At 64.2% G+C, this 49806-nt stretch carries 51 protein-coding genes and 1 tRNA gene (1 of these 52 cut by a window edge); 24 read left to right on the top strand and 28 right to left on the bottom strand.

What is annotated here, in order from left to right; all coding sequences use genetic code 11:
• A partial coding sequence (locus AWB74_RS24295; RefSeq protein ID WP_200822023.1) for a 4Fe-4S dicluster domain-containing protein occupies nt 1-618 on the top strand: 618 nt, incomplete at its 5' end.
• Nucleotides 619-658: 40 nt separating this feature from the next.
• Here the strand turns inward: AWB74_RS24295 and aroC are convergent.
• The 3 genes from aroC to AWB74_RS24280 all read right to left on the bottom strand — a co-directional run bounded on the left by aroC (nt 659) and on the right by AWB74_RS24280 (nt 4418).
• Nucleotides 659-1765 (bottom strand): chorismate synthase, encoded by a 1107-nt coding sequence (aroC, locus tag AWB74_RS24290; RefSeq protein ID WP_061149251.1) that lies wholly within the window; start codon nt 1763-1765, stop codon nt 659-661.
• Between the two features lie 54 nt (nt 1766-1819).
• Nucleotides 1820-3760, bottom strand: a complete 1941-nt coding sequence (locus AWB74_RS24285; protein ID WP_061149250.1) for an MFS transporter — start codon at nt 3758-3760, stop codon at nt 1820-1822.
• Nucleotides 3761-3965: 205 nt separating this feature from the next.
• On the bottom strand, nt 3966-4418 hold the full coding sequence (locus AWB74_RS24280) for a CBS domain-containing protein (RefSeq protein ID WP_061149249.1): 453 nt from the start codon (nt 4416-4418) through the stop codon (nt 3966-3968).
• A 251-nt stretch (nt 4419-4669) separates the two neighbouring features.
• Here AWB74_RS24280 and AWB74_RS24275 point away from each other — a divergent pair, with 251 nt between their 5' ends.
• From AWB74_RS24275 to AWB74_RS24265, 3 genes are all read left to right on the top strand, one after another.
• The gene (locus AWB74_RS24275) at nt 4670-6007 is read left to right on the top strand and encodes an O-acetylhomoserine aminocarboxypropyltransferase (protein WP_061149262.1); all 1338 of its coding nucleotides are present in this window, start codon (nt 4670-4672) and stop codon (nt 6005-6007) included.
• On the top strand, nt 6004-6846 hold the full coding sequence (locus tag AWB74_RS24270) for an alpha/beta fold hydrolase (protein WP_061149248.1): 843 nt from the start codon (nt 6004-6006) through the stop codon (nt 6844-6846). Before AWB74_RS24275 ends, AWB74_RS24270 begins: the two co-directional genes overlap by 4 nt.
• Nucleotides 6847-6991: 145 nt before the next feature.
• Nucleotides 6992-7312 (top strand): Mpo1-like protein, encoded by a 321-nt coding sequence (locus tag AWB74_RS24265; RefSeq protein WP_061149247.1) that lies wholly within the window; start codon nt 6992-6994, stop codon nt 7310-7312.
• A gap of 18 nt (nt 7313-7330) precedes the next feature.
• Here AWB74_RS24265 and AWB74_RS24260 read toward each other — a convergent pair whose 3' ends face one another.
• A complete protein-coding gene (locus AWB74_RS24260) occupies nt 7331-8638 on the bottom strand; it encodes a YihY family inner membrane protein (RefSeq protein ID WP_061149261.1) in 1308 nt (435 codons plus the stop codon).
• Nucleotides 8639-8743: 105 nt separating this feature from the next.
• On the opposite strand from AWB74_RS24260, the gene wrbA reads away from it, so the two are divergent.
• The 5 genes from wrbA to AWB74_RS24235 all read left to right on the top strand — a co-directional run bounded on the left by wrbA (nt 8744) and on the right by AWB74_RS24235 (nt 12931).
• Entirely contained in the window at nt 8744-9364 is a 621-nt protein-coding gene (gene wrbA, locus AWB74_RS24255; RefSeq protein ID WP_061149246.1) for an NAD(P)H:quinone oxidoreductase, read from the top strand.
• Entirely contained in the window at nt 9361-9756 is a 396-nt protein-coding gene (locus tag AWB74_RS24250; protein WP_061149245.1) for a DUF2069 domain-containing protein, read from the top strand. Before wrbA ends, AWB74_RS24250 begins: the two co-directional genes overlap by 4 nt.
• A gap of 160 nt (nt 9757-9916) precedes the next feature.
• Nucleotides 9917-11371 (top strand): FAD-binding oxidoreductase, encoded by a 1455-nt coding sequence (locus AWB74_RS24245; RefSeq protein ID WP_061149244.1) that lies wholly within the window; start codon nt 9917-9919, stop codon nt 11369-11371.
• Entirely contained in the window at nt 11368-12171 is an 804-nt protein-coding gene (locus AWB74_RS24240; protein ID WP_061149243.1) for a metallophosphoesterase, read from the top strand. Before AWB74_RS24245 ends, AWB74_RS24240 begins: the two co-directional genes overlap by 4 nt.
• A 49-nt stretch (nt 12172-12220) precedes the next feature.
• Nucleotides 12221-12931 carry an SOS response-associated peptidase gene (locus tag AWB74_RS24235; RefSeq protein WP_061149242.1) on the top strand — a complete coding sequence of 237 codons (711 nt, stop codon included), beginning with the start codon at nt 12221-12223 and terminating at the stop codon, nt 12929-12931.
• Here the strand turns inward: AWB74_RS24235 and AWB74_RS24230 are convergent, their stop codons facing one another.
• Nucleotides 12932-13120, bottom strand: a complete 189-nt coding sequence (locus AWB74_RS24230; protein ID WP_061149241.1) for a hypothetical protein — start codon at nt 13118-13120, stop codon at nt 12932-12934. It abuts the gene before it with no gap.
• A gap of 121 nt (nt 13121-13241) precedes the next feature.
• Nucleotides 13242-14180: a LysR family transcriptional regulator gene (locus AWB74_RS24225; RefSeq protein ID WP_061149240.1), complete on the bottom strand. Its 939-nt coding sequence runs from the start codon at nt 14178-14180 to the stop codon at nt 13242-13244.
• Nucleotides 14181-14360: 180 nt separating this feature from the next.
• On the opposite strand from AWB74_RS24225, the gene AWB74_RS24220 reads away from it, so the two are divergent.
• Genes AWB74_RS24220 through AWB74_RS24205 form a run of 4 tightly spaced genes read left to right on the top strand, consistent with a single transcriptional unit; the run spans nt 14361 to nt 19166 of the window.
• Entirely contained in the window at nt 14361-15863 is a 1503-nt protein-coding gene (locus AWB74_RS24220; RefSeq protein WP_061149239.1) for an efflux transporter outer membrane subunit, read from the top strand.
• A 2-nt stretch (nt 15864-15865) separates the two neighbouring features.
• Nucleotides 15866-18070: an FUSC family protein gene (locus AWB74_RS24215; protein ID WP_061149238.1), complete on the top strand. Its 2205-nt coding sequence runs from the start codon at nt 15866-15868 to the stop codon at nt 18068-18070.
• A complete protein-coding gene (locus AWB74_RS24210) occupies nt 18057-18260 on the top strand; it encodes a DUF1656 domain-containing protein (RefSeq protein ID WP_014191041.1) in 204 nt (67 codons plus the stop codon). Before AWB74_RS24215 ends, AWB74_RS24210 begins: the two co-directional genes overlap by 14 nt.
• A gap of 42 nt (nt 18261-18302) precedes the next feature.
• The gene (locus AWB74_RS24205) at nt 18303-19166 is read left to right on the top strand and encodes an efflux RND transporter periplasmic adaptor subunit (RefSeq protein WP_061149237.1); all 864 of its coding nucleotides are present in this window, start codon (nt 18303-18305) and stop codon (nt 19164-19166) included.
• Nucleotides 19167-19240: 74 nt separating this feature from the next.
• Here the strand turns inward: AWB74_RS24205 and AWB74_RS24200 are convergent, their stop codons facing one another.
• The 13 genes from AWB74_RS24200 to AWB74_RS24140 all read right to left on the bottom strand — a co-directional run bounded on the left by AWB74_RS24200 (nt 19241) and on the right by AWB74_RS24140 (nt 33143).
• Nucleotides 19241-20062, bottom strand: coding sequence for an ABC transporter substrate-binding protein (locus tag AWB74_RS24200; protein ID WP_061149260.1), 822 nt, complete (start codon nt 20060-20062; stop codon nt 19241-19243).
• Nucleotides 20063-20218: 156 nt separating this feature from the next.
• Nucleotides 20219-21235, bottom strand: coding sequence for a succinylglutamate desuccinylase (astE, locus tag AWB74_RS24195; RefSeq protein ID WP_061149236.1), 1017 nt, complete (start codon nt 21233-21235; stop codon nt 20219-20221).
• Complete coding sequence (gene astB, locus AWB74_RS24190) at nt 21219-22559, bottom strand: N-succinylarginine dihydrolase (RefSeq protein WP_061149235.1); 1341 nt, start codon at nt 22557-22559, stop codon at nt 21219-21221. The genes astE and astB overlap by 17 nt, the downstream gene beginning before the upstream one ends.
• Nucleotides 22560-22574: 15 nt before the next feature.
• Entirely contained in the window at nt 22575-24047 is a 1473-nt protein-coding gene (astD, locus tag AWB74_RS24185) for a succinylglutamate-semialdehyde dehydrogenase (protein ID WP_061149234.1), read from the bottom strand.
• A 12-nt stretch (nt 24048-24059) separates the two neighbouring features.
• A complete protein-coding gene (gene astA / locus AWB74_RS24180; protein WP_061149233.1) occupies nt 24060-25088 on the bottom strand; it encodes an arginine N-succinyltransferase in 1029 nt (342 codons plus the stop codon).
• A complete protein-coding gene (aruF, locus tag AWB74_RS24175) occupies nt 25085-26131 on the bottom strand; it encodes an arginine/ornithine succinyltransferase subunit alpha (RefSeq protein WP_061149259.1) in 1047 nt (348 codons plus the stop codon). The genes astA and aruF overlap by 4 nt, the downstream gene beginning before the upstream one ends.
• 28 nt (nt 26132-26159) lie before the next feature.
• Nucleotides 26160-27386 (bottom strand): aspartate aminotransferase family protein, encoded by a 1227-nt coding sequence (locus AWB74_RS24170; RefSeq protein ID WP_061149258.1) that lies wholly within the window; start codon nt 27384-27386, stop codon nt 26160-26162.
• A 131-nt stretch (nt 27387-27517) separates the two neighbouring features.
• Nucleotides 27518-28489 carry a GlxA family transcriptional regulator gene (locus tag AWB74_RS24165; protein WP_235024669.1) on the bottom strand — a complete coding sequence of 324 codons (972 nt, stop codon included), beginning with the start codon at nt 28487-28489 and terminating at the stop codon, nt 27518-27520.
• 52 nt (nt 28490-28541) lie between these two features.
• Entirely contained in the window at nt 28542-29369 is an 828-nt protein-coding gene (locus AWB74_RS24160) for an ABC transporter ATP-binding protein (RefSeq protein ID WP_061149231.1), read from the bottom strand.
• A gap of 18 nt (nt 29370-29387) precedes the next feature.
• Entirely contained in the window at nt 29388-30122 is a 735-nt protein-coding gene (locus AWB74_RS24155; RefSeq protein ID WP_061149230.1) for an ABC transporter permease, read from the bottom strand.
• Between the two features lie 23 nt (nt 30123-30145).
• The gene (locus tag AWB74_RS24150; protein ID WP_061149229.1) at nt 30146-30835 is read right to left on the bottom strand and encodes an ABC transporter permease; all 690 of its coding nucleotides are present in this window, start codon (nt 30833-30835) and stop codon (nt 30146-30148) included.
• A 248-nt stretch (nt 30836-31083) separates the two neighbouring features.
• Nucleotides 31084-31485, bottom strand: a complete 402-nt coding sequence (locus AWB74_RS24145; protein ID WP_061149228.1) for a hypothetical protein — start codon at nt 31483-31485, stop codon at nt 31084-31086.
• Between the two features lie 59 nt (nt 31486-31544).
• Nucleotides 31545-33143 (bottom strand): EAL domain-containing protein, encoded by a 1599-nt coding sequence (locus AWB74_RS24140; protein WP_061149227.1) that lies wholly within the window; start codon nt 33141-33143, stop codon nt 31545-31547.
• 264 nt (nt 33144-33407) lie between these two features.
• On the opposite strand from AWB74_RS24140, the gene AWB74_RS24135 reads away from it, so the two are divergent.
• The 4 genes from AWB74_RS24135 to rpsU all read left to right on the top strand — a co-directional run bounded on the left by AWB74_RS24135 (nt 33408) and on the right by rpsU (nt 35298).
• Entirely contained in the window at nt 33408-33941 is a 534-nt protein-coding gene (locus AWB74_RS24135) for a GNAT family N-acetyltransferase (RefSeq protein ID WP_061149226.1), read from the top strand.
• Between the two features lie 46 nt (nt 33942-33987).
• Nucleotides 33988-34581: an IMPACT family protein gene (locus AWB74_RS24130; RefSeq protein ID WP_087039167.1), complete on the top strand. Its 594-nt coding sequence runs from the start codon at nt 33988-33990 to the stop codon at nt 34579-34581.
• Between the two features lie 23 nt (nt 34582-34604).
• Entirely contained in the window at nt 34605-34913 is a 309-nt protein-coding gene (locus AWB74_RS24125) for a 2Fe-2S iron-sulfur cluster-binding protein (RefSeq protein WP_061149224.1), read from the top strand.
• 172 nt (nt 34914-35085) lie between these two features.
• Nucleotides 35086-35298 carry a 30S ribosomal protein S21 gene (gene rpsU, locus AWB74_RS24120; protein ID WP_006999077.1) on the top strand — a complete coding sequence of 71 codons (213 nt, stop codon included), beginning with the start codon at nt 35086-35088 and terminating at the stop codon, nt 35296-35298.
• 305 nt (nt 35299-35603) lie between these two features.
• Here the strand turns inward: rpsU and AWB74_RS24115 are convergent.
• The 4 genes from AWB74_RS24115 to AWB74_RS24100 form a co-directional block, all read right to left on the bottom strand.
• Nucleotides 35604-35680, bottom strand: a tRNA-Met gene (locus tag AWB74_RS24115).
• A gap of 39 nt (nt 35681-35719) precedes the next feature.
• Complete coding sequence (locus AWB74_RS24110) at nt 35720-37252, bottom strand: peptide MFS transporter (RefSeq protein ID WP_061149223.1); 1533 nt, start codon at nt 37250-37252, stop codon at nt 35720-35722.
• A 376-nt stretch (nt 37253-37628) separates the two neighbouring features.
• Nucleotides 37629-38261 carry a LysE family translocator gene (locus tag AWB74_RS24105; RefSeq protein WP_061149222.1) on the bottom strand — a complete coding sequence of 211 codons (633 nt, stop codon included), beginning with the start codon at nt 38259-38261 and terminating at the stop codon, nt 37629-37631.
• Between the two features lie 66 nt (nt 38262-38327).
• Complete coding sequence (locus AWB74_RS24100) at nt 38328-39404, bottom strand: porin (RefSeq protein WP_061149257.1); 1077 nt, start codon at nt 39402-39404, stop codon at nt 38328-38330.
• 294 nt (nt 39405-39698) lie between these two features.
• On the opposite strand from AWB74_RS24100, the gene AWB74_RS24095 reads away from it, so the two are divergent.
• Nucleotides 39699-40445 carry an SDR family oxidoreductase gene (locus AWB74_RS24095; RefSeq protein ID WP_061149221.1) on the top strand — a complete coding sequence of 249 codons (747 nt, stop codon included), beginning with the start codon at nt 39699-39701 and terminating at the stop codon, nt 40443-40445.
• A gap of 19 nt (nt 40446-40464) precedes the next feature.
• Here AWB74_RS24095 and AWB74_RS24090 read toward each other — a convergent pair whose 3' ends face one another.
• Nucleotides 40465-41145 (bottom strand): reverse transcriptase-like protein, encoded by a 681-nt coding sequence (locus AWB74_RS24090; RefSeq protein WP_061149220.1) that lies wholly within the window; start codon nt 41143-41145, stop codon nt 40465-40467.
• Between the two features lie 132 nt (nt 41146-41277).
• Between AWB74_RS24090 and AWB74_RS24085 the strand changes: the two genes are divergently transcribed.
• Complete coding sequence (locus tag AWB74_RS24085) at nt 41278-41784, top strand: PRC-barrel domain-containing protein (protein ID WP_061149219.1); 507 nt, start codon at nt 41278-41280, stop codon at nt 41782-41784.
• Nucleotides 41785-41839: 55 nt separating this feature from the next.
• Here the strand turns inward: AWB74_RS24085 and AWB74_RS24080 are convergent, their stop codons facing one another.
• Entirely contained in the window at nt 41840-42082 is a 243-nt protein-coding gene (locus tag AWB74_RS24080; RefSeq protein WP_061149218.1) for a hypothetical protein, read from the bottom strand.
• 95 nt (nt 42083-42177) lie between these two features.
• On the opposite strand from AWB74_RS24080, the gene AWB74_RS24075 reads away from it, so the two are divergent.
• Nucleotides 42178-42402: a hypothetical protein gene (locus AWB74_RS24075; RefSeq protein ID WP_061127705.1), complete on the top strand. Its 225-nt coding sequence runs from the start codon at nt 42178-42180 to the stop codon at nt 42400-42402.
• Nucleotides 42403-42466: 64 nt separating this feature from the next.
• On the opposite strand, the gene AWB74_RS24070 is transcribed toward AWB74_RS24075, so the two are convergent.
• Together AWB74_RS24070 and AWB74_RS24065 are read right to left on the bottom strand one after the other, a co-directional pair.
• A complete protein-coding gene (locus tag AWB74_RS24070; RefSeq protein ID WP_268811201.1) occupies nt 42467-43243 on the bottom strand; it encodes a DUF2968 domain-containing protein in 777 nt (258 codons plus the stop codon).
• Nucleotides 43244-43489: 246 nt separating this feature from the next.
• Nucleotides 43490-44041, bottom strand: coding sequence for a hypothetical protein (locus AWB74_RS24065; protein ID WP_061149217.1), 552 nt, complete (start codon nt 44039-44041; stop codon nt 43490-43492).
• Between the two features lie 236 nt (nt 44042-44277).
• Between AWB74_RS24065 and AWB74_RS24060 the strand changes: the two genes are divergently transcribed.
• The 4 genes from AWB74_RS24060 (at nt 44278) to AWB74_RS24045 (ending at nt 48346) form a co-directional block, all read left to right on the top strand.
• A complete protein-coding gene (locus tag AWB74_RS24060) occupies nt 44278-44553 on the top strand; it encodes a hypothetical protein (protein ID WP_061149255.1) in 276 nt (91 codons plus the stop codon).
• A 166-nt stretch (nt 44554-44719) separates the two neighbouring features.
• Nucleotides 44720-46135, top strand: a complete 1416-nt coding sequence (locus AWB74_RS24055) for a glycerophosphodiester phosphodiesterase family protein (protein ID WP_061149216.1) — start codon at nt 44720-44722, stop codon at nt 46133-46135.
• 48 nt (nt 46136-46183) lie between these two features.
• A complete protein-coding gene (locus AWB74_RS24050; protein WP_061149215.1) occupies nt 46184-47671 on the top strand; it encodes an esterase-like activity of phytase family protein in 1488 nt (495 codons plus the stop codon).
• Between the two features lie 171 nt (nt 47672-47842).
• On the top strand, nt 47843-48346 hold the full coding sequence (locus AWB74_RS24045) for a hypothetical protein (protein WP_061149214.1): 504 nt from the start codon (nt 47843-47845) through the stop codon (nt 48344-48346).
• Nucleotides 48347-48357: 11 nt separating this feature from the next.
• Here AWB74_RS24045 and AWB74_RS24040 read toward each other — a convergent pair whose 3' ends face one another.
• Nucleotides 48358-49806: the 3' portion of an inorganic phosphate transporter gene (locus AWB74_RS24040; RefSeq protein ID WP_061149213.1), read on the bottom strand. Its footprint extends 138 nt past the window's final position; only the last 1449 of its 1587 coding nucleotides appear in the window; its start codon lies beyond the right edge, outside the window; its stop codon occupies nt 48358-48360.

Here is a 49806-nt window from a genome sequence, read left to right as displayed (position 1 = left end):
AAGTCCGGCAAGATGGCGGCCGAAGCTGCGTTCGATGCCGTGCAGGCGGGCCGTCAGAACGACGAGCTCGCGGCCTACCCCGAAGCGTTCGATACCTCCTGGCTCAAGACCGAGCTGCATCGCGCGCGCAACTTCAAGCAGTGGATGAGCAAGGGCCTGTATCTCGGCACCTTCATGGTCGGCCTGGAACAGAAAGTGATGGGCGGCAACGTGCCGTGGACGCTGCATCATCAGCATTGGGATCACGAGATGCTGAGGCCGGCCTCGCAGTGCAAGCCGATCGTCTATCCGAAGCCCGATGGCAAGCTCACGTTCGATCGTCTCTCGTCGGTGTTCATCTCGAACACGAATCATGAGGAGAATCAGCCGGCGCACCTGACGCTGAAAGATCCGAGCGTGCCGGTCAACGTGAATCTGCGCACGTATGCGGGACCGGAAAGCCGCTATTGCCCCGCCGCGGTGTATGAGTTCGTCAAGTCCGACGACGGCAGCGAGCGCCTGCAAATCAACGCGCAGAACTGCGTGCACTGCAAGACCTGCGACATCAAGGACCCGACGCAGAACATCGTATGGGTCACGCCGGAAGGCGGTGGCGGGCCGAATTATCCGAATATGTAAGGTCTGAAAAGACAGAGGGCGTCGAGATTGGCGCCCTTTTTTATTTCGCCGGCATTTGCGCCGCGATCTTCGGCGTACCGACGATCACATCGCCGCATTGCGCCCGATGACGCAGCGCGTGGTCCATCAGCACCAGTGCGAGCAGCGCTTCCGCGATCGGCGTCGCACGAATGCCGACGCACGGATCGTGACGGCCGAAGGTTTCGACGGTAGCGGCAGCACCTTCCTGATCGATCGACTGGCGCGGCGTGCGGATGCTCGACGTCGGCTTGATCGCGATCGACACGCGAATGTCCTGCCCGCTCGAAATGCCGCCGAGAATGCCGCCCGCGTTGTTGGTCGCGAAACCCTCGGGTGTCATTTCGTCGCCGTGCTGCGAGCCGCGCTGCGCGACGCTCGCGAACCCCGCGCCGATCTCGACAGCTTTGACCGCGTTGAGTCCCATCATCGCGTGGGCGATGTCGGCATCCAGACGGTCGTAAAGCGGCTCGCCCAAACCGACCGGCACGCCCGTCGCCACGACTTCGATGCGCGCGCCGACCGAATCGCCGTCGCGGCGCAGGTTGTCCATGTATTCCTCGAGCTGCGGGACGACATCCGCGTTCGGCGAGAAGAAAGGATTCTCCTGCACGTGCTGCCAGTCGACGAACGGAATGTCGATATCGCCCAGCGCGCTCATGCAGCCGCGCGTCTCGAGCCCGAACTTCTCGCGCAGCCACTTCTTCGCGACCGCACCCGCGGCCACCGTCGGCGCAGTCAGCCGCGCCGACGAACGGCCGCCGCCGCGATAATCGCGCACGCCGTACTTCTGCCAGTAGGTGTAGTCCGCGTGACCGGGACGGAACGTCTGCGCGATGTTGCCGTAGTCCTTGCTGCGCTGATCGGTGTTGCGGATCAGGAGCGCGATGGGCGTGCCCGTCGTCACGCCTTCGAAGACGCCGGAAAGAATCTCGACCTGATCGGCTTCCCGACGCTGCGTGACGTGCCGCGACGTACCGGGGCGGCGGCGATCGAGTTCGATCTGGATATCGGCTTGCGAGAGCGCCATGCCCGGCGGGCAGCCGTCGATCACGCAGCCGATCGCCGGTCCATGCGATTCGCCGAAATTCGTGACGGTGAAGAGCGTGCCAAGGGTATTGCCGGACATGAGCGTCGACCTGAAAAAAAGTGTCGGGGGAAACCGCTATTATGCCAGCGCCATCTACCGCCGCGCGCCGCGCAAGGCCGACACGACCTCCTGCAGATGCGCGGGCGTCGCGTCTTCCGGCGCGATCGGCTCGCCGACCGCGAGCGTGAGACGCGTCATCGCCCCGCGATGAATCGGGCGCGGCCACTGCGCGTCTTCGTGGCGCGAAAACACGCTGCCCCAGAGTCCACGCAACGCCATCGGCACGACGGGCGCCGGATGACGCTTCAGAATCTCCGAGATGCCGCGCCTGAACGGGTTCATCTCGCCGTCGCGCGTCAGCTTGCCTTCGGGAAAAATGCAGACGAGATCGCCGTCATCCAGCGCCTTCGCGCATTCCTCATAAGCGCGTTCGAGCATGTGCGCGTCTTCGTGCGCGGGCGCGATCGGAATCGCCTTCACGCGACGGAACAGCCGGCCGATCAGCGGCGTGCGAAAGATCCGGTGATCCATCACGAAGCGGATCGGCCGCGGACTTTCGGCCATGATGACGACTGCATCGACGAAGCTCACGTGATTGCACACGAGCACCGCCGGACCGTGCGCCGGAATGCGCCCGGCATCGACGAGACGGATGCGATAAAACGTATGCACCAGCATCCACGCGATGAAGCGCAGCAAGAACTCCGGCACGAGCGAATAGATATACACGGCGACCACGACATTGAGCAGCGCCGTCGTCAGGAAGAGCCCGGGAATGCCGACGCCGATCGACGTGAGCGCGAGCGCCATCAGCGCCGAGACGATCATGAAGAACGAGTTGAGGATGTTGTTCGCCGCGATGATGCGCGCGCGATGCGTAGGCTGACTGCGCGCCTGGATCAGCGCATAGAGCGGCACGCTGTAGAAGCCACCGAACATCGCGAGCAGGAACAGGTCCGCGAGAATGCGCCAGTGCGTCCACACTTGCAGGAATTCCGGCACGCCGAGCAGGTGTCCCGCCGGCGCGATGCCGTGACTCGCGAAAAACAGATCGATCGCAAACACGCTGATGCCGATGGAACCGAGCGGCACGAGCCCGATCTCGACGCGCCGCTTCGAGAGTCGCTCGCACAACAACGAACCAGTGCCGATGCCGATGGAAAACGTCGCGAGCAGGATCGTCACGACATCGGGATTCGCGGACAGCACGTCCTTCGCGAAATTGAAGAACGACGTCAGAAAGGTCGCGCCGACGAACCACAGCCACGAAATGCCGAGCAGGCTCAGAAACACCGTGCGGTCCTGCTTCGCCAGCTTCAGATTGCGCCACGTCTCCGAAACCGGATTCCAGTTGATGCGCAGGTCCGGCTGCGGCGCCTCTGACTTCGGCACGAATGCCGATGCAACGCGCCCGATCACTGCGAACGCGAGGCACGCGGCCGCGAGCAGCATCGCGCCGTGGTCGGACGCGCCCGCCGCCGCCCCGCCGATGATCGTCCCGATCAGAATTGCGACGAACGTGCCCATCTCGACGAGCCCGTTACCGCCGACGAGCTCATGCGAATCGAGATGCTGCGGCAGATACGCATATTTCACCGGCCCGAACACGGTCGAATGCACGCCCATCAGGAACGTGCACGCGTAGAGCAGCGGCGCGCTGTGCAGCACGAAGCCCGCGCCGCCGATCAGCATCACGACGATCTCGAAGCTCTTCACGAGGCGCGCGAGCACGGCCTTGTCGTATTTGTCGGCGATCTGGCCGGACGTCGCCGAAAAGAGCACAAACGGCACGATGAAGATCGCGGAGATGAGAAACGCGGCGGTCTTCGGATCGACGCCGGAAAAGCGCGCGGCCTGGAACGTCACCAGCGACGTGAATCCGACCTTGAAGACGTTGTCGTTCATCGCGCCGAGAAACTGCGTCCAGAAGAACGGCGCGAAACGACGTTGGCGCATCAGGCGGAACTGGCTTTCGCCTTCGGTCGAAGAACGTCGGGAAGTGCGCGACGCGGCGCGCAGCGATTTGTCACTCATGTCTTGCGGGATAGTGAAGTCCGGCGTTGATCGCGTAAGCGCGGCGACCGAATCCGGATAGTACGAAAACCGGGCCGCGGGATGACATCGCACCCTTAGGCCAGACGAAAAAAAACGCGCCGTCGGCGCGCTTCGGATGATGAACTCTGCGCATAGTATCGGCAATGCCGCGAAGCGCGGAACTTCGCAGCACCGTCAACGATGCTCAACGCGCTTCTTCCTGCTGCTCGGGCCAGTCGCGGATATACGCCTTCAGCATGCGATTCTCGAAGCCCTGCTCTTCCACGACCGCCTTGGCGACGTCGTAGAACGAGATGACGCCCATCAACTGGCGCTTTTCCATGACCGGCAGATAGCGCACGTGATGCTCCAGCATCATGCGGCGCACTTCGTTGACATCGGTTTCCGGTGTGCACGTGAGCGGATGGTCGTCCATGATCTTGCGAATCGTGGTCGTGCCGACGGCGCCGCCGTTATTGTGCAGGATGAGGATGATTTCGCGGAAGGTCAGCATGCCGACCAGATCGCCATATTCCATCACGACGAGCGAGCCGATGTCATGCGCCGCCATCGTGTCGACTGCGTCGGAGAGCGGGGTGTCGGGTGTCACGGTGAACAGCGTGTTGCCCTTTACTTTCAGAATGTCGCTGACTCGCATGACTGTCTCCTCGCGAAATGCCGGTGCGGATGCCCAAACGTTGATGAAACGATCAGTCGATGCTATCGGAAAGGCCCGCAAAAGGAAAGCCGGGCGCGCCGCCGGAACGCCCGCACTGGCCGAACGGACAAGGCTTTGCCCGATTCGCGGCCGCGCGTTCGCCCTAGGTTTGAGCGCGCGCTTCCGATGTTACGATGATTGACCCTCATTTCGCCGCATGCCGGCGCCATTACGCGCGCCGGCCGCTCATGATGCCAGCCAATCGTTTCGACACGCTCGCGCTGCACGCGGGCGCCGCGCCCGATCCCGTTACCGGCGCCCGCGCGACGCCGATTTATCAGACCACCTCGTTCACCTTCCGCGACTCCGATCACGCCGCCGCGCTCTTCAACATGGAGCGCTCGGGGCATGTCTATTCGCGCATCTCGAACCCGACCGTCGCGGTGTTCGAAGAACGCGTGGCCGCGCTCGAAGGCGGCGTCGGCGCGATCGGCACGGCGAGCGGACAGGCCGCGCTGCATCTGGCGATCGCCACGCTGATGGGCGCGGGCTCGCATGTGGTCGCGTCGAGCGCGCTCTACGGCGGCTCGCACAATCTGCTGCATTACACGCTGCGGCGCTTCGGCATTGAGACGACTTTCGTGCCGCCGCACGATCTCGACGCGTGGCGCGCGGCCGCGCGGCCCGACACGCGGCTTTTCTTCGGCGAAACGCTCGGCAATCCCGGGCTCGATGTGCTCGATATCGCGGGCGTCGCGGAGATCGCACATGAGCACGGCGTGCCGCTGCTGGTCGATTCCACGTTCACGACGCCGTATCTGCTGCGATCGTTCGAACATGGCGCGGATCTCGTCTATCACTCCGCGACGAAGTTTCTCGGCGGACACGGAACGACGATCGGCGGCGTGCTCGTCGATGGCGGCACGTTCGACTTCGCGGCAAGTGGACGCTTTCCCGAGTTCACCGAGCCTTACGCGGGTTTTCACGGCATGGTGTTCGCGGAAGAAAGCACCGTCGCGCCGTTCCTGTTGCGCGCCCGGCGCGAAGGCCTGCGCGATTTCGGCGCATGTCTGCATCCGCAGGCGGCGTGGCAACTGCTTCAAGGCATCGAGACTTTGCCGCTGCGCATGGATCGGCATGTCGCGAATACGCGCAAGGTGATCGACTTCCTGCTGAAATCGCCGGCGGTCGAGGGCGTGGCCTACCCCGAATTGCCGACCCATCGCGATCACGCGCTCGCCGCGCGCCTCCTGCCGCGCGGCGCGGGCGCGGTGTTCAGCTTCGATATCAAGGGTGGCGTGCCCGCGGCGCGAAAGTTCATCGAAACGCTCACGCTCTTCTCGCATCTCGCGAACGTCGGCGACGCCCGTTCGCTCGTGATCCATCCCGCCTCGACAACGCACTTTCGCATGGACGCCGCCGCGCTCGCGGCTGCGGGCATCGGGCCGGGTTGCGTGCGCCTGTCGATCGGCCTCGAAGATCCGGACGATCTCATCGACGATCTCAAGCGCGGACTGAAGGCTGCGCAAAAAGCCGCCGAAAGCGCTCAGGATGCGAGCGCGCCCGCGCCGCTCGGGAGCCGCGCATGATCCTCGATACCAACGGCCGCGGCGCCTACGCCTATACCGGCGGCAAATCTTTCGACGCCGCACGCCCCGCCGTCGTCTTCATACACGGCGCGGAGCACGATCACAGCGTGTGGGCGTTGCAGACGCGCTATTTCGCGCATCACGGCTTCGGCGTTCTCGCGCTCGATCTGCCGGGCCACGGGCGCAGCGCCGGGCCCGCGCTCGCCACCATCGGCGCGCTCGCGGACTGGGTCATCGGCGTGCTGGACGCCGCGGGCGTGCAACGGGCGCTTTTCGCCGGTCACAGCATGGGCTCGCTGATCGCGCTCGACACCGCCGCGCGCCATCCCGCTCGCGCGATGGGCCTCGCGCTCCTCGCGACCGCCGCGCCGATGCTCGTCTCCGACACGCTGCTCGATGCCGCCCGCGAGCACGAGCCCGAAGCGATCGACATGGTCAATCAGTGGTCGCATTCGACGATCGCCGCGAAGCCGTCGAGCCCCGCGCCGGGTTTCTGGCTGCACGGCGTGAATCAGCGGCTGATGGAGCGCGTGAGCCTGCGCGGCGAGGCGCTGCTGTTTCATACCGATTTCAGCGCCTGCAACGCCTACGCCGATGCGCTCGAACGCGCGGCCGCGGTGTGCTGTCCCGTGTGCGTCGTGAGCGGCAAGCGCGACATGATGACGCCGCCGCGCGCCGCGCGTCCGCTCGTGGACGCGTTCAGGCAGGCGGGCGCTTCCGTGCAAACGGTGGAACTGGACGCCGGCCACGCACTCATGTCCGAACAGCCCGACGCGACGCTCGACGCGCTGTTCGCGTTCGCGCTCAGTTGCGCCAGAGCGCAGGCGAAAACCGGTTGACGCCGCCTGTGCGGCGGGCCGCGCAACGTCGCGGCGCGCGCTTGCACGGCGCGCATGACGGTCGCAGAATGAATCTTGCTGGCGCAATCGTCGGACAGGCGCGGGAGCGCCGCATGACACCAGCAGGCATCATCAGGAGGCCGTCATGGCGCACACCGCACACGGTGAACATTTCGCGAATTTCGCCGAGTTCTATCCCTATTACCTCGAGGAACACCGCAATCTGACGTCACGCAGGCTGCATTTCGTCGGCTCGCTCGGCGTGATCGGCTGCCTCGCGATGGCGATCGCCACCGGCGACTGGCTCTGGCTGCCCGCGGCCGTTGTCTGCGGCTACGGCTTCGCGTGGATCGGCCATTTCTTCTTCGAAAAGAATCGCCCGGCGACGTTTCGTCATCCCATCTACAGCCTGATGGGCGACTGGGTGATGTTCAAGGACATCTGCATCGGCAAGATTTCGCTCTGATCCTGCGCCCGCGTCGAGTTACGCGGGCTGCTCCGGCATCGACGGGCGCGGCACTTCGCGCATGCGCGCGCTCGTAAGCGCCGATGCCCGCGCGGCAATCAGCGAGCCTAGCGTGATTTCCAGCTTCTCGTTCTCCAGCGCGTTCATGAGCGCGCTGCAATCCACCTGCGCCGCATCGAGCTTCAACTGATACTCCAGCTCTGCGCCGTCGATCACGAACTGCTCGAAGAGCATCGTCACCGTGATCTGATTCGGATTGGCGATCAGCACGTAGCGCGGCTGGCGCGAATCCTCCAGCCGTCCGATCCAGCCGAGCGCATCGAGCCGCGCGATCAGGCGCGTGGACGTATCCAGATCGCATCGCGACAGCGTGGCAAGCTGCAGCGCCGTGTAGCCGGGCTTGCCCTCTTCCCGCGACTCGACCAGGCGAGCGAGAATTTCGAGCGCGTCGAGCAGATCGCTGCCGGGAAAATCGCGCCGATGATACTGCCCCGTGCGGATCGCGGGCAGCGCGGACGTGACCATCGCGCCGACGAGCGCGATCATCCAGCACAGATAGACCCACAACAAAAACACCGGCAGCGCGGCGAACGCGCCGTACACCGCGGTATAGGTGGGAATGCGTCGCACATATGAACCGAAGCCGCGCTTGCCGAGCTCGAACGCAATCCCCGCGATGATCCCGCCGACGATCGCGTCACGCCACTCGACCTTGCAGTTCGGCATGTAGACGTAAATCATCGTGAACGCGAGCGCGGTGAGCGGCAGCGATACGCCGGTCAGCGCCCATTCGACGATCGGCGGCATCAGATTGTGCGAACCGGCGAACGCGACCGAATGGGCGAACACATACGAGGAGATCGACAGGCTGCAGCCGAAGAGAATCGGCCCGAGCGTGATGATCGACCAGTAGACGAGCACACGCTGCGCGATCGGCCGCGCCTTCTTCACGCGCCAGATGACGTTGAACGCGGACTCGACCGTCATCATCGTCATGACGGACGTCACGAAGAGAATGATCATGCCGACGGTCGTGAGCCCCTTCGCCTTCGATGCGAACTGGTTCAGATACTTGAAGATCTGGTCGTTGATCTGCGGCGGCATCAGGTGCACGGCGAGGAAATCCTGCAGCGACGCCTGGAACGAGCCGAAGATCGGAAACGCGGTAAAGAGCGCGAACGCGACGGTCGCGAGCGGCACGAGCGACAACACGCTCGTGAACGTGAGGCTGCCCGCCACTTGCGCGACGCGGTCCTCGCCGATGCGCCGCGCGACGAAACGCGCGAGACGCCTGACCGCTGCGAGATCGATGGAAAGATGCTGCAAACCCTTCTCCCGTCGTGGCGGCGCTTGCACTGAGTTCGCACTGAAGCCGCGCCGCGCCACGAAAATCACCTGATACCTATAATAGCCGTTCACTAAAAAAGCCTTATGAACGACATCCTCGTGCTTTACTACAGCCGCCACGGCGCGACCCGCGAGCTTGCGCTCGCGATCGCCCAGGGCGTCGACAGCGTTCCCGGCATGCAGGCGCGCGTGCGCACGGTGCCGCCCGTCTCGGCCGTCTGCGAAGCCACGCAGCCCGACATTCCCGCCGACGGCCCGCCCTATGCGGAACTGCGCGATCTCGAAGAATGCGCGGGTCTCGCGCTCGGCTCGCCGACGCGTTTCGGCAACATGGCCGCACCGCTCAAGTATTTCCTCGACGGCACCACGCCGCAGTGGCTGTCCGGCGCGCTCGCCGGCAAGCCCGCGAGCGTCTTCACTTCGACCGGCAGCCTGCACGGGGGCCAGGAAAGCACGCTGCTTTCGATGATGCTGCCGCTTCTGCATCACGGCATGATGATCGTCGGCATCCCGTACACCGAATCGCGGCTCACGACGACACAAAGCGGCGGCACGCCCTACGGCGCGTCGCATCACGCACGCGCGGGCGGCGACGAGAACCAGCGCCACGGCATCTCCGCCGACGAGAAAGCGCTCGCCGTCGCACTCGGCGCGCGGCTCGCACGCACCGCGCTCGATCTCGTGCGCGGCGCCCGCTCCGCATGAGTTCGCCCGCCTCCGAATCGCGGCCGAACTCCGCCTTCGCAGTGGGCGCGCTCGCGAGCCTCGGCGCGCTGATCGCGCTTACGATCCTCTGGGAACTGTGGCTCGCTCCGCTGCGCCCCGGCGCGTGGGCGCTCGCGCTGAAGGCGCTGCCGCTCGCGTGCGCGCTGCCGGGCGTTGCGCGCAGAAACCTGTACACGCTCCAGTGGGCATCGATGCTCGTCCTGCTCTATCTCGCCGAAGGCGTCGTGCGCGGCATGACCGATGCGGGCCTGTCCGCGTCGCTCGCCTGGCTCGAAGCGCTGCTTTCGCTCGCGTTCTTCGTCTGCGCGCTCGCCCATGTCGCGCCGTTCAAACGGGCTGCCCGCATGCACGCGCGTGCGAAAAAAAGTTAGTCCGTTCGCTTTTTTCGCGACGATACCGCCGAGACGTGAAGCTTTTTAGCATGAATCGGCGGCCAACGCGCGTGCCTATGCCATTCGGACGAGAGTCGCGCGCCGCCGCCCTGCGCGATACTGTGAACTACGCCCTACCCGAATTCTTGCTCATCTCCTCATGACCGCTTCTCAAGCTTTCATCGCCGCCTGCACCGAGGTCCTCGGCGCGCCGCACGTTCTCATCAGCGCGATCGACACCGAGCCGTATCTCGTCGACTGGCGCAAGCGCTATCGCGGCAATGCGTGCGCCGTGCTGCTGCCATCCGATGCCGAACAGGTGGCCGCGCTCGTGCGTCTTGCGCGCGAATATCGCATCGCGGTCGTGCCGCAGGGTGGCAACACCGGACTCGCGGGCGGCGCGACGCCCGATGAGAGCGGCGCGCAGGCCGTCATCAGCCTGAAGCGGCTCAATCGCATTCGCGGCATCGATCCGCACAACAACACGATCACCGTCGAAGCGGGCGTCGTGCTCGCCGAGATTCAGGCGCGCGCCGAAAGCGCGCAACGTCTCTTTCCGCTCAGCCTTGCGGCGGAAGGAAGCTGCACGATCGGCGGCAACCTGTCGACGAACGCGGGCGGCACCGGCGTGCTCCGCTACGGCAACACGCGCGAGCTTTGTCTCGGGCTCGAAGTCGTCACGCCGCAAGGCGAGATCTGGGACGGCCTGCGCGGTCTGCGCAAGGACAACACCGGCTACGATCTGCGCGACCTTTTCATCGGCGCGGAAGGCACGCTCGGCATCATCACCGCGGCCGTGATGAAGCTGCATCCCGCGCCCGTCGCGAAAGTCACGGCGCTCGCCGGGCTCGCGTCGCCGCACGCCGCGCTCGATTTCCTTTCGCTGGCGCAGCATCACGCCGGCGCGCTTTTGACCGGCTTCGAGCTGATGTCCGATTTTTCGATGCGCCTCGTCGGCCGGCACTTTCCGCAACTGCGCTATCCGTTCGGCGAGCCGCACGCGCAGACGGTGCTGCTCGAACTCTCGGACAGTGAAAGCGAAGCGCACGCGCGCGCCCTGTTCGAACGGCTGATGGAAGAAGCGCTCGAACAAGGCATCGTCGAGAACGCGGTCGTCGCGGAAAGTCTCGCGCAGTCGCAGGCGTTCTGGGACTTGCGCGAACACATTCCGCTCGCGCAGGCCGAGGAAGGGCTGAACATCAAGCATGACATCGCCGTGCCCATTTCGAGCATCGGCCGCTTCATCGACGAAACCGATGCGATCATCGCGAAGGCCGTGCCCGGCGTGCGCATGGTGACTTTCGGCCATCTCGGCGACGGTAATCTGCACTACAACGTGCAGGCGCCCGAAGGCGTCGACCAGAAGCAGTTCCTCGACGCGTATCAGACGCCGGTCAATGCGCTCGTGTACGACCAGGTGCACAGGCATCGCGGCAGCATCAGCGCGGAGCACGGTCTTGGCCAGTTAAAGGTCGATGAAGCGATGCACTACAAGTCGCCGGTCGAAGTGCGGCTCATGCAGGCGATCAAGGCCGCGCTCGATCCGGACAATCTGATGAACCCCGGCAAGGTCGTGCGCCTGAGCGCCGCACCCGGCAAGGAGAAGATCGCATGAAGATTCGCGTGCTGTCGGACCTGCATCTCGAATGCGACGAGCCGCTGGCGATTCCCTATGCCGAGGCCGATCTCGTCGTGCTGGCGGGCGACATTCACAACCACGCCGAAGGCTTGCGCTGGGCGGCGGAAAATTTCGATTACGATGTGCCCGTCATCTACGTGCCCGGCAATCACGAGTATTACGACGCCGAGTTCGGCGCGATGGAAGCGGCGATGCAGGACGCCGCGCGCAGTGTCGACAACGTGCACTATCTGAACAACGCGTCGCTGGTCGACCGGCGCGGCGCGTGGCGCGTGCTCGGCACGACGCTCTGGACCGACTTCGCCCTCTTCGGCTCGGACACGAACGATATCGAAGCAGCGAAGGAAGCGTGCACGAAAGTCATGCTCGACTACAAAGGCTTGATTCAACTCGCATGGCCCGAGCCCGACGGCGAGCACCGCGAGTTCGCTCCCGACGATTCCCTCGCGCTGCACGAACAGGCGCGCGCATGGCTCGAAGACGAACTCGCGAAGCCCTTCGCAGGGCAAACCATCGTCGTCACGCATCATGCGCCGATGCGCGAAAGCCTGGCGCCGCGCTATGCGGAAGATCTCGTGTCGGCAGGCTTCGTCAATCATCTGCCGACGCTCGCGCGCGCGCCCGCGTCGCTGTGGATTCACGGGCATACCCATACGTCGTTCGATTACGTCGTCGGGGGCACGCGCGTCGTGTGCAATCCGCGCGGATACTTCAGCCGTCGCGCGCAGCAATGGGAGAATCCCGACTTCGCTTGGGACAAGGTCGTCGAGATATAAGCGTCGAAGAAGGAAGCACGAACCGTGTTGGACTTTGCGGAGGAACGCCATGTGCGGCCGAATCAGCCAATACCGACTGCCGATGCATTACGCGCAACGCCTGCATCTGAAGAATCCGTTCGTGCTCGTGGATGCCGCCGACAGGCGTCCCGGCTATAACCTTTCACCCGGCACGCATCCGCTCGCCGTCTATCCCGACGAAACGATCCGCGCGGTGCATTGGGGTTATTGCCCGCCGTGGGCCATTCAGAAGAAACTGCCGCAGACGATCAACGCGCGCGTCGAAACCGCGTCGACGAGCGCGTATTTCAAGCATCTGTGGAAGAAGGCGCGCATTCTCGTGCCGGCCGATGGCTGGTTCGAATGGCGCATCGAGCCGCGCGCGGGCGATCCCGCGGCGAAGCCGTTCAAGCAGCCCTACTTCATTCAGCGCGCGGACGGCGAGCCGATGTATCTCGCCGCGCTTACCAGCATTCTCCGCGATGAAGACGCGGCAGCGCCCGGCGCGGGCTTCGTCATCGTGACGGCCGCCGCCGACGAGGGGCTGGTCGATGTGCACGACCGCCGCCCCCTGGTGTTTGCGCCGGCCGTCGCCAGGCGCTGGCTCGATCCAGACGCATCGTCCGAAGACCTCGCCGCGCTCGTCAAATCCGATGGCGTGCCGGCGTCGCACTTCGTCTGGCATCGCGTTTCATCCGACGTGAATCGCGCGACCAACGACGAGCCGCGTCTCATCGAACCGCTCGAAACCCTGCTCTGATCAGCGATCGTACGGATCGCGATTGCGGCGCATCCGCGCGTCGCGGTCATCGTCGATGCGAATGGGCACGAGGCGGCGCTTCGCGTTGCGTTCCGACTGGGTACGCATGGCGTTGAAGAGATCGCGCGACGCCGGAACGGCGATCAGCACCAGAAGCGCGGCGAGTGCGAGGAGAAGTGGCGTACCCATTTGACTTGTCCCGGTGAAAGTTGCAATTGAACAGTGCCGAAAGTATCAAGCTGCGGACAAACCGTGAGTAAGCAAGTGTTGCGCCGTGCTTTTTTTCGTAACGAACGAATTCGCGGGCTTTTCAAGTGACGACGAATTCCTTCAGCGATTCGGCGTCCGCGGCAAGCGTGTCGGGCAGCGCGTCGCGCAGGAACTCGACCCACGTGCGGATCTTCGCATCGAGATACTGGCGCGACGGGTACAGCGCGTAGACGTTCAGCTCCTGCATCGTGTATTGCGGCAGCACGCGCACGAGCGTCCCCGCGCGCAAGCCGGGCAGCGCGGACGAAGTGGGCAGCACGCCGATGCCCATGCTCTCGCGAATCGCCGCGACCATTGCCTCCGCGACGTTCACCGTGAACGTCGACGGGCCGAGGCTCACCGTCTCCTGACCGTTGGGACCGTCGAAGACCCAGCGGTCCGGCGGAAACACCGGTGTCATCAAGTGCAGACAGGTGTGGCGCACGAGATCGGACAGCACGTGCGGCGCGCCGTGTTTCTCGATATAGGCCGGCGACGCGCACGCGATGCTGAACGCCGTCCCGAGCCGCGCCGACACCAGCCCGGAATCGGGCAGATCGGATGCGAGCACGACGGACACGTCGTAGCCCTCGTCGAGCAGGTCCGGCACGCGCTGCGCGAGCGTCAGCTCGACCTGCACCGCCTGATGACGCTGCTGATAGCGCGAGATCATCGGCACGATGTAGTGCTGGCCGAAGCTCGTCATCGAATGGACCTTGAGCTTGCCGGACGGACGCGCGTGGGCGTCGCCCGCCTCGGCTTCCGCCTGATCGACATACGCGAGGATCTGTTCGCAGCGTTGCAGATAACGCTCGCCCGCTTCGGTGAGCGCGATGCGCCGCGTCGTGCGATTGAGCAGGCGCGCGCGCAGATGCGCTTCGAGATCCGACACGGCCCGCGAGGCATAAGCCGTCGTCGTATTGAGATGCTGTGCGGCCGCCGTGAAGCTGCCCGCCTCCACGACCCGCACGAATACGCGCATGTTTTGGAGCGTGTCCATGCTGCTTTCCCGACTTCAAGAACTGTTCGTGCTTTCAATTGTTGCACGATCGGCAACAACGATTATCACAGCATCCGTAAAAATGCTTTGCATTCTTACCGGTTATTCGACAATCCCCGCAAAAATATAATCGTCTCCTTAAGTCTAGTTCAAATTCGGGAGTGAATCGTGCGAGGGCGAATGCTCAGTAAGACTGCATCAGCCGCAGTTCTTACAACAATCTTGATCATGGCCGGGTGCGCGAGCACGGGGAAGATCGCGCCGCAGGATTCGCTCAACGATGCCTCCACGCTCGATGCCGGCAGCGCGATCCGCGCCGCCAACGCCGACGCCCAATGGCCCGACGAGCAATGGTGGCGCGGCTATCGCGACCCGCAGCTCGATCAGTGGATCGCCCGTGCGACCAACGGCAACCCGACGCTCGCGATGGCCGCAGCGCGCGTGCGCGAAGCGCAGCAGCAAGCGGGCGTTGCGCGTTCGGACCTGTTGCCGCACGTCGACGGCGCGATGAGCGTGTCGCGCAAAAACTGGCCCAATAACGATTTCTACGGCCCCGGCCCCTTCGCCGATACGACGACGTGGGACAACACCGCCGGCCTCACGCTTTCCTACAACCTCGATCTCTGGCATCGCGATGACAACAACGCCGAGCGCGCGCTCGATGTCGCCCACGTGCGCGCCGCCGATGCACGCGCCGCGCAACTGGAGCTCGAGACGAACGTCGTGCGCGCGTATATCGGCTTTTCGCAGTCGTTCGCGCTGCTCGATATCGCCGAGGATACGCTCGCGCAGCAGGAGCGTATCGCGGATCTCGCGCGGCGGCGCCTGAAAGGCGGCATCGGCACGCAACTGGAACTGAGCCAGGCCGAAACGCCTTTGCCGGAATACGAACGTCAGGTCGACATCTATAAGGAAGAGATTCAGCTCGCGCGTCATCAGCTAGCCGCGCTCGCGGGCGAAGGCCCCGGTGCGGGCGAGGCGCTCACGCGTCCGGCGCTGTCGCTCGCGACACCGCTGCCGCTGCCCTCCGCGCTGCCGGCCGAGCTGGTTGGCCATCGGCCGGATATCGTCGCCGCGCGCTGGATGGTCGCGGCGCAGGCGCGTGGCATCGATGTCGCGAAGGCGGGCTTCTATCCGAACATCAATCTCGCGGCATCGCTGACGCAGGCTTTCGCGGGCGGCGCGTTGCTCAGCTTCCTGACGCGCGACGCATCGGGCTACAGCTTCGGCCCCGCGATCTCGCTGCCGATCTTCGAAGGCGGCCGCCTGCGCGCGCAACTCGGCGCGGCATCGGCGCAATACGATCAGGCCGTCGATCACTACAACGCGACGCTCGTCGCCGCGCTCAAAGACATCGCCGATCAGGTCGTGCGCGTGCATTCGCTTGACACGCAGCTCGAAGCGTCCGGCCGCTCGGTCGCCGCCGCGAGCAAGAACTACGATCTCGCGAACGAAGGCTACGAGCGTGGCCTTACCGATTATCTGAACGTGCTGATCGCCCAGACGCAATTGCTGAAGGCGCAGGACGGCCAGGCGCGCGTGCGGGCGCAGCGGCTCGCCTCGTACGCGACGCTCACGTCGGCGCTCGGCGGCGGTCTCGACGATCCGTCGAACGGGCCGGAACAGACCGCGCTCGCGCCGTCGAAGCACATCGGGCCGTTCGCGAAAGCGAAGCGAGACTGAGCATGTCCACGTCCGCTTCTTTCATCGAACGTCAGTCGCTCAGGCACGCCCTCATCGACTGGGCGCGCACCGACGGCCTCGCGTGGGTCTACATCTTCAAGGCGGTGCTCGCGGCGCTGCTGTCGCTGTGGATCGCGATGCGCCTCGACATGGCACAGCCACGCACCGCGATGACCACCGTCTTCGTCGTGATGCAGCCGCAAAGCGGCATGGTGCTCGCGAAGAGCTTCTATCGCTTCTGCGGAACGATGGTCGGCCTCGTCGTGATGATGGTCTTCATCAGCCTGTTCTCGCAGCAGCCGGTGCTGTTTCTCTCGGCGACGGCGCTCTGGGTCGGCATCTGCACCGCGGGCGCGGCGCGCAACCGCAATTTCCGCTCGTACGGCTTCGTGCTCGCGGGCTACACCGCGGCGCTGATTGGCATTCCGGCGGCGCAGCATCCGGATGGCGCGTATCTGTCGGCGCTCACGCGAGTCAGCGAAGTGACGCTCGGCATCGTCTGCGCGGGTGCGGTGAGCGCGCTCGTCTTCCCGCAGCATGCGGGCGAGCAGGTGCGCACCACCGTGCGCCGCCGCTTCACGCAGTTCGTCGATTACGTGTGCCGCGCGCTGTCGGGCAACATGGCGCGCGCGCAGATCGAACGGACCAATCTCGCGTTCGTGTCGGATATCGTCGGCTTCGAGGCCGCGCGCAGCGTCGCGGTATTCGAGAATCCCGAGTCGCGCATGCGCGGCGGGCGGCTCGCGCGTCTGAACAGCGAGTTCATGAGCGCGTCGACGCGCTTTCACGCGCTGCATCAGTTGATGAACCGGCTGCGCGAAAGCGCATCGGCGACGACCATCGCCGCGCTCGAGCCGTTCTTTCGCGAAGTGCCGCTGCTTTTTGCCGTATCGGGCGAGCCGGTGAGAAATGCCGCCGACGCCGCGCACGCCGCCGCGCAGTTGCGCGACTACAAGGCCGCCTTGCCGAAGCGCATGCGTGCGGCGCGCGCCACGCTCGAAGCGAATCCGGACTTCGTGCAACTCGAATTCGACACCGCGGGGGAACTGCTCTACCGCTTCGTCGACGACATGCTCGCCTACGCCGAAACCTACGCGTCGCTCACCTCGCCATCGCACGAGCGCGAGCGCTGGATCGCGCGCTACGTGCCGAAGACGAACTTGTTCGCAGCCGCCATCTCGGGCCTGCGCGGCGCGGTGGTGATGTTCATTCTCTCCGCGTTCTGGATCGAAAGCGCGTGGCCGAGCGGCGGCACGATGGTGCTCAACGCGGCCGCCGTGTGCGCGCTGGCGTCGTCGTCGCCGCGGCCGGCGCTGATGTCGGCGCAAATGGCGATCGGCACGATGCTCGCGACCGTGGCGGGCATGATCGTCGTGTTCGGCGTGTTTCCGCACATCGACGGCTTCGCGATGATGTGCGCCGCGCTCGCGCCCGCGCTCCTGTTCGGCGCGTATCTGAGCACGCGGCGCACGCTCGCGGGCGTGGGCGTTGGCTTCTGCATCTTCTTCTGCTTTCTCGCGGGGCCGGACAATCTCGTTCACTACGATCCGACCGGCTTCATGAACGATGCGCTCGCACTCGTCTTGTCGATGATCGTCGCGGCAATCGCTTTCGCCGTGCTCTTGCCGACCGACGCGCCGTGGCTGCGTCACTTGTTGCTCGGCGATCTGCGGCGTGAAGTCGTCAGCGCGCGCCGCGGACGTCTTGCGCGCCTCACGACGCACTTCGAAAGCCGCACGCGCGACCTGCTTGCGCAGATCAACGCGCTGCCCGCGAGCAGCCCGGAACAGCAACGCGACGCGCTGCAATGGCTATTCGCGGTGCTCGAGTTCGGCAACGCGGTGATCGATTTGCGGCGCGAGATTTCGGCCTTGCCGGGCGAGCCGCACTACGTCGCGTCGATGCCGTGGCGACGCTCCGTCGATACGACGCTTGATGCCGTCGCGCGACTGTTCGACCGGCCGAACGCCGCACGTTTCGATGCCGCGCTCGCAGCGGCCGAACGCGCGATCGCCGATACGCAAGCCTTGCTCGCCGATTTAGCCGATGCGCCGCGCGAGGAACGGCATCGGCTGCAGCGCATCGTGAGTCATCTGCATTTCATTCGCACCGCGCTGCTCGATCACGAATCGCCGTTCGCGCCATTTGGCCGCCATACGCGCGAGCGCAACGACATGCCCGAAGGAGCGCCCCATGCTGCCGCGTAACGTCTCGATCCTCGAAGCCTATGTGCCGACGATTCTCCTGCTCTTCATCGCGGGCGCGATGATCACGTGGATCGTCGACCGCGCGCTTTCGCTGACGGGCCTCTATCGCGTGGTCTGGCATCCGGCGCTGTTTCGCGCGAGTCTGCTCGTGTGCATCTGCGGCGCGCTCGGGCTCTATGCGTATCGCTGATTGGCGGCACCCCATTCATACAAGCTGAATAAGAGTTGCATCATGATTCTGAGAAAAATCATCGGCCTGGTTTTGACCATCGCCATTTTTGCGGCCGCGCTCGTCATCGGACGCGCGCTGTGGGTGCATTACATGGATGAGCCGTGGACACGCGATGGCCGCGTGCGCGCGGACGTCGTCAACGTGGCGCCGGACGTGTCGGGCGCGGTCGTGCAGCTACCCGTGCGCGATAACCAGCTCGTGAAGAAAGGCGATCTGCTGATGGAGATCGATCCGTCGCATTACCAGATTGCCGTCGAGCAGGCACAGGCGAACGTCGCCGCGCGTGCCGCCGAATTGCGCATGCGCCGCGCGGACGCCGCGCGCCGCGCCGACATGGACAGCCTCGTCGTGTCGAAGGAAGCGCGCGAAAACGCGATGCAGACCGCATCGACCGCACAGGCGCAGTTGCAGCAGGCGCAGGCCGCGCTCGATGCCGCGAAGCTGAATCTCGAACGCACGAAAGTGTTTTCACCGGTGGACGGCTACGTGACGAACCTGAACGTGTTTCGCGGCGACTACGCGACGGCGGGCGCGGCCAAGCTCGCGATCGTCGACAGTCATTCGTTCTGGGTCTATGGCTATTTCGAGGAAACGAAGCTGCCGCATGTAAGGATCGGCGACAAGGCTTCGGTGCGATTGATGAGCGGCGGCGAGCTGAAGGGGCACGTCGAGAGCATCTCGCGCGGCATTTACGACCGCGACAATCCGCAAAGCCGCGAACTGCTCGCCGATGTGAACCCGACTTTCAATTGGGTGCGGCTCGCGCAGCGCGTGCCGGTGCGCGTGCATATCGACGAGGTGCCGGATGGCGTGTTGTTGAGTGCGGGGACGACGGCGACCGTGATCGTCACGCCGTCGATGTGACAGCCGTTCCCTGACAAAAAAGCCCCGCCCGGAATCACTCCCGGGCGGGGCTTCTCACATGCAGCGACGCGACCTTACTTCAACACCACCTTCACATCGAAATACTTCGCGGCGAAGCGATCGATGGTCCCGTCGTCCTTCAGTTCCTTCAGTGCGCGGTTGAGCGCGTCCTTCAACGCCTTGTCGTTCTTGCGCACGCCGAAGCCAACGCCGGCGCCGAGCAACTTGTCATCCGACACCGCCGGACCCGCGAACGCGAAACCCGCGCCCTGCGGCTGCTTCAGGAAGCCCTTCGACGCCGCCTCGGCATCCTGGAACGCCGCATCGAGACGTCCCGACGCCAGGTCCGCGTAGATCTGGTCCTGCGCCTGATACGACGCGACATCGATGCCCGCGGGCGCCCACTTCGCCTTCGCGTAGGTTTCCTGAATCGAGCCCTGCAGCACGCCCACGCGTTTGCCCTTCAGCCCCTCGACGGTCGGCTGGATCGTGCTGCCCTTCTTTGCGATCAGCTGATTCGGGATCGTGTAGATCGGATCGGTGAAGTCGATCGCGACCTTGCGCTTGTCGGTGATGGTCATGTCCGAGTTGATGCCATCGAACTTGCGCGCCTGCAACGCGGGAATCAGGCCGTCGAACGAGTTCTCGACCCACACGCACTTCATCTTCAGCTTCGCGCACACCGCGTTGCCGATGTCGATATCGAAGCCCATCAGCTCGCCGCTCGGCGACTTCGACTCGAACGGCGCATACGATGCTTCGACGCCGAAGCGCAATTCCTTCATGTTCTCGGCCGCGTGCGCGTTCAATGCGGCAGCGCCCACAGCGACGGTCGCGCCCAGCACCGCGAACACGGCGAGCTTGCGGCTGATCCAATGCGATTCTTTCAACTTCATCTCCTTCCAGTGCGGTTCAATCAGATGTCCGATGCGGTTTATCGCCGTCGATGAAAACATCGCGGCACAAAAATCCACGTTCAAACGCGAGAGCGCGAGCCGATGCGACGCACCGGACATTGGGGCGCGATTGTAGCGCGCGAACGCGCAGGCGTTTCAGTCGAGGGAGGCGAGCGTGACGTCGGTCGTATCGATGACCATGAGACCGGCGCGCAAGCCCGGCTTCACTTTCGGATTCGGAAACACGATGCGCTCTTCATCGTGCGACACGCGATAGCGATATTCGCCGTCGCGCGCGAGTTCGGTGCCCGCGGGAAACGCCGTGAAATTCGGCACATCGCTCGCGACGTTCAGCACGAAGTGCTCGCTTTGCTTGTCGATCTGCGCGACGACCGTGAACACGCGCAGCGGCGCGTTCTCCGCTGCCGCTTCTCCGGCGATCAGCCTGCGCAACGCCGCATCCGACGCCGCAAAGCGCGCCAACTCGTTCTGGCCGAACGGCCGCACTTTGCCGAGTTCCAGCGTGCACGCGAGCGCGCCCGTTTGCTGCGCGGTGAAATGCGTGAACGTGTTGCCCTTCTCGCGATGCAGCAGCACGGCTTGCAGGCGCGCATCGCGCAGCCAGTCGAACATCGCGCGGGCGAGCGGCGCGCCCGTGTGCGGCAGCAACGCGAATTGCTCGAACACGGAGGCACGGATCGCCGTATGCATGTCGATGTGCCATTTCGGATGCGCGGCATTATCGAAAAATTTCAGCGCGGCGCTTTCCAGTTCCGCGGCGCGCGGTGCTTCGCGGCTATCCCGCAAGCCTGCATGACGACCGCTGAAGAGGCGATTGAGATCGTCGTCGATATAACGTTCGCCCGCACGCATCGCGCCGATGTTGCCGAGGATTACGAGCATGCGCGCGGCAAGCGGCGCGCGTCCGTTCGCGATATCCGCGACGAGCAGCGACAGCATTTCGATCGGCGCGGTTTCATCGCCATGAATGCCCGCCGAGGCAAGCACGCTGTGCGTCGGCTCTCTGGCGGGTTCGAGCAGCAACACGCCCTCGCCTTGCCATGTCCAACGCACGCCCGAAGGCGCGACGCCGCTTTCGACGGAAGGCCGTCCGCCCGCGAGCGTGAACGCGAGAAAGTGTTCGAGCAGAGACGATTCAGCGCTGGAAGTCATAGACGGAGCCAAGGCCGAGCATGGTGGTCAGTTCGTCGAGCGCGGCGCGCGATTCGGCGAGCAGCTTCGGATCGGCGAGATCGGCGGGCGCGAGACGATCGCGATAATGCCGGTCGATCCATGCATCGAGCTGCGTGAAAAGCGCGTCGTCGATCCACACGCGCGGATTGACCGCGGCGCGTTCGGCATCGTTCAGCACGACGCGCAGGCGCAAACACGCGGGACCGCCGCCGTTCTTCATGCTCTCGCGCAGATCGAAGACGAGGACTTCATCGATCGGCGTCTTGCGTGAAGCCAGCGAATCCAGATACGCCGCGACGCGCGCATTCTCGCGGCATTCCTGCGGCACGACGAGCACTTGCCGGCCATCCGCGCCCGACAACAACTGGCTGTTGAAGAGATACGACGAAACCGCATCCTCCACGCTCACTTCGCTTTCCGGCACTTCGAGCGCGGTGAACGGCGTGCCTTGCGCATCGAGCTTCGCGCGCAGTTCGTCGTAGACCTTGTGCTGGTCGACGAACGCGCGCTGATGGCAAAAGAGCGTCGTGCGATTGCCGACCGCGATCACATCGTTGTGGAACACGCCGGCATCGATCACATCGGGCGATTGCTGCGCGAACACGGTGGCATCGTCGGCGAGGCCATGCAGACGCGCAACCGCGCGGCTCGCTTCGAGCGTCTGACGCGCGGGATAACGCTGCGGCTGCGGTCCGCCGCCATATTCGCTGCGCCCGTACACGAAGAACTCGACGCCCTTCGCGCCGTACTCGCGCGCGAAACGCGTGTGGTTCGCCGCGCCTTCGTCGCCGAGCGCGGGCGTGCCGGGCAGCGCATGGTGAATGCGAAAGCGCGCTTCATCGGCGAAGATCGCGGCCAGCGTCCGGCGCGTCTCGCCATGTTCGATCGCGCGATGCAGCTTCGCGGCGAGATTCGCGGGCGTGAAATGCACGCGTCCGTCAGCCGTATCCGCCGATGGACTCACGGTCGCCGCATTCGCCGTCCACATCGCCGATGCGGAACTGGCGGCCGCCAGCAACTCGGGCGCTTCGCGAGCGGCGCGCGCGACCACCGCGGCGTCGTCGCCTGTGAAGCCGACATCGCGCAGCAGTCTGATCGACGGACGTTCGAGCGGCGGCAGCACGCCCTGATGAAAACCGAGATCCGCGAGCTGCTTCATCTTGCGCAAGCCCTGCTTCGCGGCGGCCTTCGGAATTGCCACCGATTTCTCGTTACTGCGCGACGCGACGTTGCCGAACGACAGTCCCGCGTAGTTGTGCGTCGGGCCGACGAGCCCGTCGAAGTTCGCTTCAGTTGCCTGCATGGTCGGATCCAGTACTTAAAACGTGAGCCCCGGCGACACGCTCGCCGGCATCTGCAATTGCGCGCTTTCCACCGATGCCATCGGATACGAGCAATAGTCGGCCGCGTAATACGCGCTCGGCCGCTGATTGCCCGACCGTCCGATACCGCCGAACGGCGCCGCCGACGACGCGCCGTTCGTCGGCCGGTTCCAGTTGACGATGCCCGCGCGAATCGTGCGCTGGAAGTGCTTCCATGCGGCTTCGTCGTCGGCGAGCAGGCCCGCGGACAGGCCGTACGCGGTGTCGTTCGCGCGTTCGATGGCGTCATCAAACGTCTTGTAGCGCGTGACCTGAACCATCGGGCCGAAGTGCTCTTCATCGGGCGCATCGCGGGCGTTTGTGACGTCGAGAATCGCCGGCGACACGAAACCGAGATTGGCCGCGCGCTGCTTCATTTCGAGCAACGGCTTCGCGCCCGCTTCGATCAGCCGCGCCTGCGCATCGACGAGACGCGCCGCCGCGCGTGCGGAAATCACCGCGCCCATGTACGGCTGCGGCTCATCGTCATGTTTGCCGACGCGAATGTTCGCGCTAACGTCGACGAAGCGCTGCATGAAGCGCTCGCCGAAGGCATCGTCGGGAACGAAGAGACGGCGCGCGCACGTGCAGCGCTGCCCCGCCGACAAAAACGCCGACTGAATCGTGTGATGCACCGCGGCGTCGATATCTTCGACGTTCGCGACGACGAGCGGATTGTTGCCGCCCATCTCGAGCGCGAGCACGATTTCCGGCCGTCCGCCGAACTGCTTGTGCAACAGCGTGCCCGTGTCCGAACTGCCGGTGAAGAACAATCCATCGATCTGCCGATGATTCGCGAGCGCGACGCCCGTATCCTTTTCGCCCTGCACGAGATTGAGCACGCCCGCGGGAAGCCCCGCCTGAATCCACAAAGCGACGGTCGCGGCGGCGACGCCGGGCGCTAACTCCGACGGCTTGAACACGACCGCATTGCCCGCGATCAGCGCCGGCACGATATGCCCGTTCGGCAAATGCCCCGGAAAGTTGTACGGCCCGAACACCGCGACGACGCCATGCGGACGATGCCTGAGCACCGCGACGCCATCGGCCATCGGTGCGCGCTTTTCGCCGGTGCGCTCGTGATAGGCCTGCACGGAGATATCGACTTTCGCGGCCATCGATGCAACTTCCGTGCGCGCTTCCCACAACGGCTTGCCGGTCTCGCGGCCGATGACGTTCGCGAGCGCTTCCTTGTTCTCGTTGAGCAACGAGGCGAAACGTTTTGCGACGGCAACGCGTTCATCGAAGGAAAGCGAGGACCACGATGCAAACGCACGCCGCGCCGACGACACCGCGCGGTCCACGTCTTGCGCCGATGCGCTCTTGCCTTGCCAGACGGTTTCATCGGTGCCCGGATTGCGCGATGCGAACGCCGCGCCCCGGCCTTCCTGCCACTGACCGCCGATATACAACTGATTCGAGATATCCATGTCGTGTCTCTGTTATTTAGCGCGCGGATGAGACGTCAGCACGCGCACCTGATCGCCTTCTTTCACGCGCAATGCCGCGGCTTCTTCGGAGGTCAGCAGGAACGTGCCGTCCTCGACCGCGCCCGTCGTCGCGCCGCAGCGGAAGTCTTCGAGCAGCGTGTTCGATACGAGACTCTTCGCGTCGCTATCCGCACGACGCTCGCCGATCTTCACGCGCGCCAGCCCGCTTTCGCGCACCGTGCGCAAGTCGCTTGTGTGGCATTCGAGCACCGGCCCCGCATCGAAGATATCGACGTGATTCTCGTAACGCAGCCCTTCCGCTTCGAGCATCTTGCGCGCGGGCGCCGTGTCCCGGTGCGTGATGCCGACCGCTCGTTGCGCGGCATCGGGCAGCAGGTCGAGGTACACCGGATAGCGCGGCATCAGCTCGGCGACGAACGACTTCTTGCCGTGCGAGCTGAGGTAGTCTGCTTCGTTGAAATCGATCTGATAGAAATGCGAGCCGACCGCATTCCAGAACGGCGACTCGCCGTTGTCATCGAAATGGCCGCGCAATTCCGCGCACAAACGCTGCGGAAAGCGATCCGGAAATTGCGCGATGAACATGAAGCGCGAACGCGACAGCAATCCGCCCACGCCCGCCGTGCGAAAACGCGGGCTCAGGAACAGCGAGCACACTTCCGCATAACCCGTCAGATCGTGCGAGATATTGAGCAGCGACATGCGCGTCCACACGCCCATGTCCTTGCTCGCATGCACGACCGTCGATACGCGATAGTTGTAGAACGGCTGCTCCAGCCCGACTTCCGTTTCGATGCCGCACACGCCCGCGACATCGCCCGTCGCGGTGTCTTCCATCACGAAGAAATAGCCGGCTTCGAACGCCTGCGCGTCGCCGGTGAGCGTGCGGCGCGCACGTTCGACGCGCGCGGCCAGCGCATCGCGATCCGGCTTGAACGTGGTCAGGCCCGGACCCGTTTCCTGGGCGAGCGCGACGAGGGCATCGACATCGCCCGGCTGCGTGCAACGCACGACGATCATTGCAATTCTCCCGATGCCTGATGCAACGGCACGCAACGCACCGTGTCCTTGTCTTCCACTTCGAGCGCGTCGCGCGCGGCGGCGTTGAGCGCGGCGCCATCGGCGCGCGTTCCGGTAAGCCCGGTCACGATGCAGCGGAATTCGTGCGCGCCGCCCGCCGCAACGAGATACGGCGCACCGCTTGCCGACGCCACTTCGCGCACCGCACGCAGTTCGCCCGATACCGCCGATGCGCTCTTGCCGACCGCAATGGTGAGCACCGGGCCGGCATCGAAGATATCGACGAAACGGTCCGGCTCGAAGCCTTCTTCGAGATGAATGTCGTACGCGAGCAGCGTGCTTTCGTTGGGCTCGCCGAGCACGCGCTGCGCCTCGCCGGGAAGCAGCGGCACGTAGAGCGGGTAACTCGGCATGACTTCCGCGATGAAGGTGCGGCTGCGTCCGCCCGATTCCATCTCGACCTGCTCGAAGTCGCGCCCGAAAAACTTGCGCCCCACCGCTTCCCAGAACGGCGACGCGCCGGCTTCGTCACTGACGCCGAGCATCAGCGAGAACACTTCGCTCGAGAAGCGCTTACGGTTCGCGGCGATATAGATCATGCGCGCGCGCGACAGCAGATGCGCCGCCGCTTCGTTCTCTTCATTGCGCAACGACGGATCGATATAAAAGCCCGTCAGCCGGCTCTTGCCCGTCAGCTCGTGCGACATCGTGAGCGCGTGGATCTTGCGGTTCACCTTGAGCTCGCGCGACGCGTGAATCAGCGCATCGTTGCGAAACGCGTAGAATGGCTCGGAGTAACCCGCCGACGCGACGATGCTCGACGTGCCGAGCAGCCGGCCCGTTTGCGCATCCTCCAGCACGAAGAGATAGAACTCCTCGCCCGGAAATTCGACTTCGGCGCGAAACGAGTCTTCCGACAGCGCGACGCGCGTTTCGAGTGCGTGACGGTCGCGCGGCAGCGAATGCAGCACCGGCTGCGCCGCGCGCGCCATGCGTTCGAGCTCGTCGAGATCGGAGAGTCTTGCGGGACGGACGAATAGCATCATCGAATCCTTGTCTGTCGCTTCGCGCTCACTTGACGGCGGCCGTGCTGACCACCTGTTCGATCGCCTTCTCGAGGCGCGCGAAGCCTTCGTCGAGATCGGCCATCGGCATGATGAGCGACGGCGCGAAGCGCAGCACGTTCGGCCCCGCGATCAGCATGATGACGCCGTTCGCCGCCGCCGCATTGAGCACGTCCTTCGCGCGGTCCTTGTACGTGTCGTTCAGTTCCGCGCCGATCAGGAGACCGCGTCCGCGAATCTCGCTGAAAAGGCCGAAGCGCTCGTTGATGCGTTCGAGATGCGCCTTGATCGCGCGGCTGCGTTCATTCACGCCTTCGAGCAGCTTCGGATCGCTGATGAGTTCGACGACCTTCTCCGCAATCGATGCGCCCAGCGGATTGCCGCCATATGTCGTGCCGTGCACGCCGACCTTGAAGTGCGCGGCGATGTCGTTCGTCGTCAACATCACGCCGATCGGAAAGCCGTTGCCGAGCGCCTTCGCGCTCGTGAGGATGTCCGGCGTCACGCCGTATTGCATGTACGCGTAGAACGTGCCCGTGCGACCGACGCCGGTCTGCACTTCGTCGAAAATCAGCAGCGCATTGTGCTTGTCGCACGCTTCGCGCAGGCCTTTCAGGAACGCGGGATCAGCGGGCAGCACGCCGCCTTCGCCCTGCACCGGCTCGACGATCACCGCGCACGTTTTCGGTCCGATCGCTTCGAGCGCCTTCGGCAGATCGTTGTACGGCAGATGACGGATGCCAGCGGGCTGCGGGCCGAAGCCCTCCGCATACTTCGGCTGGCCGCCGACGCTCACCGTGAAAAACGTGCGGCCGTGAAACGACTGCGTGAACGAGATGATCTCGATCTTGTCGTCGCCGTGATTGTCGATCGCATAACGGCGCGCGAGCTTGAGCGCCGCTTCGTTCGCTTCCGCGCCCGAGTTCGCGAAGAACGCGCGGTCGGCGAACGTGAGTTCGGTCAGGCGTTTCGCGAGGCGCAACACCGGCGCATTGGTGTAGCCGTTGCCGATATGCCAGAGCTTGTCGCCCTGTTCGTGCAGGATTTTCAGCAGTTCGGGATGACCGTGGCCCAGCGCCGTCACCGCGATGCCGCCGGCGAAGTCGACATAGTCGCGGCCTTCCGTGTCCCACACGCGCGAGCCGCGGCCCCGGTCGGGCACGAAATTGGCCGGCGCAAACACCGGAACCATTACCTCGTCGAACGTACCGCGATTCACATTGATGTCGGTCATGAGCCACTCCTCGGTTTTGAGCATTACGTTCGATATTAGGCGTTTCACACGCGATCCGTCTTGCGCGTTCGCGACATGCTTCGATGGGCTTTTCCGCAGTTTTTCAGCCCGATATTTTCAGGCCGGCGTTTTCAGACCAGACCCGGCCGCTCGATCAGCGCCCCGCCGCGCGGCTCGTCGATCGCGCCGCCGCGCTGCTTCTCGATCCAGTTGCGGCGCTCTTCGCGCGGCGTCACGCCGAAGCGGTCGCGATACGCATTGGAAAAATGCGCCGCCGATGAAAACCCGCACGCGAGGCTGATCTGCACCACCGATTTGCTCGTGCGCTGCAACTGCGTGCGCGCCTTCGTGAGCCGCAGATTGAGGTAATACTTCGACGGCATCGCGCCGAGATACTGTCGAAAGAGACGTTCGAGCTGCCTGCGCGAGATGCCGACGAGATTCGCGATTTCATCAGTGGCGAGCGGGTCTTCGATATTCGCTTCCATTAGCTGAAGCGCATCGTTCAGGCGCGGATGACGCTCGCCCGGCGCGGTCACGAACGGAATACGCTGACGTTCCGTACCCGCGCGCAACACGCCGATGCCGAGCGAATCCGCGATGCGTTGCGCGAGATCCTGTCCGTGATCGCGGGCGATCATCGCGAGCATGAAGTCGATGCTCGCCTGTCCGCCCGAACAGGTCGCGCGGTCGCGGTCGATTTCGAAAATCTGCTGGCTGACGATCGAGCGCTCGAATTGTTCGATGAACTGCTGATACGTTTCCCAGTTCACCGCGACGCGATATTGCGCGAGCTGCCCGGCCATCGCGAGCCACCAGACGCCATGATGTATGCCGGACACGAGCGGCGTGCGCGGCGCGACGCGCGCGAGGCTCGCGAGAAAGAGCCGATAGTCCGCGAACTGCTGATAGCGCTCCGACACGACGATGAGCCAGTCGCAGCGCACGGCGTCGTTGAAGGCGCAATCGGCGGGGAGCTGCGCGCCGCCCGAAAGCGGCACGGCGCGGCCGTCCCAGGAACAGATGCGCCATTCGTAAAGTCGATGGCCGTCGATTTCGTTGGCGAGAGAAAGCGTGTCGACGATCGGCGCGATGCCGCTCATCGACACCGGCGGCAGCGCGACGATCGCAACCTGTGACGGCAAACCCGTCACGTTATTTCAGACTGCCCGAGAGGAACTGGCGCAGACGCTCGCTCTTCGGCGCGCTCAGCACTTCGGACGGCGCGCCCTCTTCTTCCGTGCGTCCCTGATGCAGGAACATCACATGATTCGACACGTTGCGCGCGAAGCCCATTTCGTGCGTGACGACGATCATCGTGCGGCCTTCTTCGGCGAGACGCTGCATCACCTTGAGCACTTCGCCGACGAGCTCCGGATCGAGCGCGGACGTGGGTTCATCGAAGAGCATGACGTCGGGATGCATAGCCAGGGCGCGCGCAATCGCGACGCGCTGCTGCTGCCCGCCCGACAAGTGCGACGGATACTGCTTCTCGACGCGCGGCGGCAGGCCCACTTTCTCCAGATACTCGCGCGCGCGGTCTTCGGCTTCCTTCTTCGAGATGCCGAGCACGTGAAGGGGCGCTTCCATCACGTTCTCGATGGCCGTCATGTGCGACCACAGGTTGAAGTGCTGGAAGACCATCGCGAGCTTGGTGCGCACGCGCTGCAACTGCTTGTGATCGGCGACTTCGAGATTGCCGGTCTTGTCGGCTTTCGTGCGCACGGCTTCACCGTCGACGATGATCTGCCCTGCGTTCGGCCGCTCAAGAAAGTTGATGCAGCGCAGGAACGTGCTCTTGCCCGAGCCGCTCGCGCCGATGATGCTGATCACGTCGCCCGCCTTCGCGGCAAGCGAGACGCCCTTCAGCACTTCGTTGTCACCGTAGCGCTTGTGAATGTCCTCGGCGACGAGCTTGGTCGCGACGTCTTTGGCGGTTGGCTCCAACGCTTTCTCCTCGGGTGATGACAGGGTTTGATGCATGGCTTCGAATTCTAACGCTCAGGCGCGACGTGCCGCGCGCGCCGCGCCCGCCGGCCGCAGATACGCGAGCCAGTGTTGCTCGGCGCGCCGGAACGCCGCGACCAGCGCAAACGAGATCGCGATATACAAGAGCGCCGCGATGCCGAACGATTCGAACGACTGATAGGTCGCCGAGTTGGCGTCACGCGCGACCTTCAGAATGTCCGGCACGGTGGCGGTGAACGCGACGGTCGTCGCGTGCAGCATCAGGATCACTTCGTTGCTGTACAAAGGCAAGGCGCGGCGCAGCGCGGACGGCAGGATCACGCGGCGGTACATCGTGAACGTGCTCATGCCGTAGGCGCGCGCGGCTTCCACTTCGCCGTGGGAAATCCCGCGGATCGCGCCGGCGAAGATCTCCGTCGTGTAGGCGCAGGTGTTCAGGGCGAAGGCGAGGATCGCGCAGTTGAAGCCGCTGCGAAAGAACGCTTCGAGCAGCGACTGCGTGCGCACGAATTCCAGGCTGTACATGCCCGTGTAGAGCAAGAGCAACTGCACGTAGAGCGGCGTGCCGCGGAACACGTACGTGTAGATGCGCACGGGCGTCGAGAGCCAGCGGTTTCTCGACACGCGTGCGCATGCGAGCGGCACCGCCGCGCAAAAGCCGAGCGCGATCGACACCACCAGCAGCCATAACGTGACCACGAGACCCGACGCGCGCATGCCATCGGAATAAAGAAACGGGCGCCAGTATTCGGCGAAGATCTGGATCATGGCTTGTGGCTCGCTAACGGTGGTCAGAGTTCGGCGTGCCGCACGCCGATCGAATAGCGCCGTTCGAGCGCCATCAGCACGAGATTCGATGCAGAGGTGATCACGAGATAGATGAGCGCCGCGATCAGGATGAAGAAGAACATGTTGAACGTGCTCTTGCCCGCGTCCTGCGCGGCCTTCACGACATCCGCGAGACCGATGATCGACACGAGCGCCGTCGCCTTCACGAGCACCTGCCAGTTATTGCCGATGCCCGGCAGCGCGAAACGCATCATCTGCGGAAAGAGAATGCGGCCGAACACGCGCATGCCGCTCATGCCGTACGCGCTGCCGGCTTCGAGCTGTCCGCGCGGCACGGCGAGAAACGCGCCGCGAAACGTCTCGGTGAAATACGCACCGTAAATGAAACCGAGCGTGAGCACGCCGGCGGTGAACGGATCGATGTCGAACTGATCCCAGCCCACTGCATCCGTGAAATGGTTCACCGCGATCTGGATGCTGTAGAAAAGCAGCAGCATCAGGACGAGATCGGGCACCGAGCGGATCAGCGTCGTGTACGCGGTCGCGATGGCGCGCAGCGAACCATGACGCGAGAGCTTCGCGGATGCGCCCGCGAGGCCGAGCAGCACCGATACCGCGAGAGACAGCACCGCGAGCGCGAGTGTCGCTTTGGCGCCCGCCCAGAGAAGCGGGCCAAAACCGTGCAGGAACAAGAGGCGCCTCCATCGTCTTTCGTTGAAAGAAGCGGAGCGCGTGTGTTTGAACGTGAACGCCGCTCCGTCGATTGGCGGCGATAGTCGCAAGCGAAAATCAATCGCTCAATTGCGATAGCGCGGTTTTGTTGCGATGCAGCACGACGACGGTGCGGGCCGCGCGACGGTCGGATGCCCGTCGCGCAACGCGCTGCGCGTGGAACAGACTGGAAAACCCGCACGCGCGCGGCGGATGGAATTTGCGCTTTTCAGGTCGCTTTTTCGATAGAACGCACGAGATGCGCGACCTGCCCGTTCGCCATCGCGGTTTCGGGGCTGTCCTGCAGCAGCGGCAGGAATTGCTCCGCGAACACGGGATCGCGCGTGCCGGCGCTGAACATGTCGACGACGGCCCGCGCGTGCCCGATGCGCGCGTCGGCGGTGGCTTCGTCGTCGTCGAGGACATCGTCGATCGCGGCGATCAGCGTCGATAACGGCGCGAGCCAGCGATACGCCGAGCCGTTGATCACGATCTGCAGGAATTCGCCCGGCGACACCGGCCCGAACTCGGCCTCGTGCCGCGCGCGCAGATGCGCGAGCACGCTGCGATGAAGCGCGAGCAGCGGATGACGTACGTCGCGCAGGAAAGCGGTGGCTGTCTGGTCGTTCATGGTCGGGCCTCGTCTGGAAACATCCTAAATATGGACGATCCGACGCCGATCAAGCACGATCAGGCGCCGCGCGTCTTGCCCGCATAGCGGATGAATTCCGCGGCCGACAGCGGCGGCGAGAAGAGCCAGCCCTGCCCGAAGCGCGCGCCGCGCGCATGCAGATACGCCGCCTGCTCCTCGTGCTCGATGCCTTCGGCGATCACCTGCACGTCCAGCGTCGCGGCCATGTCGATGATGTGCGACGCGACGCTGGAAGACGCCGCGTCCTGGCCGATCGTGTCGACGAACGACTTGTCGATCTTCAGGCCGTCGATGCGAAACGTCTGCAAATGCGACAGGCTCGAATAGCCGGTGCCGAAATCGTCGAGATAGACGGCGTGGCCCGCTTCCCGGAAGGCGCTGATGACTTCCTTGGCGGCGTCGGCGTCGAGAAAGCTGCGCTCCGTCGCCTCGATGCGGATCTGCGCCGGCCGCACACCCTGACGCGCGATTGCGGGGCCGAGCACGTCGAGAAAGCGATGCGTCGTGAGATCCGGCGCGGAGAGATTCACCGACACGTAGTACTCCGGGTAGCGCTTAAGAAACTCGCCGAGCTCGAACAGGATGGTGTCGAGCACCTGATCGGTGATCGCCTGGATCAGCCCGCGATGCTCCGCGAGCGGAATGAAATGATCGGGCCGCACGATGCGGTCGTGGTATTTCCAGCGCACGAGCGCTTCGGCGCCGACACAGCGGCGCGTGTCGAGATCGACGATTGGCTGATACGCGACGATGAACTGATGCCGCCGCACGGCATCGCTCAGCTGGCCGCGCGGAGAAAGCCTTTGCACGATGAAAAACGCCGCCCAGCCCGCGGCCAGCAGGCCCGCCGCGAGGCCGCCGAGCAGCCAGCCCCACGGCAGCGTGCGCACGCGCTGGCGCAGCGTCTGCTGCGGCGCGCTCACGACGACCGCAAGCGGCATCGACGCAGAGCGGCGCACGACGTACGGCGCGCTGTCGGGTTCAGGCTCGGGCGCGGGCCGCGCGGTGCGATACACGGCGAGCACGGCGGAGGCGTCGGTGGCGGGCGTGGTCGCGATCACGCGGCTCACTTCGGTGTTGATGACGCCGACGCCGCTCGCGGGATCGCCGAGCGCTTCGGGACTATCGACGTAGAGCGAAGGGTCGGCCGCGACGTAGAAGCCGTCGCGGCCCATCACCAGTGAGGTTTTGCCGCCCGGCAGACGCGCGAGGCCGTACCAGGCCATCACGCCATCGCGCGAGCGCCAGTCGGGCGGCGGCAGCGTGAGGCCGTCGAGCGTCCCCGCCGATACCGCGCCGAGCAGCGACGAACATTGCCAGCGGCCGTCGCGATCGTACGCGCCGGCATCGCGCACCTGTTCATGCGTTAGCGCGATACGCCGCAACGCCTCGAGATACGGCGGCGAACATGGCGCCGCCGCCACCTTGCCGATCTCCCCGAGCGCGCCCGACAAACGTCGCGTCACGTCTTCGGCGCGATTGAGCGCGGCATTGGCGACCGTGTTCAGGCGTTCGGTCTCCTCATGCCGCTGACTGCGCTGTGCGAACAAAAAGCCGATCCCCGCCGGCGCCAACGCCGCAATCAATACGATGACGATCAAAAGCGCCGCCAGCGCCCCACGTTGAATGTTGTTCATTGCCTGTTATGGACCGCGGCGCGAGGCAGATCTCGCGCGCGTTTTTCGTTTCCTGCCCGACGCCGCCGCCTGCTTCGCGCCGCCCCTCGCGCAGTCTCGGACAAACGACTTAGTGTAGGGGCCGCGCATCGCCCGGTTCAACGTTTTCTTTGCCCGAAAGCTGAACCTTTTGGTGGGCTTCCGCACGGCCCGCAGGCCCTTTTTTTGCCGTCGACGCCCCGTGCGAAAATCGCCAGACCAGAAACCGCGTTTTCCTCCTGCCGTATGACAGACATCGCCTCAGACGATTGCCCTCGCCTTCTCGTGCGCGACGCCGCTTCCGGCGACTTCGACGCCATCGCGCGCATCTATTCGCACTATGTCGAACACGCGCTCGCGACGTTCGAAGAGACCGCGCCTTCCGCCGACGACATGCGTGCCCGGCACGCGGCGATCGCGGCGGCGGGCTTGCCTTATGTCGTCGCCGAACTCGATGGCGTGGTCGCGGGCTACGCGTATGCGTCGGCGTACCGGCCGCGTTCGGCTTACCGCCATACGATCGAGGATTCGGTCTATGTCGCCGATGGCCACGGCGGACGCGGCATCGGCTTTGCGCTGCTCACCGCGCTCATCGATCGATGCGAACGCGGCCCGTGGCGGCAGATGATCGCGGTGATCGGCAACAGCGGCAACGCGGGCTCGATCGCGCTGCATGCGCGGCTCGGCTTCGAGCATGTCGGCGTGCTGCGGCGCGTCGGCTTCAAGCACGGACGTTGGGTCGATACCGTGCTGATGCAGCGCGCGCTCGACGCGTCCTGACGCCGGTTCGATAAGATTCGATATTTGCATCCGCGCGGTCCACGCCTTGCCGACCTATACCCTCGCCTCTCCCGTCAGCGCCGAAATCGACATTCGCAAGAGCCGCTTCATTGCGCTCGCGATTCCCGTCGCGGATCGCGATGAAGCCATGCGCGAGCTCGAACGCCTGCGCGCCGAGCATCCGGGCGCGACGCACGTCTGCTGGGCGCTGCTCGCGGGCGGCCAGTCCGGCATGTCCGACGACGGCGAGCCTTCCGGCACCGCCGGGCGGCCGATTCTCGAAGTCTTGCGGCATCACGAAGTTGATGGCGTGCTGGCCGCCGTCGTGCGCTATTACGGCGGCATCAAGCTGGGCGCGGGCGGGCTCGTGCGCGCCTACACCGATGCGATCGCCAGCGCGATGCAGCGGGCCGAGCGTGTCGAGCGTATCGAGCGCGGGCTGCTCAGCATCGAAATCGATTACGCCGATGAAGCCCGCGTCCGCCGATGGATCGAGCAGCACGATGCCGAACTCGTGCAGAGCGAATACGGGATGACGGTGCGCCTCGTCGCGCGGATGGCCGCCGCCGCGCGCGAACCGGCCGCCGCCGAATTGCGCGATCTCACGAACGGTCGCGCGGGCGTCGAGGTGCAGACGTGACGGACGCAGCACGCGCTTTCGCGATGATCATCGAGCCTGGCGCGCACTTCGTGGCGGTGAGCGACGGCGAGACGCTGCTCGAAGCCGCGTTGCGTGCGGGGCTGTCGCTGCCGCGATCGTGTCGCAACGGCACCTGCCGGGCGTGCATGTGCCGGCTGGTCGATGGCGAGATCGGCTATCGCGTGGAATGGCCGGGACTCACCGCCGAGGAAAAGGCCGAAGGCTGGATTTTGCCGTGCGTCGCGCTGGCGAAATCGGATGTGACGATCGATCAGCCGGAGACGCGCGTGGCCGCGCCCGACCCGCGGCCTGTCCGGTCGCGCGGCTTCTGAGCTTTCGAGCGCGGGTATTTCGGGATTGTTGTCTCGATTCAACGACCTACGATGTGATTCCCGAGTCCGCATGCGCACGCTTAAGTACAAAGTGCGTGCAGGATGACTCTCAGAAAGTGTACAATTGCGTTTGCCCTAAATTTCTGGCAGGGCCAGATCAACCGAGATTTCAATGACTAAAGTACTGTTGAAAGAGAACGAGCCTTTCGACGTCGCCATGCGTCGTTTTCGCCGTACCGTCGAACGCACGGGCCTGATTCAAGAGCTCAAGTCGCGCATGGCTTATGAAAAGCCGACCACCGAGCGCAAGCGCAAGAAAGCTGCTGCTGTCGCTCGTCTGCGCAAGCAGATCCGTCGCGCGCAATTGCCGAAGAAGTTCTATTGATCGACGCGGGGCGTTTCGCTCCGGTTTGTCTGGGTAGGTTCGGCATCGCAGCCTGAGATCGATCGGGTCGCGGATTCACGTGCTGGTCGCGTGGAAGCTCGCGAATTCTGTGCACTTTGTTGCGCCCCGGCGGTTACAGTTGCAAGATCGCACAAAGCCTGCATGAGTGAATGCTCATGCGGGCTTTTTGTGCTTGGGGCGTGATTTTTGTGGATGCCCGAACGGCTCATACGCGATGTGATTCGCTGAAGACAAACGCACAAAAGCAAAGAGCCCGGCTAAACCGGGCTCTTTGCTTAAAGATTTGGTTGCGGGGGTAGGATTTGAACCTACGACCTTCGGGTTATGAGCCCGACGAGCTGCCAGACTGCTCCACCCCGCGTCTGAAGAATTAGATTATAGGCCGAAGTATTCCTTCAGGTCAAACGCTTTTTGTACCCATCGGCGTCGCCGCCTTCGCGCCGGCATCGATCACCGCCTCCACCGCGCGCTGATGCGCCCGCGACAACCTGCCGAGCAACGGCAGCAAGACGATCGCGACAACGGCGCCGCCCGTCGCGAGCCAGCCGAGCCCGAAGAACAGTTGCGTGTAGAGCGGCAGCGATTGCATCGGCTCGAGATTGCCCGACGGCATGCGCGCAAAGTTGGCGACGACACTGCCGATATACTGCGACACACCCACTGCGACAAAATACGCGCCCATCATGAAGCCGCTCATGCGCGCCGGCACATAGCGCGCGATCATCGCGAGGCCGAGGCCAGACACGAGCAACTCGCCGAGCGAGTACAAGCCGTACCCCGCCACCATGAACCACGACGACACACGCCCATCGACGGCATATCGTCCGCTCACGCTGAACACGAAGAAGCCGATCGCCACGACGACAAAACCCAGCGCATACTTCCCCGCCACCGGAATATCGCGGCCGCGCCGGGCCTGTCGCGTATAGACGAACGCGAGGATCGGACTCAGCAGCATGATCCAGAGCGGGTTGAGCGCCTGGAACTGCGCCGCGCTCCACGTGAACAGCTCGACACCGCCGATCGAAAACGACGGGTCGACGTTGCGCAGCGCAAACAGCGTCAGCGACGTCGACATCTGCTGATAAAACACGAAGAACAGGATGACCTGAAGCGTGAGAATCAGCGCGGCGATGAGGCCCGAGCGCTCGCCCGGATCGCACCGCGTGAGCATGTAGCCGAAGATCGCAAGAATCGCGATCCCGGCCGCGTACACGCATGCGACGGCCACCGCCTTGTGTTCGAGGATGAACACCGTCGCGGCAGCGAGCGCGATGCTGCCCGCCGCGACCGCGATCGCCGCCTTCCAGCGGATCGGCTGATCGTCCGGCGCGGAGCCGATGTGCGCGAGCGTGCGGCGCATCACCGCGAAGTTGATCAGGCCGAGCACCATGCCGGCGCAGCAGACGGCGAACGCGGCGTGCCAGCCCCATCGATCCTTGATCCACGGCGTCGCGAGCATCGAAAAGGTCGAGCCGATGTTCACCGCCATGTAGTAGATCGTGAACGCGCTGTCGATGCGCGCATCGTCGCCTTCGTAGATGCGGCGCACGAGATTCGCCGCGTTCGACTTGAAGAGCCCGTTGCCGACGACGATCACGCCCAGCGACGCATACATGAAGCCGAGCGTGTTGAACGGCAGCGCGAGCATCAGATAGCCGAGCGCGAGGACGATTGCGCCCGCGGTCATGGTGCGGCGCGCGCCGAGTATCTTGTCGCCGATCCAGCCACCGATCGCCGGCGCAGAGAACACGAGCGCAGTGAAAGCGCCCCAGGTCAGATTGGCGCGGTCGTCGGCAAAGCCGATCTGATCGACCATGAAAAGCACGAGCAGCGCGGCCATGCCGTAATAGCCGAAGCGCTCCCACATTTCGATCAGAAAGACGGTCGAAAACGAACGCGTCTGCGTGGCGCCGGACGGGTGAGTATGCATCGGTAAAAATCCTTCAGACAGCGATAAGCGACGCGTATTTCAAAGCGCCGAATGCACGAAAAGATGAAACGAAAAATGCGCAGGCGATTTACTGCACGACGAATGCGCGATTATCGCAAATCACGGACAACGGCTTGCTCAAAGGCAATGACGAAGCAACGTGCAGGAGACAGTATCACGGAAGCGGCGGCGGACCAGCGCGCGGCGCAATGCCGCCGTGAACGCGACGATTGCCGCTGGCGGGCACGAATTCAGCGACTCGCTATTGGTTTTTCGGGTACCACGCAAATAACGCTAAACACTAAATCCCCACTAATGACCCATCGCTCGACGTAATAATTCTTGCGATTATCTCGACGCTCGCCATTACGCCAAATCAACTCGCCGGCCGGCGCACGAAAGCCAGCATCACCCCGAATCCGATCATCAGCGCCCCGCTCACCCGATTGAACCAGGTAAAGCCGCGCGCGCCGCGCGAGAGCGTCCCGAGACGCGCGCCCAGGGCGGCGTAAATGACGATCGCCACCAGCTCGAGCAGCAGAAACGTCGCGCCCAGGATCGCAAAGCTCGTCGCGTACGCGTTGCTATCGACGAATTGCGGGAAGAACGCCGTAAAAACCAGAATCGCTTTCGGATTGCCGGCCGCGACCCAGAATTCCTGCTTGGTGAGCCGCGCGACACTCACCGGGCCGTGCGATTCGCCCGCTTCCTTCACGACGAGCGAGGGCCCCGAGCGGATCAGCTTCACGCCGATCCAGACGAGATACGCAGCGCCCGCAAACTTGATCGCAGTGAAGAGCGTCTGGGACGCGAGCAGCAACGCGCCGAGCCCGAGCCCCGCGATGGCGATCATGATCGCGAACGCGACGATCCGCCCGAACGCCGCCAGCACCGAGGCGCGCACGCCCTCGCGCGCGCCGTTCGATAGCGACAGCACGTTGTTCGGCCCGAAAGCCATGTTGATGGCGAAGCATGCGGGCAGGAAAAGCGAGAAGGTCTGGAGCGACATGGAACACCTGCGGACCGTCAAAAGCGAGATTGCCAAGTTAGCACGCGCAGCGCGTTCCCAAAAGCATCAGAAACGATGACGGATGCCCGTGCTCAGCATCAACTGATTGCGGCCGCTCGACGGATCGTTGGTGTTGATCACCGCCGGCGCGCCCGACGACGCCCGCTGATAGATCGACTCCAGATAGACATCGGTGCGCTTGGACAGCAGATAGTCAACCTGAAGCCCGCCCTCGTGCCAGTGCGCGCCGCCGCCGTTGGTGTACACGTACATGCCCGCGAGCACGATCGCGGGCGTCAGCTTGTAGATGCCGTTGATCTCGTAGTTGTTGAGCGCGAGCGACGGCATCGGCGCGCCGCTGTCGGCATCGCTGACGCCTGAGTTGATCGCGCGGGAAAACGCGCCGCTCAGCGTGAATTCACCGATCTCATAACTCATGCCGACGCCGAACGTGTTCTGCTGCTGCACGTTCGCGTTGAAGACGGTGTTCGCCGGGCCGGGCAGCGTGAGCGAGTCGTAGGCGCCGCTCGTCGTGTTGCCGCGCCCGTTGTTGTGCAGGTACGCCGCGCCCGCGTTGAACGAGCCCGCCGAGTAGTTGGCCCCGACGCTGTACGCGCGGTTGTTCGAGAACGCGCCCGCCTGATTCGAGAACGCGTAGAGGCCACCGAAGCTGAAGCCGCCATAAGTCGCGCTTGTGTACTTCACGGAATTCGCGGCGAGAAACGAGTTGTTGGCGTTGTCGTTGTCGAGCACGTGCGCGAAGGCAGTGCCGCCGTTGCTGCCGGTCAGCGTGAAGGCCTGGAAATAATCGTGGATCGAATCGTATTGATGACCGAAGGTGAGCGTGCCGAGCGTATCGGTGCCGATACCGACGTACATCGGATGATCGTTGAGGCCCTCGCCCGTCGCGACCGACAAGCCGCGCTCCAGACGGAAGATCGCGCGCGCGCCGCCGCCCAGATCCTCCGATCCTTGCAGGCCCCAGTAGCTGCCGTCGATGGTGCCCGACGTCAGGCGATATTGCGAATGGCCGCCCACGTTATTGACATAGGCGAGGCCCGTGTCGAGCTCGCCGTAGAGCTGCACCGAACTCTGCGCCCAGGCCGCCGCTGGCAAGCCGATGAGCGTCGCGCAGACCGTCATCGAATACATCAGCGAACGCGGGCGAGGACCGCCTGGCGACATCATCGACACGGCTCGGGATGCTTTCGGGCGGATCGGCATGGAAGTCTCCGGTGGTTCTTGGTTTTGGAAAGATTGTCAGTTTTGTGAAGGAGCTTGTCAGTCAAAAAAACGCGCTCGGTCCTTTCTGTGTCCCGGAACCAACGAACGACCGTCCTCGACACTTTTTCAGCTTGCCGGATCGGCGCGCTTGAGCGTAGCCGGCGCCTGCCCGGGCTTGCCGCTAGAATCGAGACGCCTTCAGTCAACCCGGTCATGTCCATGTCCCATCCGATTCGAGCCATCCTCACCGGTCACACTCGCGGACTCGGCGCCGCACTCGCCGAACGTCTGCTCGATGCAGGCGCCGACGTGCTCGCGATCTCCCGCACGCGCAACGCCGGCCTCGCCGCGCGCCATCCCGTCAAGCTGCAGGAAGTCGAGCTCGATCTCGCCGATCTGACGCGGCTCACCGCATGGCTGTCGGGCGGCACGTTGTCCCGCTTCGTGTCGGGCGGCGAGCGTGTGCTGCTCGTCAACAACGCGGGTTTGCTCGCGCCGGTCGGCAGCCTCGCCGATCAGGATCCGGTGGCCGTCGCGCGCGCCGTCAGCGTAAACGTGGCGGCTCCGATGGCGCTCGCGGCCGCCGTCGTTCAAGCGGGCGCGCAGGCGGCCGACACGCGCATCGTCCACATTTCCAGCGGCGCGGCGCGCAACGCGTATCCCGGATGGAGCGTCTACTGCGCGACCAAGGCGGCGCTCGACCATCACGCGCGCGCGGTCGCGCTCGACGGCAATCCCGGGCTGCGCATCTGCAGCGTGGCGCCGGGCGTCGTCGACACCGACATGCAGGCGGAAATTCGCGGCACGGATCTCGGGCGCTTTCCGATGCGCGAACGCTTCGACGCATTGAAGCGCGACGGCCAGCTCGCGACGCCGGAAGCATCGGCGCGCAAGGTCGTCGATTATCTGTTGAGCGATGCGTTCGGCGACACGCCGACGGCGGACGTCCGCGACTTGTAACGGCTCCCTCGAACCGGATTCACGCGGCTTCGGCGGACGCGCGCGTCGAGCCGAGCGCCGCGCGGGAGAGTTCGTCCGCGCGGGCATTGCGCGCACGCGGAATCCATTGCAGCCGCACCACTCCGATCAGCGCGATGAGCGCGCGGGCGCGCGCGGCGTGATGCGCGAGTGAACGAATGCGGGCATCGTGCGGCGCGCTCATGTCGTCGATGACGACGCGGCTGTCGCCGTAAATCACGATATCGACGGCGCGTTCGAGCAGCGCCGCTTCGAGCAGCGCGATGAGCGCGAGATATTCCGCCGCGCTGCTATCGCCCGTGCCCGCGGTGACACTGATCTCGACCGTCGTTCCGAGCGGCCCGGCCAGCACGCCGCCGATGCCGAGCCGCCCCGGATTGGGCAGCGCGGAGCCGTCGAACCAGCCTCGCCATCCGACCGTATCGATCCGGGCCTTGCGCTGCTTCGCCTCGCTGACGCGTTCTGCGCGCCGCGTCTCGCGCGAGCGCTGCGCATCCGCGTTGCGACTCTGCGCGGCACGGCGCGCATCGATCAAATCGTGCAAGGACTGCTCGCCCGCCGCCTTTTGCAGTGTCCTGACAAGCGCCGCGTGCTCGGAAATCGACGCGCCTCTGGCGAGCCGGCGGCTCTGCAGACGCTCCTTCTTGTACGCGACGGCGAGCAATTCCTCGAAAGCGATCATGGGCGGCGGGAGAATCGAACGAACTCCGAGCTTAGCAGACGGCCATGGCGCGTCATGGGTATGTCCGTTGCTGACGAAGCGCGTGAAAGGCAAGCCTTCATGCCTCCCCACAACCTGTCAAAGGAGCGGATCATGGATCAGTCGATGGAATCGTCTTCGGAAGGCGCGAAGATCGTCGGCAAGGGCGCGGCGACGGCCGCTGGCCCCGGCCCCGATGTGATGGCCGCGAGCACGCTCGACGGCAATTCGGTGATGAGCAGCGACGGGCACGATGTCGGCTCGCTCAAGGAAATCATGCTTGACGTGACGACCGGGCGTATCGCGTATGCAGTGTTGTCGAGCGGCGGCTTTCTCGGCATCGGCGACAAGCTGCTCGCCGTGCCGTGGAGCGCGCTCACGCTCGACACCGACAACCGCTGTTTTCGGATCGATGCGACCGCGGAGCAGGTGCGCAACTCGCCGGGATTCGACAAGGACGCGTGGCCGTCGATGGCGGATCGCGTCTGGGCGAGCACCGTGCATCAGCACTACGGACGCGAGCCGTACTGGTCGAATGATCGCGCGGGCGACGTCAGCCGGACCGGCGCGATTCCGCCCGGTGGCGTGGATGCGCCCGAATCGGGCGGCGTGAAGCTATAACACGGGAAAATGACCGCCGGACGGCGGCCAGAGAAGGCGTAGCGCGAGCGCGCGATCAGTCGACCGGACGCTCTCCGACCTGCATGTCGACGCCTTCGGTCTCGCCCATCAGCGCGCGCAGGACGTCGCCCGCGAAGTCCTCGATGGCGAAGTGCCATTCGAGCGAGCCGACCGGAAAGTCGTGCGGATTGCACTTGCCTTGTGCGCGGCGAATCGCACCGACCGAGAGGCTCAGCGCGCGTGCGTGCTGAAAGTGCGGGTCGTCCGAGTCGAGGAACGGGAATTGATCTTTATCCATGACACCCTTAACGGTCCCTGCCGACGAAACTTTAGACCTGCCTCGAACGCGCAATCGTTTGCGTGCGATCGCGTACGTTCGCGGCGAAAAACACCATGCAACCCTATGAGAATCTTGCCGGCAATTCGGGCGTCGAAGCATTCGACATCCTGCGCGACGGCATCAAGGTGCGCTTCGTGAGCGGCGGGACATACTTGTATGACTATCGCGTGCCCGGTCGCACGCGCGTCGAGGAGATGAAGCGGCTGGCCCGCGCCGGACGCGGGCTCAGCACATATATCGCGAAGTTCGGCCCAGAGTATGCCGAACGATTCGACTAGCTGCTCGAACGGGCGATTTTACGCGATGTAGCGAAGCTTTCTTCGGACAAAACGCTTCGCTGTGTCATCGACGCGACGGCAGATGCGGCACGCTGTCGTTGACCGTTGCGTTCAATTGATGAAGCTGACGTTGCAGCTTGTTCAACTGCGCCTGCGCGGCGATGCGCCGGCCTTCCAGTTGCGCCAGTTCCTTGCGGACTTCCTGCTGCTTCAGGGCAACTTGCTGGTCATGGGTGCTGCCCTGCTGCAGATCGGTGCGCACGCGGTCGATCTGCGCCTCCGATTCTTCGATGAGCCGCGTGAACTGCTCGTTGTGCGCTTCGAGATGCGCGCGCCGCATGTCGGCATCGGCAAGACGCATTGCCTGCTCGACGAAATGACGAAACGCCGGCTCGGCGGCGTCGATATCGCCGGCCTTGAGCACGCGCCACACCGCATCCTCGTGATACAGCACGGCGTAGTAGACAAGCTCGCGCGGATAGAACAACAAACCCGCGCGATAGGCGAAACTCTGAAACGTGCGAAACGTCGACAGCGAGCCTTGCTGAACGAGCCATTCGACCTCGGCAAGCTGGCCGGCTTGCAAGGCCTGAACGCTCGTCGACTGTGACGGAACCGCAGCGGGCCGCAAGGGCGTCACCCGAGTGACGGGCGCGGTGTTTGGAACATCTTCGTCCGAATGTGCGTCTTCAGGAATTTCGGGCAATGCAACCCGGATAGAACCGTTCGCTTTCTGGCGCAAGAGAAACGATGGTGCATTGTCGAGCAAGCTACCTCTTCTGCTCAGCAGGTTTTTCACGATGGCTCCCTGGCCGAATCCCTCGTCGGGACCAGCCGTCATGCAGTGAGTCCGGCGGAATGACAGGACCGCAAGCATTATTCGAATTTCCTGAATGCAGCGATTGCCAATCTGCATGCCGAACGGCGCCGACGCGTTCTTGTTCGAATAAGCTGTTGATTCAGTATAGGCGAGACGTTCGGTGTTTCAAACGAAGCGGATAAAACACCGGTGCGATAGCGCCTTTCCGGAAGTTGAAGTAAAACTCATGCGGCGTAAATCGCATCTCGCCGCACGAAACGATTGAACTCAAGAGTGACGATAATACGCCTGCGCGCCGGTCATTCTCATTTTCGCGATCTGCGCGGAACGCGCTTTCGACATCAAAGCGACCATGCGCATGATCCTGATTCCCTGAATGCCGCACGCCACGCCCGGCGTCGTGGCAATACTCGATTCCAGCCTGCCCATTGCCCCGTGCAGATGGGCGACCGGCGAAGGCGGCGCGGCGGCGGCCATCACCGTGACAGGCGCTTGAACCGGAGCGCGCTCTTGCGCGAAGAATTCCGAAAGTACGGCCGGCGTTTCGATATCCAGCCGTCCCTCACTCCGATTATGAAAAAATGTGTGAACCAATTCGAGTTGCGCGACCGACGCTTGTTCGACGCGCCGCGCAATCGCGGCGCAGCGTTGCAATTTCCAGTTTTCGCGCTGGCTGGCCATTGCGATCGAATCGGCGATGCGCGAGCGCAAATCTGCTTCGCGGCGCGCGATCAATGCATTCACCATATGCGCTTCCTCACCCGACGCATCGGGCAGGCGATCGCGCCATTCAAGTAAATCGTTCAGTGTGATCGACATGAGATACTCCGTGGCGTTCAGTCGATTGAGACGGATTCTGGCAATTCGAGATCGTTTGGATCGCGAATTGTAATGGACCCGCGCTCTTGTCGCCTACCGAATATGCTATCCGTATTCGGACTCTTTAGAGCGCTTTCAGAAATAAATAAGCACAGTCTTATGCGACCTCGATGCGGCACGCTCGATGCTGATAACGCTGCATGCGGCTGACTGCCGCCGGACTCAAGGAGACGATCATGAGAACCACCACCGTAATCGCTGGCGCGCTCCTCGCGCTCGCCAGCACAGCCGCGCTTTCGCAGGAAATGTCGCGCGATCAGATGATGCAGCGCCAGCAGCAGATGCAACCGGGCAAGAACGAGCCGATGCCGAGCCCGCGTACCGGCGACTCGTCGCAAGGCGGCGTGCAGCCCGGCACCTCGGACAGCGGAACGCTGATGCAGAAGCGCGAGCAAGGGATGTCGCCGAATCAGTCGCAAGGATCGCAATCGTCCGGGGCGATAAAGCAATAAATACCTCGACGCACCAAGGTCGAACGACGCCGGCCGCGTGCCGGCGTTTTCTTTGAAGCGCCCGATAGCCGCCTCGAATAGGTAAGTGGTTGCTTCCTTAGTCATACAGACGTCACCCACCGTTCGTAATAATGCGCGGGACAAATCAAAGGGGACGGGAAGCGAAATGAAGCGTGCACGACAGCATCGTAAGCACTCCATCGCGGCATGCGCCGCACTTGTCTTATCTTTTCCGCTCACCGCCTGTCACGGCGACGGCAACGACAACAACACGTCGGCATCCGCGCCGCCCGCGACGGCCACGCCCACCGCGTACGCCACACTCGACGGCAAGCAGCCGCTCGTGGTCGGTCATCGCGGATTGCCGGGCCTGCGCCCCGAGGAAACGCAACCGTCCTACGAACTCGCCGCCGACAGCGGCGCGGACGCGCTCGAAGAAGACCTGCATCTGTCGAAGGATTGCGTGCTCGTCGCGCGGCACAACCCGTGGCTCTCCGATAACACCAATGTCGCCGATGTCGCGAAGACCAACGCTTCGGTCGAAGCGAGAAAACGCACGGTGCCCGGCGTGCTCGTGAACGTGAGCTGGACGACGACGCCCGAGACCGGCCCGTCGCAATATCTGACGGATCTGACGAATCCGAATGACCCGAAGTCGGCGCTGAAATCGCTGATCGTCGATGGCGAGGATCACACGGGCGACTGGTCGATCACGGACTTCACCGCCGCCGAACTCGGCGCGCTGCTGGGCGGCACGACCTACGACGCCGCGAATGAACGCCCCACCGAGTTCAACGGCAAATATCCGATTCTCACGTTCCAGCAAATCATCGATATAGCCAAGGCGAAGACCGCGGCGACCGGGCGCTCGATCGCCGTCTATCCGGAGACGAAGAACCCGACCTGGAACAATGCGCAGGCGATCGCGAACGGCTGCGGGGCCGCGGGCAGTCATCCGCTCGAAGACGCGCTCATCAAGATCCTCGACGACAACGGCCTGAACAGCCGCGACGCGGCGGTGTTCGTGCAGAGCTTCGAGCCGGGCAGTCTTCAGTACATGCGCGCGCACGGCCTGAAGACGAAGGTCGTGCAACTGATCGACGGGTACGACGTCGATTACCGCACGGGCGCCGTCATCTACAACGAAATCACCGACAGCCGTCCGTTCGACTGGACCGTCGCCGGCGATCCACGCTGGTTCGACGCGATGCTCACGCCCGCCGGCCTCGCACAGATCAAGACCTACGCGGACGGCATCGGCCCGTGGAAACCGCAGATCGTGCCGCTCAAAATGTCGCCCTTTCCCGCGACCAATCCCGACGGCACGCCCTTCACCGGCTCGACTGCGCAAGCGACGACACAATCGCCGACGAACGTCATCAGCGACGCGCACAAGGCCGGCCTCTTCGTGCACGTCTTCACGTTCCGCAACGAGAAGAAATATCTCGCCGCGGACTACAACAACGATCCGAACGCCGAATACCTGAAATTCTTCCGGCTGGGCGTCGATGGCGTGTTCACGGATTTCGCCAACACCGGCTTCGCAGCCCGCACGGCGTATCTGAAAGAACTCGGCCGCTAGAACCCGCTGGCTGCAAACGCTTCGCTCCATCAACGAAAGGAGACGTTCATGATTCGCGCTCGTGCCTGTGCCTTGTCGTTTGCGTTGTCCGCGTTGACCGTCGCATGCTCGTCTGCGTGGGCGAGCGTCGATCTGATCGCGATCGGCCAGTTGAGCGGCAACGGCGCCGATCGCTCGAAAGCGACGGCCGCGCCGCTCGAAAACGGCGCGCCGGGCAATCTGCTCGGCGGTCTCGGCTCCGGCCTCGCTTACGCCGGCTGCGACACCTTCCTCGCGACGCCCGACCGCGGCCCGAACGCGATCGCTTACAAAAAGGCCATCGACGACACCGCGTCGTACATCAATCGCTTTCAGACGCTGATCCTGCGTCTCGAAGCGGGCGGCAAAGGCGACGCGCTGCCCTACACGCTGAATCCGAAGCTCGTCGACACGACGCTCCTGCATGCGCGCGAGCCGCTCGTCTACGGCGACGGCGCGGCATATGGCGTCGGCAACGGCGCGCCCGCGCTCAACGCGACGAATCACACGCATTACTTCATGGGCCGTTCGGACAACTTCGCGCCGGCGCGGCCCTCGAGCTTTCCGCTGGATGCGCGCTTCGATCCGGAGAGCATCCGCGTGGCGCGCGACGGCGCGAGCGTCTTCATCTCCGATGAGTATGGTCCCTACGTCTATCGATTCGACCGGCGCACGGGCGAGCGCATCGCGGCGTATCGCGTGCCGGCGTCGTTTGCGGTGACGACGCTCTCGCCGGTCGGCAACGACGAAATCAGCGAGAACACGTCGGGCCGCGTCGCGAACAAGGGCATGGAAGGCCTCGCGATCTCGCCGGACGGCGACACGCTCTTCGGCGTGATGCAGAGCCCGCTGATCCAGGACGGCGGCACGAACGGCGCATACACGCGCATCTTGCGCATCGACGTGCGCACCGGCAAGACGGCGCAATTCGCGTATCCGCTCACCAATCTCGGCACCGCCGACAAACCGAACTATCCGACGATCAGCGATATCGTCGCCGTGAACGACCACGAGTTTCTGCTCGACGAGCGCGACGGCAAAGGTCTCGGCGACGACTCGACGGCGAAGTTCAAGCAGGTCTATCACGTGGATATCGCGGACGCACAGGACGTGAGTCAGACGAGCGGCGAAAGCGGCCTCGCGCCCTACGCGATCAAGAAGACCTTATTTCTCGACGTCGTGAAGGCGCTGACGGCTTACGGCTTCAAAGCCACCGACATCCCCGCGAAGATCGAGAGTCTCGCGTTCGGTCCGGATGTGCGCGTCGGCGGCAAGCTCAGGCACACGTTGTTCATCGCGAACGACAACGACTTTCTCGGCACCGTGAAGGACACGAATCACCCGGACGGCATCGACAATCCGAACAGGTTCTTCGTGTTCGCGATCGATCCCGCCGACTTGCCGGGCTATGTCGCGCAACGTCTGCCGGGCGCGAACGGGCGCGATGGCAAAGCATGCCGTTTCGACCGGGACGATCACGATGACCACGACGATCATGGACACGGTCACGGCCAATAACGCGGCCATCTCACGCGCTTGTCCACAGTTTCGGTGGACAAGCGTGTAGATAACTCGACGGCTACGCGTCTATCCCGTTGAAGTGAAAAGCGTTTCGGAGCGCGCCATCGGCTTTGGCGCGTCCATAAACCGTATATACTGTTTTCTCCACACACGACAAGGAGAAAACGGATGAGCACACCGCAAGTCAAGGCGCCGACCAAGAAGGCGTTCCATTTCCCGAAGGGCGCCGCCGACAAGGCCGCAGCGAACGCCAAGCCCGACGCCAAGGCCAGCAAGAAGACGCAAACAAAAGCGGCAGCGACGCCGAGGACCAGGACGAAAGCAGCCGCCCCCGCCGTCACGCCGAAGAGCGCGAAAAAGCAAGCCGTGAAAGCACCCGCGGCAGAAACTGCGGCCACGAAACAGGCCGTCGCGAGCCAGCCGAAATCCGAGCCGAAAGCCAAACGCGCGAAGAAGGAAAAGGTCATGCGCGACAGCTTCACGATGCCCAAGTCGGACTACGCGAAGATCGCCTCGCTGAAGGAAAAGTGCCAGAAAAACGGCGTGCGCGTGAAGAAGAGCGAACTGCTTCGCGCGGCGCTCGCAATGCTCGACGCCGCCACGGAAAAACGCCTCGTCGAAGCGATCAAGGCGCTGGAAACGGTCAAGACCGGCCGCCCGGCGAATGCCTGAGCATCACGGGTTCAGAAGAGGCCTCTGAAGAGCCAGTAGAGCCCGGCGGCCAGAGCGATCGACGCGGGCAGCGTCAGCACCCACGCGAGTACGAGGCTGCGCACGGTGTTCCATTGCAGCCCCGAACCGTTGGCCGCCATCGTCCCGGCGACGCCCGAAGACAGCACGTGCGTCGTCGAGACCGGCAGGCCGTAGGCATCGGCGGCGCCGATGGTCAGCATCGCGACCAGTTCCGCCGAAGCGCCCTGCCCGTACGTGAGATGCTGCTTGCCGATCTTCTCACCGACGGTCACGACGATGCGCTTCCAGCCGACCATCGTGCCGAGCCCGAGCGCGATCGCCACCGCCACCTTCACCCACGTCGGAATGAACTTCGTCGCGTGATCGAGCTGCTTCCTGTAGTTGTCGATCACCGCGCGGTCCGTGGGCGTGAACCCGGGCGTGTTTGCCTTCTCCATCAGGCGGATCGCCTCGGACACGAGGTACATGTTGTTGCGCACGTTGTCGATCATGTTCTGTGGCACAGCCGCAAGCGATCCCGACGCGCTGACCTGATTCGCGATGACGTCGGTCAGTTGCTTCACCGCCGGCAAGGTCGCGGGCGCAAGCTGACGGGTGCGCACGTAGGATTGCACGTCCTCGCGCGCATCGGAGGAAGGCGGCGCGTTATTGATGTACTTCGCGAAGGTCGCGGAGGCATCGTGCGCCACGGCCACGAAGCTCTGCGTCTCGGCCGGACTCACGGCCTTGTTGAGCGCGTAAGCCGTCGGCACCGTGCCGATCAGGATCAGCATGATGAGGCCCATGCCCTTTTGCCCGTCGTTCGAGCCGTGCGCAAATGACACGCCCGTGCAGGTGAGGATGAGCAGCGCGCGGATCCAGAACGGCGGCGGATGATTCTTTTTCGGCTCCTTGTAAAGCGCGGGCACGCGCACGAGTGCCTTCAGCAACAGCAGTAGCAATCCCGCGCAGATGAAGCCGATGATCGGCGAGAACAGCAGCGACTTGCCGACGCCCGCCGCCTGCGACCAGTCGACGCCACTCGTGCCGTTCGGCCCGCGCAGCAGTTGATTCATCAGTCCCACGCCGATGATCGAGCCGATCAGCGTATGCGAGCTCGACGACGGCAAGCCGAAATACCACGTCGCGAGATTCCAGATGATCGCGGCGATGAGCAGTGCGAAGACCATCGCGAAGCCCGCGCTGCTTCCGACCTGCAGAATCAGCTCGACGGGAAGCAGTTGCAGGATGCCGAACGCGACGGCGCCGCTCGAAACCAGCACGCCGATGAAGTTCCACGTCCCCGACCAGACCACCGCGAGATTCGGCGTGAGCGAGTGCGTATAGATGACGGTCGCGACCGCGTTCGCGGTGTCGTGAAAGCCGTTGACGAACTCGAATCCGAGCGCGATCAGCAGCGCGACGCCGAGCAGGAAATAAGGGAGTGCTGAACTCAGCCG

The sequence above is a fragment of the Caballeronia arvi genome (assembly GCF_001544695.2).
Taxonomy (GTDB): domain Bacteria; phylum Pseudomonadota; class Gammaproteobacteria; order Burkholderiales; family Burkholderiaceae; genus Caballeronia; species Caballeronia arvi.
The sequence above is the reverse complement of the archived record's forward strand: the minus strand, read 5'-3'. Positions and strand labels throughout refer to the sequence as shown.

Excerpts from the sequence above, each read along its gene's own strand:
- rpsU (WP_006999077.1), top strand. The coding sequence starts at position 35,086 with ATGACTAAAGTACTGTTGAAAGAGAACGAGCCTTTCGACGTCGCCATG.
- AWB74_RS24135 (WP_061149226.1), top strand. The coding sequence starts at position 33,408 with ATGACAGACATCGCCTCAGACGATTGCCCTCGCCTTCTCGTGCGCGAC.
- aroC (WP_061149251.1), bottom strand. The coding sequence starts at position 1,765 with ATGTCCGGCAATACCCTTGGCACGCTCTTCACCGTCACGAATTTCGGC.
- AWB74_RS24055 (WP_061149216.1), top strand. The coding sequence starts at position 44,720 with ATGAAGCGTGCACGACAGCATCGTAAGCACTCCATCGCGGCATGCGCC.
- AWB74_RS24100 (WP_061149257.1), bottom strand. The coding sequence starts at position 39,404 with ATGACGGTCTGCGCGACGCTCATCGGCTTGCCAGCGGCGGCCTGGGCG.
- AWB74_RS24140 (WP_061149227.1), bottom strand. The coding sequence starts at position 33,143 with ATGAACAACATTCAACGTGGGGCGCTGGCGGCGCTTTTGATCGTCATC.
- AWB74_RS24170 (WP_061149258.1), bottom strand. The coding sequence starts at position 27,386 with ATGACCGACATCAATGTGAATCGCGGTACGTTCGACGAGGTAATGGTT.
- AWB74_RS24060 (WP_061149255.1), top strand. The coding sequence starts at position 44,278 with ATGAGAACCACCACCGTAATCGCTGGCGCGCTCCTCGCGCTCGCCAGC.
- astE (WP_061149236.1), bottom strand. The coding sequence starts at position 21,235 with ATGACTTCCAGCGCTGAATCGTCTCTGCTCGAACACTTTCTCGCGTTC.
- AWB74_RS24225 (WP_061149240.1), bottom strand. The coding sequence starts at position 14,180 with ATGGACACGCTCCAAAACATGCGCGTATTCGTGCGGGTCGTGGAGGCG.
- AWB74_RS24285 (WP_061149250.1), bottom strand. The coding sequence starts at position 3,760 with ATGAGTGACAAATCGCTGCGCGCCGCGTCGCGCACTTCCCGACGTTCT.
- AWB74_RS24235 (WP_061149242.1), top strand. The coding sequence starts at position 12,221 with ATGTGCGGCCGAATCAGCCAATACCGACTGCCGATGCATTACGCGCAA.
- AWB74_RS24200 (WP_061149260.1), bottom strand. The coding sequence starts at position 20,062 with ATGAAGTTGAAAGAATCGCATTGGATCAGCCGCAAGCTCGCCGTGTTC.
- AWB74_RS24245 (WP_061149244.1), top strand. The coding sequence starts at position 9,917 with ATGACCGCTTCTCAAGCTTTCATCGCCGCCTGCACCGAGGTCCTCGGC.
- AWB74_RS24265 (WP_061149247.1), top strand. The coding sequence starts at position 6,992 with ATGGCGCACACCGCACACGGTGAACATTTCGCGAATTTCGCCGAGTTC.
- astD (WP_061149234.1), bottom strand. The coding sequence starts at position 24,047 with ATGGATATCTCGAATCAGTTGTATATCGGCGGTCAGTGGCAGGAAGGC.
- AWB74_RS24080 (WP_061149218.1), bottom strand. The coding sequence starts at position 42,082 with ATGGATAAAGATCAATTCCCGTTCCTCGACTCGGACGACCCGCACTTT.
- AWB74_RS24210 (WP_014191041.1), top strand. The coding sequence starts at position 18,057 with ATGCTGCCGCGTAACGTCTCGATCCTCGAAGCCTATGTGCCGACGATT.
- AWB74_RS24145 (WP_061149228.1), bottom strand. The coding sequence starts at position 31,485 with ATGAACGACCAGACAGCCACCGCTTTCCTGCGCGACGTACGTCATCCG.
- astB (WP_061149235.1), bottom strand. The coding sequence starts at position 22,559 with ATGCAGGCAACTGAAGCGAACTTCGACGGGCTCGTCGGCCCGACGCAC.
- aruF (WP_061149259.1), bottom strand. The coding sequence starts at position 26,131 with ATGCTATTCGTCCGTCCCGCAAGACTCTCCGATCTCGACGAGCTCGAA.
- wrbA (WP_061149246.1), top strand. The coding sequence starts at position 8,744 with ATGAACGACATCCTCGTGCTTTACTACAGCCGCCACGGCGCGACCCGC.
- AWB74_RS24090 (WP_061149220.1), bottom strand. The coding sequence starts at position 41,145 with ATGATCGCTTTCGAGGAATTGCTCGCCGTCGCGTACAAGAAGGAGCGT.
- AWB74_RS24215 (WP_061149238.1), top strand. The coding sequence starts at position 15,866 with ATGTCCACGTCCGCTTCTTTCATCGAACGTCAGTCGCTCAGGCACGCC.
- AWB74_RS24110 (WP_061149223.1), bottom strand. The coding sequence starts at position 37,252 with ATGCATACTCACCCGTCCGGCGCCACGCAGACGCGTTCGTTTTCGACC.
- AWB74_RS24220 (WP_061149239.1), top strand. The coding sequence starts at position 14,361 with ATGCTCAGTAAGACTGCATCAGCCGCAGTTCTTACAACAATCTTGATC.
- AWB74_RS24095 (WP_061149221.1), top strand. The coding sequence starts at position 39,699 with ATGTCCATGTCCCATCCGATTCGAGCCATCCTCACCGGTCACACTCGC.
- AWB74_RS24165 (WP_235024669.1), bottom strand. The coding sequence starts at position 28,489 with ATGAGCGGCATCGCGCCGATCGTCGACACGCTTTCTCTCGCCAACGAA.
- AWB74_RS24045 (WP_061149214.1), top strand. The coding sequence starts at position 47,843 with ATGAGCACACCGCAAGTCAAGGCGCCGACCAAGAAGGCGTTCCATTTC.
- AWB74_RS24275 (WP_061149262.1), top strand. The coding sequence starts at position 4,670 with ATGCCAGCCAATCGTTTCGACACGCTCGCGCTGCACGCGGGCGCCGCG.
- AWB74_RS24125 (WP_061149224.1), top strand. The coding sequence starts at position 34,605 with ATGATCATCGAGCCTGGCGCGCACTTCGTGGCGGTGAGCGACGGCGAG.
- AWB74_RS24075 (WP_061127705.1), top strand. The coding sequence starts at position 42,178 with ATGCAACCCTATGAGAATCTTGCCGGCAATTCGGGCGTCGAAGCATTC.
- AWB74_RS24270 (WP_061149248.1), top strand. The coding sequence starts at position 6,004 with ATGATCCTCGATACCAACGGCCGCGGCGCCTACGCCTATACCGGCGGC.
- AWB74_RS24065 (WP_061149217.1), bottom strand. The coding sequence starts at position 44,041 with ATGTCGATCACACTGAACGATTTACTTGAATGGCGCGATCGCCTGCCC.
- AWB74_RS24155 (WP_061149230.1), bottom strand. The coding sequence starts at position 30,122 with ATGATCCAGATCTTCGCCGAATACTGGCGCCCGTTTCTTTATTCCGAT.
- AWB74_RS24070 (WP_268811201.1), bottom strand. The coding sequence starts at position 43,243 with ATGACGGCTGGTCCCGACGAGGGATTCGGCCAGGGAGCCATCGTGAAA.
- AWB74_RS24105 (WP_061149222.1), bottom strand. The coding sequence starts at position 38,261 with ATGTCGCTCCAGACCTTCTCGCTTTTCCTGCCCGCATGCTTCGCCATC.
- AWB74_RS24050 (WP_061149215.1), top strand. The coding sequence starts at position 46,184 with ATGATTCGCGCTCGTGCCTGTGCCTTGTCGTTTGCGTTGTCCGCGTTG.
- AWB74_RS24160 (WP_061149231.1), bottom strand. The coding sequence starts at position 29,369 with ATGCATCAAACCCTGTCATCACCCGAGGAGAAAGCGTTGGAGCCAACC.
- AWB74_RS24240 (WP_061149243.1), top strand. The coding sequence starts at position 11,368 with ATGAAGATTCGCGTGCTGTCGGACCTGCATCTCGAATGCGACGAGCCG.
- AWB74_RS24250 (WP_061149245.1), top strand. The coding sequence starts at position 9,361 with ATGAGTTCGCCCGCCTCCGAATCGCGGCCGAACTCCGCCTTCGCAGTG.
- AWB74_RS24205 (WP_061149237.1), top strand. The coding sequence starts at position 18,303 with ATGATTCTGAGAAAAATCATCGGCCTGGTTTTGACCATCGCCATTTTT.
- AWB74_RS24280 (WP_061149249.1), bottom strand. The coding sequence starts at position 4,418 with ATGCGAGTCAGCGACATTCTGAAAGTAAAGGGCAACACGCTGTTCACC.
- AWB74_RS24085 (WP_061149219.1), top strand. The coding sequence starts at position 41,278 with ATGGATCAGTCGATGGAATCGTCTTCGGAAGGCGCGAAGATCGTCGGC.
- astA (WP_061149233.1), bottom strand. The coding sequence starts at position 25,088 with ATGATCGTCGTGCGTTGCACGCAGCCGGGCGATGTCGATGCCCTCGTC.
- AWB74_RS24230 (WP_061149241.1), bottom strand. The coding sequence starts at position 13,120 with ATGGGTACGCCACTTCTCCTCGCACTCGCCGCGCTTCTGGTGCTGATC.